The sequence below is a fragment of the Bradyrhizobium sp. AUGA SZCCT0182 genome, from assembly GCF_018130185.1.
Classification (GTDB): domain Bacteria; phylum Pseudomonadota; class Alphaproteobacteria; order Rhizobiales; family Xanthobacteraceae; genus Bradyrhizobium.
Genome location: NZ_JAFCLY010000023.1, coordinates 57,013 through 114,683 on the forward strand (window position 1 = coordinate 57,013; position 57,671 = coordinate 114,683).

Annotated in this window: 47 protein-coding genes and 2 pseudogenes (1 of these 49 running past the window's edge); 31 read left to right on the top strand and 18 right to left on the bottom strand. The window is 62.9% G+C overall.

Translation table 11 applies throughout. From position 1 onward, the window contains the following. Positions 1-60 precede the first annotated feature (60 nt). Positions 61-1,314 (top strand): tyrosine--tRNA ligase, encoded by a 1,254-nt coding sequence (gene tyrS, locus JQ611_RS23485; RefSeq protein WP_212389721.1) that lies wholly within the window; start codon positions 61-63, stop codon positions 1,312-1,314. A gap of 55 nt (positions 1,315-1,369) precedes the next feature. Then, positions 1,370-2,617 (top strand): MFS transporter, encoded by a 1,248-nt coding sequence (locus tag JQ611_RS23490; RefSeq protein WP_212389720.1) that lies wholly within the window; start codon positions 1,370-1,372, stop codon positions 2,615-2,617. Positions 2,618-2,647: 30 nt separating this feature from the next. Here JQ611_RS23490 and JQ611_RS23495 read toward each other — a convergent pair whose 3' ends face one another. From JQ611_RS23495 to JQ611_RS23505, 3 genes are all read right to left on the bottom strand, one after another. After that, complete coding sequence (locus JQ611_RS23495; RefSeq protein WP_211994952.1) at positions 2,648-2,938, bottom strand: GlsB/YeaQ/YmgE family stress response membrane protein; 291 nt, start codon at positions 2,936-2,938, stop codon at positions 2,648-2,650. A 128-nt stretch (positions 2,939-3,066) separates the two neighbouring features. Continuing rightward, positions 3,067-3,381 (bottom strand): hypothetical protein, encoded by a 315-nt coding sequence (locus tag JQ611_RS23500; RefSeq protein ID WP_212466728.1) that lies wholly within the window; start codon positions 3,379-3,381, stop codon positions 3,067-3,069. Positions 3,382-3,490: 109 nt separating this feature from the next. After that, complete coding sequence (locus JQ611_RS23505; RefSeq protein WP_212262459.1) at positions 3,491-4,699, bottom strand: sensor histidine kinase; 1,209 nt, start codon at positions 4,697-4,699, stop codon at positions 3,491-3,493. Positions 4,700-4,942: 243 nt separating this feature from the next. Here JQ611_RS23505 and JQ611_RS23510 point away from each other — a divergent pair, with 243 nt between their 5' ends. The 3 genes from JQ611_RS23510 (at position 4,943) to JQ611_RS23520 (ending at position 6,428) form a co-directional block, all read left to right on the top strand. Beyond that, positions 4,943-5,107, top strand: coding sequence for a hypothetical protein (locus JQ611_RS23510; protein WP_212466729.1), 165 nt, complete (start codon positions 4,943-4,945; stop codon positions 5,105-5,107). A gap of 28 nt (positions 5,108-5,135) precedes the next feature. Continuing rightward, on the top strand, positions 5,136-5,549 hold the full coding sequence (locus JQ611_RS23515) for a response regulator (protein WP_212466730.1): 414 nt from the start codon (positions 5,136-5,138) through the stop codon (positions 5,547-5,549). Positions 5,550-5,666: 117 nt separating this feature from the next. After that, entirely contained in the window at positions 5,667-6,428 is a 762-nt protein-coding gene (locus JQ611_RS23520; RefSeq protein ID WP_212466731.1) for a Crp/Fnr family transcriptional regulator, read from the top strand. An 8-nt stretch (positions 6,429-6,436) separates the two neighbouring features. Here the strand turns inward: JQ611_RS23520 and JQ611_RS23525 are convergent, their stop codons facing one another. Both JQ611_RS23525 and JQ611_RS23530 read right to left on the bottom strand, forming a co-directional pair. Further along, a complete protein-coding gene (locus JQ611_RS23525) occupies positions 6,437-7,540 on the bottom strand; it encodes a mandelate racemase/muconate lactonizing enzyme family protein (RefSeq protein ID WP_212466732.1) in 1,104 nt (367 codons plus the stop codon). A 94-nt stretch (positions 7,541-7,634) separates the two neighbouring features. Next, on the bottom strand, positions 7,635-11,360 hold the full coding sequence (locus JQ611_RS23530) for a DUF3971 domain-containing protein (RefSeq protein ID WP_212466733.1): 3,726 nt from the start codon (positions 11,358-11,360) through the stop codon (positions 7,635-7,637). A gap of 228 nt (positions 11,361-11,588) precedes the next feature. On the opposite strand from JQ611_RS23530, the gene JQ611_RS23535 reads away from it, so the two are divergent. Both JQ611_RS23535 and JQ611_RS23540 read left to right on the top strand, forming a co-directional pair. Next, entirely contained in the window at positions 11,589-12,398 is an 810-nt protein-coding gene (locus tag JQ611_RS23535) for a peroxiredoxin (RefSeq protein ID WP_212261903.1), read from the top strand. A gap of 101 nt (positions 12,399-12,499) precedes the next feature. Then, positions 12,500-13,849 (top strand): M23 family metallopeptidase, encoded by a 1,350-nt coding sequence (locus JQ611_RS23540; protein ID WP_212261906.1) that lies wholly within the window; start codon positions 12,500-12,502, stop codon positions 13,847-13,849. Positions 13,850-14,024: 175 nt separating this feature from the next. Here the strand turns inward: JQ611_RS23540 and JQ611_RS23545 are convergent, their stop codons facing one another. Beyond that, entirely contained in the window at positions 14,025-15,515 is a 1,491-nt protein-coding gene (locus JQ611_RS23545) for an NAD(P)/FAD-dependent oxidoreductase (protein ID WP_212466734.1), read from the bottom strand. 37 nt (positions 15,516-15,552) lie between these two features. Further along, positions 15,553-16,002, bottom strand: a complete 450-nt coding sequence (locus tag JQ611_RS23550) for a cupin domain-containing protein (RefSeq protein ID WP_212389704.1) — start codon at positions 16,000-16,002, stop codon at positions 15,553-15,555. Between the two features lie 281 nt (positions 16,003-16,283). Between JQ611_RS23550 and JQ611_RS23555 the strand changes: the two genes are divergently transcribed. Further along, positions 16,284-17,297, top strand: coding sequence for an AraC family transcriptional regulator (locus tag JQ611_RS23555; RefSeq protein ID WP_212466735.1), 1,014 nt, complete (start codon positions 16,284-16,286; stop codon positions 17,295-17,297). A gap of 118 nt (positions 17,298-17,415) precedes the next feature. Here the strand turns inward: JQ611_RS23555 and JQ611_RS23560 are convergent, their stop codons facing one another. After that, a complete protein-coding gene (locus JQ611_RS23560; protein ID WP_212466736.1) occupies positions 17,416-18,633 on the bottom strand; it encodes an ABC transporter substrate-binding protein in 1,218 nt (405 codons plus the stop codon). A 158-nt stretch (positions 18,634-18,791) separates the two neighbouring features. On the opposite strand from JQ611_RS23560, the gene JQ611_RS23565 reads away from it, so the two are divergent. Then, positions 18,792-20,939 (top strand): carbamoyltransferase C-terminal domain-containing protein, encoded by a 2,148-nt coding sequence (locus tag JQ611_RS23565; protein WP_212466737.1) that lies wholly within the window; start codon positions 18,792-18,794, stop codon positions 20,937-20,939. A gap of 159 nt (positions 20,940-21,098) precedes the next feature. Further along, positions 21,099-21,293, top strand: coding sequence for a hypothetical protein (locus JQ611_RS23570; protein WP_212261923.1), 195 nt, complete (start codon positions 21,099-21,101; stop codon positions 21,291-21,293). Between the two features lie 7 nt (positions 21,294-21,300). Here the strand turns inward: JQ611_RS23570 and JQ611_RS23575 are convergent, their stop codons facing one another. The 5 genes from JQ611_RS23575 to JQ611_RS23595 form a co-directional block, all read right to left on the bottom strand. Further along, the gene (locus JQ611_RS23575; protein WP_212466738.1) at positions 21,301-22,230 is read right to left on the bottom strand and encodes a DMT family transporter; all 930 of its coding nucleotides are present in this window, start codon (positions 22,228-22,230) and stop codon (positions 21,301-21,303) included. Between the two features lie 79 nt (positions 22,231-22,309). Continuing rightward, on the bottom strand, positions 22,310-23,182 hold the full coding sequence (locus tag JQ611_RS23580) for an NAD(P)-dependent oxidoreductase (RefSeq protein WP_212261926.1): 873 nt from the start codon (positions 23,180-23,182) through the stop codon (positions 22,310-22,312). A gap of 3 nt (positions 23,183-23,185) precedes the next feature. Continuing rightward, positions 23,186-24,317, bottom strand: a protein-coding gene (gene prfB / locus JQ611_RS23585) for a peptide chain release factor 2 (protein ID WP_212261929.1) whose coding sequence is annotated in 2 segments (ribosomal slippage) — positions 23,186-24,247 and positions 24,249-24,317 — 1,131 coding nt in all. Because the reading frame shifts where the segments join, the coding sequence is not laid out codon by codon here. 122 nt (positions 24,318-24,439) lie between these two features. Next, positions 24,440-26,941 (bottom strand): penicillin-binding protein 1A, encoded by a 2,502-nt coding sequence (locus tag JQ611_RS23590; RefSeq protein ID WP_212466739.1) that lies wholly within the window; start codon positions 26,939-26,941, stop codon positions 24,440-24,442. A gap of 256 nt (positions 26,942-27,197) precedes the next feature. Continuing rightward, positions 27,198-28,526, bottom strand: a complete 1,329-nt coding sequence (locus tag JQ611_RS23595) for an N-acetylmuramoyl-L-alanine amidase (protein WP_212466740.1) — start codon at positions 28,524-28,526, stop codon at positions 27,198-27,200. Positions 28,527-29,255: 729 nt separating this feature from the next. On the opposite strand from JQ611_RS23595, the gene JQ611_RS23600 reads away from it, so the two are divergent. Beyond that, the gene (locus JQ611_RS23600; protein ID WP_212466741.1) at positions 29,256-32,405 is read left to right on the top strand and encodes a ribonuclease E/G; all 3,150 of its coding nucleotides are present in this window, start codon (positions 29,256-29,258) and stop codon (positions 32,403-32,405) included. Between the two features lie 83 nt (positions 32,406-32,488). On the opposite strand, the pseudogene JQ611_RS23605 reads toward JQ611_RS23600, so the two are convergent. The 3 genes and pseudogenes from JQ611_RS23605 to JQ611_RS23615 form a co-directional block, all read right to left on the bottom strand. After that, a pseudogene (locus tag JQ611_RS23605) lies at positions 32,489-33,816 on the bottom strand (dicarboxylate/amino acid:cation symporter). Between the two features lie 116 nt (positions 33,817-33,932). Further along, positions 33,933-34,452: pseudogene (locus tag JQ611_RS23610) on the bottom strand (biotin transporter BioY). 144 nt (positions 34,453-34,596) lie between these two features. Next, complete coding sequence (locus JQ611_RS23615) at positions 34,597-35,784, bottom strand: pyridoxal phosphate-dependent aminotransferase (RefSeq protein WP_212466742.1); 1,188 nt, start codon at positions 35,782-35,784, stop codon at positions 34,597-34,599. 236 nt (positions 35,785-36,020) lie between these two features. On the opposite strand from JQ611_RS23615, the gene JQ611_RS23620 reads away from it, so the two are divergent. From JQ611_RS23620 to JQ611_RS23675, 12 genes are all read left to right on the top strand, one after another. After that, entirely contained in the window at positions 36,021-37,421 is a 1,401-nt protein-coding gene (locus JQ611_RS23620; protein ID WP_212466743.1) for a M48 family metalloprotease, read from the top strand. A gap of 114 nt (positions 37,422-37,535) precedes the next feature. After that, entirely contained in the window at positions 37,536-38,303 is a 768-nt protein-coding gene (locus JQ611_RS23625; protein ID WP_212261949.1) for a DsbA family protein, read from the top strand. 134 nt (positions 38,304-38,437) lie between these two features. Continuing rightward, positions 38,438-39,370 carry a hypothetical protein gene (locus JQ611_RS23630; RefSeq protein WP_212466744.1) on the top strand — a complete coding sequence of 311 codons (933 nt, stop codon included), beginning with the start codon at positions 38,438-38,440 and terminating at the stop codon, positions 39,368-39,370. A 202-nt stretch (positions 39,371-39,572) separates the two neighbouring features. Beyond that, the gene (locus JQ611_RS23635; RefSeq protein ID WP_212466745.1) at positions 39,573-40,280 is read left to right on the top strand and encodes a DUF1236 domain-containing protein; all 708 of its coding nucleotides are present in this window, start codon (positions 39,573-39,575) and stop codon (positions 40,278-40,280) included. 174 nt (positions 40,281-40,454) lie between these two features. Then, positions 40,455-40,652, top strand: a complete 198-nt coding sequence (locus tag JQ611_RS23640; RefSeq protein WP_212466746.1) for a hypothetical protein — start codon at positions 40,455-40,457, stop codon at positions 40,650-40,652. Between the two features lie 30 nt (positions 40,653-40,682). Continuing rightward, positions 40,683-41,465 carry a hypothetical protein gene (locus tag JQ611_RS23645; protein WP_212466747.1) on the top strand — a complete coding sequence of 261 codons (783 nt, stop codon included), beginning with the start codon at positions 40,683-40,685 and terminating at the stop codon, positions 41,463-41,465. Between the two features lie 198 nt (positions 41,466-41,663). Next, positions 41,664-42,146, top strand: a complete 483-nt coding sequence (aroQ, locus tag JQ611_RS23650; RefSeq protein ID WP_212261968.1) for a type II 3-dehydroquinate dehydratase — start codon at positions 41,664-41,666, stop codon at positions 42,144-42,146. 80 nt (positions 42,147-42,226) lie between these two features. Beyond that, positions 42,227-42,718, top strand: coding sequence for an acetyl-CoA carboxylase biotin carboxyl carrier protein (gene accB, locus JQ611_RS23655; RefSeq protein ID WP_212466748.1), 492 nt, complete (start codon positions 42,227-42,229; stop codon positions 42,716-42,718). Between the two features lie 24 nt (positions 42,719-42,742). After that, positions 42,743-44,101: an acetyl-CoA carboxylase biotin carboxylase subunit gene (gene accC / locus JQ611_RS23660; RefSeq protein WP_212466749.1), complete on the top strand. Its 1,359-nt coding sequence runs from the start codon at positions 42,743-42,745 to the stop codon at positions 44,099-44,101. 154 nt (positions 44,102-44,255) lie between these two features. Then, entirely contained in the window at positions 44,256-45,788 is a 1,533-nt protein-coding gene (locus tag JQ611_RS23665) for a CHASE3 domain-containing protein (RefSeq protein ID WP_212466750.1), read from the top strand. Continuing rightward, complete coding sequence (locus tag JQ611_RS23670; protein ID WP_212466751.1) at positions 45,785-46,225, top strand: response regulator; 441 nt, start codon at positions 45,785-45,787, stop codon at positions 46,223-46,225. The genes JQ611_RS23665 and JQ611_RS23670 overlap by 4 nt, the downstream gene beginning before the upstream one ends. Next, the gene (locus JQ611_RS23675; protein WP_212261981.1) at positions 46,222-47,313 is read left to right on the top strand and encodes a sensor histidine kinase; all 1,092 of its coding nucleotides are present in this window, start codon (positions 46,222-46,224) and stop codon (positions 47,311-47,313) included. The genes JQ611_RS23670 and JQ611_RS23675 overlap by 4 nt, the downstream gene beginning before the upstream one ends. A 56-nt stretch (positions 47,314-47,369) precedes the next feature. Here JQ611_RS23675 and JQ611_RS23680 read toward each other — a convergent pair whose 3' ends face one another. Continuing rightward, positions 47,370-48,341 carry a tripartite tricarboxylate transporter substrate binding protein gene (locus tag JQ611_RS23680; RefSeq protein WP_212261985.1) on the bottom strand — a complete coding sequence of 324 codons (972 nt, stop codon included), beginning with the start codon at positions 48,339-48,341 and terminating at the stop codon, positions 47,370-47,372. Positions 48,342-48,457: 116 nt separating this feature from the next. Here JQ611_RS23680 and aat point away from each other — a divergent pair, with 116 nt between their 5' ends. Both aat and JQ611_RS23690 read left to right on the top strand, forming a co-directional pair. Further along, positions 48,458-49,138: a leucyl/phenylalanyl-tRNA--protein transferase gene (gene aat / locus JQ611_RS23685; protein WP_212261988.1), complete on the top strand. Its 681-nt coding sequence runs from the start codon at positions 48,458-48,460 to the stop codon at positions 49,136-49,138. Positions 49,139-49,256: 118 nt separating this feature from the next. Then, complete coding sequence (locus JQ611_RS23690; protein ID WP_212466752.1) at positions 49,257-50,390, top strand: ATP-dependent Clp protease proteolytic subunit; 1,134 nt, start codon at positions 49,257-49,259, stop codon at positions 50,388-50,390. Between the two features lie 92 nt (positions 50,391-50,482). Here JQ611_RS23690 and JQ611_RS23695 read toward each other — a convergent pair whose 3' ends face one another. Then, positions 50,483-51,490: a DUF2155 domain-containing protein gene (locus JQ611_RS23695; RefSeq protein ID WP_212261994.1), complete on the bottom strand. Its 1,008-nt coding sequence runs from the start codon at positions 51,488-51,490 to the stop codon at positions 50,483-50,485. A gap of 378 nt (positions 51,491-51,868) precedes the next feature. On the opposite strand from JQ611_RS23695, the gene JQ611_RS23700 reads away from it, so the two are divergent. The 6 genes from JQ611_RS23700 to JQ611_RS23725 all read left to right on the top strand — a co-directional run. Beyond that, positions 51,869-53,245 (top strand): AAA family ATPase, encoded by a 1,377-nt coding sequence (locus JQ611_RS23700; protein WP_212466753.1) that lies wholly within the window; start codon positions 51,869-51,871, stop codon positions 53,243-53,245. After that, the gene (locus JQ611_RS23705; RefSeq protein WP_212466754.1) at positions 53,245-53,673 is read left to right on the top strand and encodes a hypothetical protein; all 429 of its coding nucleotides are present in this window, start codon (positions 53,245-53,247) and stop codon (positions 53,671-53,673) included. The genes JQ611_RS23700 and JQ611_RS23705 overlap by 1 nt, the downstream gene beginning before the upstream one ends. A gap of 358 nt (positions 53,674-54,031) precedes the next feature. Beyond that, positions 54,032-54,811 carry an SDR family NAD(P)-dependent oxidoreductase gene (locus tag JQ611_RS23710; RefSeq protein ID WP_212414049.1) on the top strand — a complete coding sequence of 260 codons (780 nt, stop codon included), beginning with the start codon at positions 54,032-54,034 and terminating at the stop codon, positions 54,809-54,811. A gap of 127 nt (positions 54,812-54,938) precedes the next feature. Next, positions 54,939-55,886, top strand: coding sequence for an alpha/beta hydrolase (locus JQ611_RS23715; RefSeq protein ID WP_212466755.1), 948 nt, complete (start codon positions 54,939-54,941; stop codon positions 55,884-55,886). 34 nt (positions 55,887-55,920) lie between these two features. Further along, positions 55,921-57,129 (top strand): citrate transporter, encoded by a 1,209-nt coding sequence (locus JQ611_RS23720; protein ID WP_312012125.1) that lies wholly within the window; start codon positions 55,921-55,923, stop codon positions 57,127-57,129. A 148-nt stretch (positions 57,130-57,277) separates the two neighbouring features. After that, positions 57,278-57,671, top strand: partial view of a hypothetical protein gene (locus JQ611_RS23725; RefSeq protein WP_212466757.1) — the 5' portion only. Its footprint extends 89 nt past the window's final position; the window shows 394 of its 483 coding nt (coding positions 1-394); the start codon lies at positions 57,278-57,280; its stop codon lies beyond the right edge, outside the window.

The window sequence follows — 57,671 nt, forward strand, 5'->3', positions numbered from 1 at the left end:
CTATGGTTCCGCAACTCGTTACAATTACCGTGAAAATAGAATGATCAGAGTCGCAGACCAATGACCGCATTTAAATCAGATTTCCTGAACATTTTACAGGAACGCGGCTTTATCCACCAATGTTCCGATTTCGAAGGCCTCGACGCGCTCGCCGCGAAGGGCCAGGCGACCGCCTATGTCGGCTACGATTGTACCGCGCCGTCGCTGCATATCGGCAATTACCTCACCATGATGATGCTGCACTGGCTGCAGCAAAGCGGCAACAAGCCGATCACCCTGATGGGCGGCGGCACCACCATGGTCGGCGATCCCTCCGGCAAGGACGAGTCGCGCGCGATCCGCTCCATCGCGGAAATCGAGGCCAACAAGGCCTCGATCCGCGGCGTGTTCGCCAAAGTGCTGCGCTACGGCAACGGCGCCAGCGACGCCATCATGCTCGACAACGCCGAATGGCTGACCAAGCTGAACTGGATCGAAATGCTGCGCGACATCGGCCGGCATTTCTCGGTCAACCGCATGCTGACGATGGACTCGGTGCGCCTGCGGCTCGAACGCGAGCAGGAGATGAGCTTCATCGAGTTCAATTACATGGTCTGCCAGGCCTATGACTTCGTCGAACTGGCGCGCCGCACCGGCTGCAGGCTGCAGATGGGCGGCTCCGACCAATGGGGCAACATCGTCAACGGCGTCGATCTCGGCCGCCGCATGGGCACGGAACAGTTGTTCGCGCTGACCACGCCGCTGCTCACCACCGCATCGGGCGCCAAGATGGGCAAGACCGCGCAAGGCGCGGTGTGGCTCAACGCCGACGCGTTCTCGCCTTACGATTTCTGGCAATACTGGCGCAACGTCGAGGATGCCGACGTCGTGAAATTCCTAAAGCTGTTCACGATCCTGCCGATGGGCGAGATCAACAAGCTTGCGGCGCTGCAAGGCGGCGAGATCAACGAGGCCAAGAAGGTGCTGGCGACGGAAGCAACCGCGCTGCTGCACGGCCGCGAAGCCGCCAACACCGCCTCCGAAACCGCGCGGCAGACCTTTGAGGAAGGCGCAATCGCGGAAAGCCTGCCGACGGTGGAAATTCCGCGCGGCGAACTTGATGCCGGCATCGGCGTCCTCGCGGCATTCGTCAAAGCCGGCCTCGTCGCATCGAATGGCGAGGCACGCCGCCAGATCAAGGGCGGCGGCCTTCGTGTCAATGATGCTGCCGTGACCGACGAGAAGATGGTCCTGAACGCCGCAAACCTCACGCAGGAAGGCGTTATCAAGCTGTCGATGGGCAAGAAGAAGCACGTCCTGCTCAAGCCTGCATAGGCGTATTCGCTTTACGCGCTTGCTCGGCGGCGCAGAAGCGCGCTCCCTGCCTTCCATGGATCAAAAGACGCCAGGGGGAGACGCGCTGACGACGCCGCCAAGACCGGCGCGCACGGCCCTCAATGTGCTGGCGCTATGCTTTGCGCTGTCGGTGGTCGGCCGCGGCCTCGGCGAGAGTTTTACGGTTTTCCTGAAACCGATCGCGGAGAGTTTCGCCTGGGACCGCGCCGAAGTGGTTTCGGTCTATTCGCTGACCTGGCTCGCGGGCGGACTGATGGCGCCGTTCGTTGGCCGGCTGTTTGACCGCTCCGGGCCGCGCCTCGTCTATTCGCTCGGATTGCTGCTGCTCGGCGGCTCGTTTCTGGTTGCCTCGCGCGCGCAGGCGCTCTGGCAGTTCCAGCTCTCCACGGGATTGTGCGTCGGCATCGGCATCGCGCTGATCGGCGTGGTGCCGAACTCGATCCTGCTCGGCCGCTGGTTCGGACCGCGATTGCCAACCGCGATGGCGATCCTCTATTCGGCGACCGGCGCGGGCATTTTGGTGTTGCTGCCGGCCTCGCAGCTGCTGATCGACCGCATCGGCTGGCGCGATGCCTATCAATGGTTCGGGATCGTGGCGCTGTGTCTGTTGCTGCCGCTGCTGCTGATGCCGTGGCGGCTGTTCGCGACCGGCTCACCGCATGTCGTCAAGAAGACCGACGACGGCTTCGTCGATGACGGCTGGACGCTGAAGAGCGCGATGCTCCACCACGTCTTCTGGGCGCTGTTCTCGACATTCTTTTTCACCGCGGTGGCGATGTACGCCATCACAGCGCAGATCGTGGCGTATCTGATCGACGCCGGCTTCCCTCCCCTGGAAGCGGCCACGGCCTGGGGTTTTTCCGGCGTGGTGCTGCTGTTCGGCATGCTCGGGATTTCGACGCTGGACGGCATCATCGGCCGCAGGCCGTCGGTGCTGTTCAGCTACGGCGTCTCGATCGTCGGCATCATCCTGCTCTGGCTGCTGCAATATTATCCGAACTACTGGCTGCTGACCGGCTTCATCATCTCTTTCGGCAGCATGATCGGTTCGCGTGGGCCGCTGATCACCGCGACTGCGCTGAACATTTTCCGCGGCAAACGGGTCGGCACCATCTTCGGCACGATTTCGATCGGCAGCGGCCTCGGATCAGGGCTGGGCTCGTGGGCCGGCGGCCTGATCCATGATTGGACCCACAGCTACAACGCGCTGTTCGTATTCGCGCTGGTCAACGTGGTGCTGGGATTGATCCCGTTCCTGGTGGTGCCGGCGCTGCGGCGGTGACAATACAATCCAGGGACGGCGCAATTGTCATCACGGGCGCCACCAGCTCCTTCGCCATCGGCCGCCGCCACGAACCAGCCGCACGACGACAAGCAGCAATATCGCGCCGATGGTCGCATTGATGATTGCGCTGATGATTCCGGTTCCGAGATGAATGCCGAGCTGCGGCAAAAGCCAACTTCCGATAAAGGCGCCCACAATCCCGATAAGGAGATCGCCGACGATCCCAAATCCGGTCCCCTGCACGATTTGGCCCGCGAGCCAGCCGGCCACGAGACCGACAAACAAGATGACCAGCAAACTCTCGCCCGACATATGCATATCGTCACCTCAGCGGTTGGCCGCAGGGCCAGCATTGCAGGCTGGTCCGCATCTGTCTGTATAAGATTGATCATGCCCGACCGAACAAAGCCGGCCGGGCAGATCTTTGGTCGTTCGTAGCGCGTGGCTCAGTATCGACCGCCGCCGACACCAATGCTCACGCCGGGCGCATGAATTCCAATACCCGGTTCGCGCTCTTCATAGCCGCGGCGCTCGATATAGCGCTCGCGCGGCGCATAGCCATACGAGTCGCGAGACTCGCGAAGGATGACGCGGCGCTCACCGCGCTCACGCCAGCAACGGCCGTCTTCGTCGCAAACCATGCGTACGTTCTGAATGTGGCTGTCCGATGCGACCGGGCCAATCGAAAGCGGAGCCGCCGAGGCGGCAGTGGCGAACAACGCCGCAGCGCCGGCTGCCAGCGCGAGGGTGAGCGTTTTCATTTTTTCTCCGGGGGTTGATGTGTCAGGGGACCAATAGGCCGGTGGCCCGTTGGTTCCTGCGACATCTTCACGTGTTCTGCCTGGATCGAACGGCGCGAGAGGCAAGAATCTATTCTTTGACTCGGGGCAGGATAGGCAGGTCGAGCAGGAAATGTGCCCCTTTGGGATTTCCGGAGGTGAGCGTCAGGTTGCCTTGAAGCTGCCGCACCATGCCGACGATCACCTTGAACCCCAGACTGGTTTGCGACTGATCAATGTCGAAGCCGTCCGGAAGGCCGACGCCATGGTCGGAAACCTCGACATGAAGATGTTCGTCGATTTCCCGCGCACTGACCTCGATAACGCCACCGCCTTCGGGGTAGGCGTATTTCACCGCGTTTGTAACGAGTTCGTTGATCAGGAGCCCCAATGGAATGGCATGGTCAGCCGAAAGCAGCATTGGGTCGGCATGGCAGTGCAGCGTATGGCCATCCGTCGTACCTTGCAGCTTTTTGCAAAGCTCATTCATGAAGTCTACGAGTTCGACAAAACCGACGTGCGAACTACGCCATAGATGATCATGTACCTGGGCGATGGTGTCGACGCGCAGGCTTGCATCCTCAAGCGCATTTCTGACATCCGGGGATAGAGCCGTACGGGCCTGCACGCGCAGCAACCCGACCACTGAAGTCAGACTGTTCTTGACGCGGTGGCTCATCTCCCGCGTCAGCAGCGCCTGGTGCTCAAGTGCCTCCTGCAGCTTGGCGTCCGCCTGCTGACGTTCGATGGCGACGCCGAGCAGGCCAGCAAAGCCGGCCAGAAAATCGGCGTCCGCCTCGTCAAACTGGCCGGGATCGGCGCTATCGACCTCCAATACGCCGAAGAACGTTTTGCCCTCCCCGCCCTTTTCGATCAGCACGTTGATCGCGCGCCTGACGCCGTGATCCTTCAGGAGCTGGGGTGTCCGGAAACGGGTCTCCACCTCCAGGTGATTCGAGATAACCGTGGCCCCGGTTTGGTAGGCGTATCCGGCCGGCGATCCGAGATCGGCGGTGAGCGAGACGCTATCGATGGTGTCGAGGTCCCAGCCGACGCCGGCGCGCACCCTCAGGTGGTCCTCTTCCGGCACATATTCCAAGACTTTGGCGAATCGTGTCTGAAGCCCGTCGGCGCAAAGCTCGGTGGCCCGCTGCAGGATTTGTCGGTAGTCGCGGGTTTGCATAGCGATGCGGCCGAACTCGCCGAGCAGGGATTGCTGCCGAAGTCGGTATGGAAGCTCGTCCCGATCAGGCGATTCTGCAGGAAACTTGAATAGTTCCTGAACTGCGTCAGACGGCATATGCAATCGCGGACCTCCCGAGCACGGCCTTCGCCAGGGATCAGTTCAGATTTCAGCCAGTGCTTTCAGAGCATTATGGCAGCCCGGCGTTGGTCAGTCTGAGCAAAACAGCTCACTTCAGCGCCCCGGTGCGTGAGCGCCCGCTCCTGCAGCATCACGAATACGTGGGTCATGGTCTGTGGTGTGGACCACCGACAGCACGAAAGGCGGCGTGCGATCACTCACACCTTCCAGGAGGTGCGCATGCTCGATTCTGAAAGCGACCGAAAGCGCGACCTTGAGTGCCTGCGCCTGGCATCGGACCTCATTGAACTCGCATCCATGTCGCTCACCCCGGAATTGAAGGCGCAGTGTCTGCGGATGGCAGCCGAATTGACCGAGCAGGCGAATCAGGGACACGGCAGCTAGTAGCCCGTTTAGGAAAGTTCCCGTCAACATGGCTGCAGAATTGCCCAGCAAATCACCGACCATCGTTCTGATCGTAGAGGACGACACACTGCTGCGGATGTGTGCCGCAGAGATTGTTGAGGAAGCAGGCTTTGCAGTTATTGAAGCTGCTGATGCAGACGCAGCGATGGCCCTGCTGGAATCCCGCTTAGACATTGCGTTGCTGCTCACAGATATCGACATGCCCGGCAGCATGAACGGATTGCAATTGGCCCACGCGGCGCGCAACCGCTGGCCGCCAATCAAAATTCTCGTCGTATCGGGACACGTGCGGCCCTTCGAACTTCCGCAGGACAGCTGCTTTCTCGCAAAGCCTTACCAGACTGCGGCACTGGTCGAGGCGCTGTGTACGCTGGCGCCTCCCTTGGGCCATCCCTATCGGGAACCCAGCAATGTCCACTGAGCTGTTTTGCTCAGACGTGAGCACCATATTCGTGCAAATCTAACCTGCCCAATCTCACAGACTCTACTCTTGTGATGATCGGCCCGAAGCACTCGCATCAACACGCTGCCAAAAGCGATGTCCCAAGCACAAATGGACCATGACCCGCGAAGCAATCAACTGCTCGGCGCCCTGGAGCCGGACAGCCGCAAGAGAATAGATTCCTACCTCGAGCCCATCGATTTCCAGCTCGAAGAAATGGTCTGCGATGCCGGCGGTCTGCTCAAGCACGCCTATTTTCCGCAAGGCTCGGTTCTGTCGCTATTGACCGTTCTGGAAAATGGCGCCGCCATCGAGACTGCCAACATCGGTCGCGAAGGTGCGTTCGGCCTCTTTGCAGCCATGTACAGCCGCGTCTCGTTCAACCGCTGTCTCGTGCAACTCCCAGGTCATACAGTCCGTTGCCCGATCGAGCTATTGCGATATGAATTCAAAAGCAGCGAACACGTGCGCGATCTGTTCGTGAGTTACTCGGAGACCCTGCTTTCACAGGTTCAGCAGACGGTTGCCTGCAATTCCATGCACACGACGGAAGAGCGCATGTGCAGGTGGCTATTGATGATGCACGACCGCGCCGGGGGTGAAGCGCTGCCTTACACACACGAGTTTCTTTCGCATATGCTCGGCGCGAACCGGAAATCCGTAACGCTTGCCGCACAGTCGATGCAGACCGCCGGTCTCATCCATTATCGCCGCGGCACCATCCAGGTACTTGACCGAGCGGGCTTAGAGAAGGCGTCATGCGAATGTTACGCCATCGTCAAGGAGCGCTTCGATGCGTTCCTGACACCGCCTTCGACAGCGGTACCTGGCCATAACAAGGGCCGTACGGCCGGGTGAAGCCCCCGCTAGACCCGATAACGCTCCATAACCTCGCGGTCCGGCTCGTAACCGAGCCCCGGCCCTTCCGGCACCGCGACCGCGCCATCGGCGCCGACATCGATCGCACCGCGCCAAAGGCACGCGGCACGGTTCATATAAAAGAACTCGACGAAGGTCTTGTCGTCACGCAGCGACAGCAACTGCAGCGTCGCCAGAAGGCCCGGACCGAAATAGGGCGAATGCGGCGCGAGCCTGACGCCCATTTGATCGGCCAGATCGACCACCTTCAGATATTCGGTGATGCCGCCGACCTTGGTCACCGAGGGCTGCGCGTAGCTGACCGCGCCCGCATCCATCATCAGGCGAAATTGATTGACGGTGCAGGCATTCTCACCGGCGGCGATATCGAGCCCGCCCTTCGTGCGGGTCTCCGCCAGCGCGGCAAAATCTTCCGGCGGCCATACCGGCTCCTCCAGAAACATCGGCGCGGCCGCCTTGCATTCATGCGCGAAGGCGATGGCTTCCGCCGACGTCATCGGGCAGTTCATATCGACCATCAGCGGGAAGCCGTCGCCGATCGCGCGCCGTGCGGCGAATACGGCTGATACCGTCGTCTCATGAAGCTTGATGGCGGTGTAACCCCGCCGCAGCGCCGTCTCGCATTCGCTGGCGACGAGATCGGGTGTTCCGATCCGCAGCAGGCTGGCATAGGCCGGAATCCGCGCCCGCTTGCGCGCACCCAACAGGCGGTGAAGCGGGACGCCTTGCACGCGGGCCGCGAGATCCCACAACGCGATATCGAGCGCGGAGATCGCGAACATCGTGATGCCGTAGCGGCCGAACAGATGCAGATTGCGCTGGATGCGATCCATGAAGGCGGGAATGTCCGCGGCGTCGGGGACCTCGAGGCCCCGGGCCTGCGGCGCAATCATTTCATCGATGGCGGTGGCGCTGGATCGCGGGCACACATAGCTGAAGGCGTCACCCCAGCCGGTCAGTCCCGCATCGGTCGAGACCTCGACAAGAACGATTTCGAGCGCCGATATCGCCGAGGCGCCCTGTCTGAAGCTCGCCACGCCGGCGTCATAGGGGATGCGGATATGATGCGCACGGACGTTGGTGATCTGCATGACGCCAGCCTCCCGTTTTTTTGAAAGCTAGCGCGGGACGATGCCGATTGGCCAGATCAATCGCTGATGACAGAATCCCTCAACCGTTCACGCCTTAATTATTGGTCGGCGGGAATTCGATCGGGTTGTTCTGCTTGCCGGTGTTGAATTCGAAAATCTTGCGCAGCACGCCGGGCGCCATCGCTGAAATCGGATTGACGCGCAACACCGGCGCTGCCGGCGTGCCGACGACCTCATAGGTGACGCCGATCAGGCCCTCATTGCTGCCGCCGCCGAGGAACAGCCCAAGCACTGGAATCTGGCCGAACATGTTGTTGAGCCCGTACATCGGAACGAAGGTCCCGCTCATGCGCACGGAGTTGCCGATATAATCGAGCGTGCCTTCGATGGTGGCGCCGATGGTCGGACCCTTCACGACGCCGTCCCGGATCGTGAGATGTCCGCTTTGCCGGGTGAATTCCGCGCGCAACGCCGAGAACGACACGCCGTTCTGTACGCCTGCCGGTCCGCCCGCCGCCGCGCGCTCCAGTTCAGGAACGCCTTTGACGGAGAAGTCGCGGATATTGATCAGGCCCTCTTTGGCTGATGGTTCGACCGTCGGCGGTTCCATCGCGAGTGAGAGCTGACCGCCGAAGACCTTCGAGTTGGTATCGGTGAAGCGGAGGAACGCCCCGGCGTCATTGGTCTGCAGAATGATCAGGTCACGCCCCTGCCCCTGCACGCGACCGCGCAAATCGGCGGACACCGGCGAATCGCGCCCGACCTTGCCCGTCATCGCAAACGTCTTGATGACGCCATTGCGCCGGGACATCTTGGCGTCGACGCTGCGCAGCGCCTCGCCATTGTGGCCGGCGACCGCGCCGAGCTTGACGTCGATGTCCAGATCGATGTTCTTGGTCTTCTTGGCGTCGGCTTCCTTGCCCGAGATCGCCGATTTGAGGAAGCCGCGGCCGTCGAACACGTCGCCGCGCATCGTCACCTTCACGACGCCATCGGCATTGCGTTCGGCTTTCAGCGAGGTCTTGTCGCCTTCCGACGGCGAGTAGGTCGGGAAGTTCGCGGTCATCAGCTCGCCATTCGCGTCGACTTCCAGCGAGCCCTTGATCGAGACGCCGCCGCCATCGACGACGATGTCCTGGAACAGCGTCGACTGCTCCTTTTTGACGACGCTGAAGGTCGCCTTGCCGGACCTGCCCGGCACCTTGACCCAACCCGGCAGGATGTTGTCGAGCCGGAGCGAGGTGAGATCGGCCTCGATACCGACGCGGGTGTCGTTTTCGCCGATCTTGCCGATCAACTTGATCGGGATCGCGCCGCTGACGGCCGGACCAAGATCGAGCCCAAGACGCGCGCGGCTGGCGTCATCCAGCGTCGCCGACAGCTTGATGTCGGCGTCGCCTTCGTTCGGCTTGCGATAATCCAGCGACGCCGCCTGGCCGTTGATCTTGACGTCGCCCCTGACCTGATAGCCGTTATTGTTGGCAACGACCTTCAGCGTGTTGGCCTCCAGCTTCTGGTTCATCACCAGCTTGTCGATGGAAACCCCGCCGAGATCGGCGGTCACGGAATAAGTGGTATCGGCCTTGGTCAGCACGCCCTTGACCGGCATGCCGAGCATGACGGTGGCCGTCACATTTCCCTTGCTCGCGTTCGGATCGACGAAGGTGGCGGATACGTCGCTGAGGCGATCGGATGCCAGAATCTCGGCCGCCGCCGGTATGGTGCCGTCGATGCGGAATTTGACCTTTGCCGGCGATGGCTTCGGCGCCATGTCCGGCACCTCGAAGGTGAAATCCGAAATGGTGACCTTACGACCGGCCGGCGTATCCGCGATGCCCTGGCCGATGTTGACGGTGGCGGTGCGGCCCGTCACCCGCGCCTTCAGGTCGGCGTCGCGCACGACCGGCATGTCATCGACCGGGCGCACCGTCACGCCCGTCGCCGTGATATTGACCGCCAGGCCGTCGTCGGGAATCGGCGGGCCCTTGCGCGACAAATTTCGCACCGGCGAATTGACGCCGACCTCGATGCGCTGGAGCGTGCCGCGTTCGATCCGCTCGATCACCCACTCGCGCACTTCCGGCACGATCAGAACCGGCCACATCCGCTTGAGCGCGGAGGCCGACATCGGCGTACCGGCAAAGCCAAGCTGGAGCCGCGCCTCGCCGGAATAATCGACGCTGCCGGTTCCGGCGACGCCGATCTCGCCATTGCTGATATCGGCCTGCGTCAGCAGAAAGCGCTTCCTTTCGGTGTCGAAGCGCATGCCTATCGCGATGCGATTGAAGATCAGCGGCTGTTCGCCCTCATTGCCGGCCAGCACGATGGTGCCGCCGCTCAACCCGGCCTGCCATTCGGTCGTGGTTCCATTCGGCGGCTCGAGATGGCCGAGCAGCGTGACCCGGTTGGCACCGGAAACGATCTTGAACGGGGCGACCAGCACGCGCCGCGCGGAATCCCATTCGACGTTCATTTCCGCCGCATCGATCGCCATCGGATAATCGGGCGTATCGCTGTCGATGATGTGGCCGGCACCGGCGGTAAGCTTGCCGCGGAAATAGGTCGGCAGGCCATCGCGGCCGAGTTCGCCTTTCAGCTCGCCCGACAGCGGCAGGTTTGCGCTGTAGGTGAGATCCTTGACCCGCATCGCCAGCAGAATATTGGCCGTCGGCACCTTGTCGGCACGCAGATCGACCGAGCGCACACCGTTGGTCGGCGGCCCGATCACCGCCCGCAGCGACCATGGTCGGGCGCCCTCCTCGCCCACGCTCAGCGCCACGCCACCGGCGCTCGGCCGGCGAAGGCTCATGCTGATATTGTCGAACGTCCATTTGTTGCCGCGCTGCTGGTCGTCGACGACCAGATTGCCGTTCTTCAAGCCGATTTCGTTGAGATTTTGTCCGTCGAGACCGGTCAGGCTCAGGCTGTCGAGCCAATCGAGGCCGGCCAGCAATCCGTTCTGTGCCGTCTCGGGCGCCGGCGTGCCAGGGGGCGGTGCCGGCCGCGGGAATGTGGGCGCCAAGCCAGCGTCGCGCTTCGAGGCTACGCCGGTCGCCAATGGTTTGGCCGTGTCACCGGCGGATACCGTCACCTGGCCATCCGGTGTGATTCGTACCGCGAGTTCGGCATCGACCAAGTTGAGGCTCTCGGCGCGAAGCCGCCCCATCAACAACGCGGTGCCGGATAATCTCACTTCGGCTTTTGGGGCGCTTGCGACAATCGCCTGGTCGCGATCCCTGACCACGATGTCGCGGATACGCACCGCGATTCGAATTTTGCCGGCGCGCTCGATTTGCGTGCCACCGACCTCGACCGTATTGCCGTGCCCGATATTTTCCTCGATCGCCGCCGCAAGCCAGGGCGTCGCCAGGTCGAGATTGATCGGCCCGGCGCCGAGCCGCCACCAAAGCCCGCCGAAACAGCTGGCAAAGATCACGGCCAGCACCGCAATTACGACCGTCAGGCGCTTGACCCAACGTTCGCCGGTGACCCATCGGTTCAGCGCCGAGACATTGTCGCTGAACCGGTGAAGACGGGAATTGGAACGGGACAATAATCGCCGTGCGCGGTGGCGTGCGGCCTCGTCCTGGTCGGTATCCCAGCCGGCCTCGTCATCCCATTGCGAGATGTGAGCCTCAGCACGCGGATTCGACCCTTGGGGTCCGGAACCCTGGGGTCCAGAACCTTTGAGCCCAGAACCTTGGAGCCCAGGACTTTGGGGCGAACTATTCCTAGCCATTGCCTCTCGGTGCTGGCGCTGAGGTTGATCGTCGCCGCAGGCGCGCCCATCGATCTGTATCGAGCGCTCCTGTGTCGGCATCGCTGCCAATCCTCGATTAATACTGTTACTCGTAGCCAGGCCCAAGGACTCAATCGCCGACTCAATCAAACGGACCTTCAACGAGCGGACGGGTGGTGCGTCGAATTCCTTGTAACCATACTCCGAGGTCATCAAACTTGCCCAGCGGCCGGAGCGAATCCGATAGGCCGGGACAAGACCCGCAATACCCTATTGGTTGATCCGCCGAAAGCGACGAAAGGAAGGCGTATGTCCAAGAAAACGCGCAAGAAATCCTCCAAGGGATCCGCAAAGACACCCGCAAAGGCACCAGCCAAGTCACCCGCGAAGACACCTGCCAAGAAATCCGCCCACAAAACGATCCCGGCGAAGGCAGCCCGCAGTGGCTCGAAAGCTCCAGTCAAAACGCCCGCGGCCAAGACCGGCAAGGTGGTCGCGAAGAAGTCCGGCACGGCAGCCAAGGGCGCCTTGACCAAAGAATCCCACAAGCCCGCGTCGAAATCGTTAAAATCCAAGCCATCGACGGCACCGAAGCCTGATTTGACGCCCATTCCCGAGGCCGCTGCGAAGCCGGACAGCAAACCAGGCTTGGTCTCGGGTCGGGTTGAAGGCGCCAAAGCGCCCAGCTTCCAGCTGCCCCGGGATGGTGGCGACAGCGTATCCCTGGCCGATTACGCCGGGCGGAAACTGGTACTGTTCTTCTACCCCCGCGCCGATACTCCCGGCTGCACGAGGGAGGCAATCGATTTCACTCGCCTCAAGGACGCGTTCGCCGAAAGCGGAACGGCCGTCCTGGGCATCTCCGCCGACACCGTGAAGGCCCAGGAGTCCTTTCGCGACAAGCACCAGCTCTCGATTCCTCTGATTTCGGATGAAAAACACGAGATGCTGGAGGCCTATGGCGCCTGGGGCGAAAAATCCATGTATGGCAGGACTTTCCTCGGGATTCTTCGCACGACCGTTCTGATCGGCAAGGACGGCAAGATCGCCAAAATCTGGCGCAACGTGCGGGTCGATGGCCACGCCGACGAGGTATTGGCCACAGCCCAAGGATTATAGTTTTCCAGGTTCCATTTCCCAAAAATTAACCATGAGTGGGTCAAATCGGCCTCGCAAATTGAGCCGTACGGAACCCCAGTCCGACCGGCGCGGGAGAGCCGATGTCGTACCGTTCCGGTCATCATTCCGAGTACCACCAGCACCATCATCCCCATGACAGCCGGGCGCGACGTCCCGTGGCGCAGGCCGCGGCACTCCCCCCGGCCAATGACGGCTATGCCATTGTCCATGCCGGCAAGCAGGTGCGGTTCGGGCCCGTGGTGTTCTGGATCGTCGTCGGCACGATCATCGTGCTCGGAATGTGGTCGGCGGCGACCGCCACCTATTTCGCCTTTCGCGACGACGTCCTGACCCGGCTGATCGCCCGCCAGGCCGAGATGCAATACGCCTATGAAGACCGCATCGCCGAGCTGCGCGCCAAGGTCGATCGCACCACCAGCCGCCAATTGCTCGACCAGGAACAGTTCGACCAGAAGCTCGACCAGATCATGAAGCGCCAGACCGCGCTGGAATCCCGCGCCACCGCGCTCGGCTCGATTCCGGACAGCACGGCCACCGGATCGATCCGGCCGCCGGCACGCGGCGCCGCCGCCGAGACCCCCGCTTCCGGGACACCGAAGCCCAGCCCGATCAGCGACACCGTGATCTTTGTGGCGCCGCCGGATCGTGAAGCCCGTTTGGAGTCGCGCGCACCGGTCGTGGTCAAGCAGCAAGCCAACCAGTACGCCAAGGTTCAGGGCGTCGACAACGTCCTGGTCCGCCTGCAGACCTCGCTCGACCAGGTTGAGCGGCGCCAGATGGCGGCGCTGAGCTCGGTCGAAGACAGCATGGAATCGCGCGTCCGCCGGATGCGCGGCGTGTTCACCGATCTCGGTCTCGACATGGCGCAACTCGAAGCCGCGACGCCACGTTCGGGCGTCGGCGGCCCCTTCGTTCCGGTGAAGCTTGGGGCCGATGCCGGCCCCTTCGAGCGCCAGCTCAACCGGATCAACGCCACCCGTGCCCAGGTCGAGCGGCTCAACCGCACGCTGGCACTGGTGCCCTATCGCAAACCCGTCGTCGGCGAAGTCGAGTTCACCTCCGGCTTCGGTGTTCGCAGCGATCCCTTCCTCGGTCGGCCGGCGATGCATACCGGCCTCGATTTCCGCGCTGCGACCGGCGATCCCGTGCGCGCGACCGCGAACGGCAAAGTGGCTTCATCGGGATGGATGGGCGGCTATGGCCGCATGGTCGAGATCGACCACGGCAATGGGTTATCGACCCGCTACGGCCATCTGTCGGAGATCCACGTCAGGGTCGGCGACGTCGTCAAGATCGGACAGGTGATCGGTGCGGTCGGCTCGACCGGCCGCTCGACCGGTCCGCATCTGCATTACGAAACACGGATCGACGGCGACGCGGTCGACCCGCAGAAGTTTTTGCGCGCCGGCGTGCGGCTCAGCGCCGGCTAGAAGTGAGCGCGAAGCGCCAACGATCGCCCGCCCCCGACGCCGCAGACAAAAAAGAGCGAAAACAACCCCATGCAAAGTAGAATGGGCAGGGGGTTACGGTATTAAATACCGGTAAGCAGCGCCATTATCGTCGACCACCGCCTCCGCCCATTCCACCGCCGCCAAAGCCCCCGCTTCATGCCAATACTTTGTAGTCCGGTGCAGAAGCGAGAAACCGCGCATACGCATCCGCATCTGGCGGCGTGAACTTCTCCGCCAGCGCGCTGCGCCGGCGTGTTGTTGTCCCGATGTCGGCGAGCAACTCGTCAAAATGCTTGAAATGGTAGGGCGCCACGCACAGCCCGCCATAGACGCCGGCCGCCGGCCGCTCCACGCGCTTGAAGTTGAGCATCAATTCAATGTTGTCGCGCATCTCGGCGGGGCTCGGCTGCTGTGCAAGCTGGCCGTCGGCGTAACGGACCAGCCAGTTTGCCGCCAGATCGGCGCACAGCACCGTGCAGAAGCTGGAGTTGAAGCCGACAAAACCCATGTTCGGCAGGTCCGGGTTGGCGATCAGCCGGTAGAGCCGGTACTGGCCATCGGCGTCCACCAGCCGTTCACGAAGCGCCTGCGGCAGGAACGGCACGCCGAGCTTGTAGCCGATGGCCAGGATGGCGAGGTCGGCTGCAACGCGCTCGCCGCCGGTCATCACGATGCTGTTGCCGTTATAGTGGTCGAAGCTGCCGCGGATGGCCTTGATCCGGCCATCGGCCACCATCGGAAAGAAGTCCGGCGTGGCGATCGGCACCGAGCAATTGACGCCGTCCTCGATGCGCTGCTTCGGAACCATGTCGCACTTCTTCAGCTTGAGCTGCAGCTTCAGCATGCTTTCCAGGCCGCGCCAGTTGGCCCAGATAAACGGTTTCGCCACCGCGTGCTTGAACCGCGACAGCGCCCCGATGCCCCAGCTCTTGAACATCTCCTCCTGCGCGCGGATGTAGAGGATGCGCTTGAAGTTGATCAGGCCGCCGATGAAGTAGGGAATCCGCCACACCGGTTCGCGGTACACCAGCGTGACCTCGCTGGCGCCGGAATTGACCGCGTTGACGGCGATGTCGGTGGCCGATTTCGAGCCCCCCAGCACAACCACCTTCTTGCCCTTGGCGAGGCCGGCATCGTTGTATTGCGAGGAGTGCAGGATGCGCCCGCCCTGCGCCTTGAACGCCTCCTCGCCGCGCAGGCTCAGGGTCTGCGGTTCGTTGAACTGCCCGATGCAAACCGCGACGAAGTCAAAATCCTGCTGGGTTGTGCCGGCGGGGCTGCGAAGGTCGAGCCGCCAGCCCGGCTTGGAGTCCGAGCGGCTATTCATCTGCACCACTTCGGTATTGAAGCGGATCAGGCGATCGAGGCCATGATCGCGGGCGTATTCGGCGAGATAGGCATGGACCTGCGGACCCTTCGGCCATTCCGGATAAGATGCCGGCATGGCCTTGTCGGTGTAGCGGTAGAGCTCCTTCGGGCTTTGGGTCTGCACATCGGGATAGGATCTTGCCGGCTCCCACACGCCGCCGAGATCGCCGCTGCGCTCGACAATGGTGACGCGGTGTCCGCGCGACGAAAACGCCTTGGCCGCAGCCAGTCCGGACACACCGGCGCCGATGATGCAGACCAGCTTTTGCTTGACCATGGATTTGTCTCCGTCGTGAAGGTGAAAGCTCGCGCCGCTATTCGTTGGCCTCCGGCGGCAGGAAGTTCACCTCGTGCTCGGCGGAAACCCGGACCACCTCCGCGGGGTCGGTCAAATTGTGCAGCCGGTTGAACAGCGCTTCGAGCTTCTGCATCGGCGAAACCCAGAACAGCGCACGCGCGGGCTTGTCTGACTTGTTGAAGTAGCCGTGCGGAATGCCGCGCGGCAGACGCACCAGATCGCCGGCCTTCGCCTTCACCCAGACGCCGTCGAGCTTGAGATCGAGTTCGCCTTCCTGCACCAGGATGAATTCGTCCTGGGTCGGATGGATATGGACCGGCACGAACTGGCCGGGGTCGCTGTTGGTCTCGAAGGCGAAGGTGGAATCGGTCACCGCCTTCGGGAAATAGACCTGACCGAGGATATTCCAGGTCACGCCGCCGTAGCCGGTGCCATCAGCGGTGATACCCTTTTCGAGCGCCGTCATGTGCCGCCTCCTGTTGGATAATTTGTCCGTCCGGATCAATCCGTCGTGTTTGCACAGGCTGCGGCGATCCCGCCGGGCCGTCTAGCCGCAAAACGAATCCGCCATCGGCGCCGAAGGATTTCTTTTGGCCGCACAGGCGATGCTGCGGCGCACGATCATCGTGACGCTGTTGTCGCCGGCTGCGCAACGATCGGGCACAATCCGCTGCCAAATCGCCTTTCCAAGCACCCGTCCCGGAGATATTATAGGGTTCAAACAAACCCGAAGGCCGTGTGACGACGATGGGCGCAGCCGTTGCGGAGAAGGTTCGAGACGCCAGACTGGCCGCGTTCAACCGCGTATCGACCGGCGATGTCGATGCCGCTGCCGAGGCGATCGGACGCATCTTCTGCCCCCATCAGTTGACGCCCAATCGCCCGTCGGCGCCGGGTTTCTACGCCCTGCACAATTGCGCCGCCTTCGACGGGTTCTCCATCAACTACGTCGCCTATGGCGGGACAGTAACGATCGATCCCGGCTGCCTCGACCGCTTCTTTCTGCTGCAGATTCCGCTGCACGGATCGGCGCGAATAGGCACCGCGGCCTGCGAGGTTGAGAGCAGCCCGGGCACGCGCGCTTCGCTGCTGTCGCCGACGATCCCGACGCGGATGACATGGGACGGCGATTGCGCCCAGCTGATCCTTCTGGTGGACCGGCGGCTGGTCGAACAGCGGGCCGCAGCGCTTTCGGGAAAGCCGGCCAGCGCGGTCGAGTTTGCGCCGGCGATCGATCTCAACCAGGCCTGCGGGCGCGAACTCCAATCACGGGCCGCCGATCTGGTCGATCTGGCCGAGCATCTCGGACCAGGCCGCCGCCTGGCGCCGCTGGCTGCGGCCGAACTGCGCGAAACCCTGCTCGGCGCCCTCCTCCATGGTCAGCGCCACAGCCGGAGCGAAGCGATGCTGGTGTTCGGCGGCCGCGCCGAAACGCTACCGCGGCCGTTGCGGCAGGTGCGGGATTGCCTGCATGCCCACGCCGCCGAGCCGCTCGATCTGGCCCAGCTCGCCGACATCACCGGCATCGGCATCCGCGCGCTGCAGATCGGCTTCCGCCGCCATTTCGGCACGTCCATTTCACAGATGCTGCTCGATATCAGGCTGGCGCACCTCAATGCCCGGCTGACCAGCGCCCGCCCCGGCGAGAGCATCACGGAGATGGCGTTCGAACTTGGATTTACCCATCTCAGCCGCATGTCGCACGCCTACGGCAAGAAATTCGGCGAGACGCCGTCCTCGACCCTGCGCAGGATGAGCTGAACCCATCCGGGCGCGGGCTTAGAGCTTCGGTTCTGATTGAATCAGAACCGAAGCTCTAGATTCTTGTTTTGACGCGTTTTCTTCACGCGAACCGGCATCCACTTCGCTCGAAAACGCTCTAGTGCCCAACCTCACCCGCGATGATGTCGCCGAACAGCTCCCAGCTTACGCCGTTGAACTTCATCAGCTGCATCTGCTCGATCGGAAAGAAGTCGTTCGGGCCGGTATTGATCTGGATGCCAGGCAAGAGGACATCACTGGTAAAGCCTTTCAGGCTGGCGGCCTGCTTCATCACGTTCTCGCGCGTGAGGTTGTCGCCGCATTGCTTCAGCACCTGGACCATGGTCTGCGCCGTCACATAGCCATAGACGTTGTTGTTGTTGGTCTTGTCGCCGTCCGGAAAATACTTGTCCATGAAGACGGCCCACGCCTTGATGCCGGGATCGTCCTTCCACACGGGATCGGTCGGATCCTTGATGTAGGCCGTCGAGATAATGCCCTTGGCGTTGTCCAATCCGGCCGGCTTGAGCACGGTGGCAACCGACGTCGAGACGTTGCCGAGCAGATAGACCGGCTTCCAGCCGAGTTCCGCGACCTTGCGGATCGCCTGCGCCGCGCCCTTGGGCGCTGCCCACGTCATGAAGATGTCGGCGCCGGAATCTTTCAGCGCCACGATCTGCGAATCGATGGTGGGGTCGGCAACCTCGTATGATTTGTCCGCGATGATCATGTTGGCCTTGGCACCGAGGCCGTCGCGCAATCCCTTCATCTGATCCCGGCCGGCGTCGTCGTTCTGCCAGATCGCGGCGATCTTGCCGTTCGGATAATTCTTCAGGATGTAGGCCGCGTAGATCCGGCCCTCGCTCTGGTAGTTTGGCTGCCAGCCCATGGTCCACGGAAAATTCTGCGGATCGCCAAATTTGGTGGCCCCTGTCGCCACGAAAAGCTGCGGGACTTTCTTTGCGTTCATGTATTTCTGGATCGCCGAGTTCGACGGCGTGCCGAGCGGCTGGAAGACCAGCAAAACCTCGTCACTCTCCACCAGCTTGCGTGCCTGCTCGACGGCCTTGGGTGGACTGTAGGCGTCGTCATAGCTGATGAAACTGACCTTGCGGCCGTTGATGCCGCCTTCGGCGTTGATCTTGTTGAAATAGGCGGCCTGGGCCTTGCCGATGGTGCCGTAGGCGGAGGCCGGGCCGCTATAGGGCATGATGTTGCCGATCTTGATTTCGGTATCGGACGCGCCCGGATCGTATTTCTTCTGCGCGTGGGCTGCGGTCGCGGTCATCGCGCCGATCGCCGTCATGGCAACCAGAGTTCGGATTCGGGCCGTCATCGCTCTCTCCCACGCGTTTATTATTTTGGCAAAGTGTCGCAAGCCGCGCGCGGGCTGGCAAGCGGCCCCTTATTCCGCTGGATGAAACAGCATTGTTGCGCGCCGCCTTTTATGGTTGATGCGTGGCGACACGTTTCCCCTGCAAGGCTTCCTTGGAATTGAACCCGACGACACGCATTGGCCCCCGACATCCGAAGCTCGCCGCAGGCGGATTCCGCGTCGCGCGATGGCTGGCTGCGAAGACGTTTCGCGCGGCCGGCTTTCACCAGCTCGGCTCAAAATTTGCCGATGCGAAGCTAGCGCAGGTGCGCGACAAGCTCGCGCGCGGGGAAACGGTCTATCTCGCCGGTCTCGGCGCACCCGGCACGCACAATTCAGGCGTGGCGCTGGTCGAGGTGACGCAGGCCCATGGCCCCCGCCTGATCCTCAACAACGAGGAAGAACGCTTTTCCGGCAACAAGCACACGACGGAATATCCGCGCGCCTCTGTTGACGCGATGGTTGCAGCCTTGCGCGGCATGGGGCGCGACATCGGCGATATCGACGCCTGGCTTACCAGCTGGGACTACCCGACATTGGCGGGAACGCTGGCACGCTCGGTGCTGGAGGAAGTGCCGCAAAGCCTCAAGCTGCTACGCACCACCGAAGCCGCCGGCTTCGACGGACGGCGTCTCGACCAGATGACGCGCACACCGAAGATCCTTGCCAAGCAATTGGGACTTGCCGAGCGTGTGCCGCTGATCTGCCTGCCGCATCACGACAACCATGCCTGGTTTTCCTTTGCCGCCTCGCCCTTCGCCGACGACGGCGAGCCGGTGGCGGTCGCGGTCCTCGATGGCACCGGCGATCAGGGGTCGATCTCGTTGTATGTGGTCGAGAACGGCAAGATGCGCCGGCTCTACTGCAACGACAGCATGTTCGATTCACTGGGCGCGTTCTACAGCGTGATTTCATCGACGCAGGGCGGCTGGACCTGGCTCTCCAGCGAAGGCCGCTATATGGGCGCGGCCGCTTGGGGCGACATGAACCGCGCGACAAATCCGTATTACGCGCGGCTGCGAAACGTCCTGCACTTCGGCGAGGCCGGCGACGTCAGGCTCAACCGCGCGATGGCCAACTGGTATTGCGACCCGTTTGATCACCCTTACAAGACGGCCCTCACCGACATCCTTGGGCCACCGCTCAAGCCCGAACAGCTCTGGAATCCCGACGCGGTGCTGCGCGTCGAGGATATCCATCACCGTCCCGACACAAAGGATCGCCTCGACAAGGCCGCCGCGACGCAACTGGTGTTCGAGGACGCCATGATCCACGTCGTGGATCACCTGTTGCGCATCACAGGCGCGAGCCGGCTGGTGCTGACCGGCGGCGTGGCGCTGAACGCGATCGGCAACATGCGGCTCCTCGAACATTTCGACGAAGCGTGGTTCGCCGGCGCCCAGCAGCGCAACGCGCGTCTGCATCTGTGGGTGCCGCCGGTGCCCGGAGATCCCGGCGTCACCATCGGCGCGGCGTGGTTGTTCGCGCATCTGGCGGGCGCCCCGCGCGGCGCGCCGATGACGCATGCATTCTATTGTGGCCTGCCGCCGTCAAATGAAGCCATTGCGAGCGCGCTTGAATCCGATGACATCGCCTCGCAACGGATCGGCAATATCTCGACCGCTGATGGACGCGATGCCATCGCCGACCTGATGGCGTTCATGGTCGCGCAGGGCGGCGTGATCGCGCTGTATCAGGGCGCCGCCGAGACCGGGCCGCGCGCGCTCGGCCACCGTTCAATTCTTGCCAACCCCTGCGATCCGCTGGCGCGCGAGCGGCTGAACGAGCGCGTCAAATACCGCGAGGCGATCCGCCCGCTGGCGCCGATGGCAACGCTGGAAGCTGCCCGGGAATTTTTTGAGTTGCTGCCGGGCGCCTCCGATGCCGGCTACAACGCCTACAATTACATGGTGCTGACGGCGCAATCGAAGCCGGGCGCGCGTGAAAAAATTCCGGCGGTGATCCATGCCGACGGCACCGGCCGGATCCAGATCGTCAATGCGGATGACGATCCCCTCACCCATGCTTATCTGAAGGCGCTCGGCCGTCACGTCGGCGTCGAGATATCCGTCAACACGTCCTTCAATGTCGCCGGTCCAATCGCGCAGACGCCGCAGCAGGCCATCGACACGCTGCGCCGCTCCAAGGGGCTCGATGCCGTCGTGCTGGTCGCAGATGACGGCGCGGTTTATGCCGCCTGGCACGGCGGCGAGCGCGACAGCGGGCGATTTTCCGGCTGGTTAGCGCAGTGGAAGAGCCGCCGGTAAGGTTGACAGGTTAGCTTAACCAGCGACTGCGATTGCGTCACGACCGCCGCGCGCTATCGTGCATGCAGTGGACGATTTGATCCGTCCCAACCCCTGTTAACTTCGCCGTCGGGCGATCATATTCCGCCCGGCAGCCTCGTTAAATCGTGAGCGCGCGCCATGCATGTTGAAAGCCAGGAGCGGTTACGAATATTGAGCCTCAGTCCGAAGCCCGCCTGGGCCGAAGTCTGGCACTTGCGGAAGATTTTCATTCCGCGGCGATCCATCACCGGACGGTTGCTGACCGGCCAGGTCTGGCGGCGACACGACGGGCGGCGCTGGATCTACAAGAAATACACCGAACACACCGGCTAAGCGCCATCTATCCGATAACAGCCGGCCGTCGAAACAACCCGAGCACCCTCCCGTCGATCAACAGCAGCGCGCTGCCGATCACCAGCGCGCCCACGATCTCGCGCAGCGAAATCTCCTCGCCCAGCACCAAATAGCCGAGCACGATAGCGGTGACCGGAATCAACAGCGTCACCAGCATGACGTTGGTAGCGCCGGAGCGCCGCAGGATCTGGAAGAACACGATATAGGCTAGCGCCGTCGACAGGACAGCCAGACCGATCACCGCGAACCACGTCGCAACGCCTGGCATCGGCAATTGCCAGGGACGTTCGACGAAGCCGGCGACAACCATCATCATGATGCTCGAGGCCAGCAACTGGAACGTCGCCGTTCCCAGCGGCGGCGAGTTAGACAGCAGCCGTCGCGCCAGCAGCGCCGCCAAACCATAACTGAACGCGCCCGCAAGGCAGAGCAGGATGCCGATGCCCTGCCCGCTCCAAAATCCGTCGCCGTCAAAATTCCAGCCGCGCAGGATCACGACGCCGATCAGCCCCACGACGACGCCGGCGATCCGCCGCGCCTGCAGCTTCTCCTCACCGGCCGCCGCCATCACCACAACGGTAAACAACGGCGTGGTGGCGTTGAGGATTGAGGCCAGCCCGCTCGGGATAGTCGTCTGCCCCGCCACGATCAGCGAGAACGGCAATACGTTGTTGAAGAGCCCGATCGCGAAGAACGGCTTCCAACCTGAACCCCCTTTGGGAAAATCGATCCGGTAGATCCACAGCAAAGGCAGCAGGATGATCGAGGCCAGCGCCACGCGCAGCAGCACCAGTGTCAGCGGCGGCAATTCCCGCAGCACCACGCCGTTGAAGAAGAACGAGCCGCCCCACAGGATCGAAAGCACGCCGAGCAGCGACCAGTCGCGGGCGTCGATCCTGACATCATTAGCGGTCATTGCGGCTCATATCTGCATTTGCTGCAGATCTATTCCGGCTCGGGAGTCATTCCCACCCGATTCCCGAACAGGTGCGCGCTTATTTCGGGCGCGACACGATCTCGATCATCTTGCCTTCGTCGTCGTCGGGCGCGTAGGCCTTGGCGCGGTCGTAGGACTGCACCGCCGCGCGTCCCATGATCGGCGGCGCGGACAGCAGGCTTTCGGCCAACGCGACCGCGTAGGCTGCATCCTTCTGGCGCAATGCCGCGGTGAAGGTCGCACCGGCAAAATTGCGCTCCGCCATCCGCTTGGAATGCCGGATCACCTGCGGGCTTGCGGCGACGCCGGTCTCAATCGCTTCCAGCACCAGCTTCATGTCGAGCCCGGCCTGCTCGGCGATCGCCAGCCCCTCGGCAATGCCGGCGATCTGGATCGCGCCCATCAGATTGTTGATCAGCTTGTAGACGGTGCCGGAACCGACGGCGCCGAAATGACGGATGGTGGTCGAGAGCGGCACCAGATAGGGCCGCGCTAATTCAAGATCGGCGGGATCAGCCCCCACCAACAGCGTCAGCTTGCCCGCGGCCGCCGCGTCCGGCAGGCCGGTCACCGGACTATCGATGTAGATCAGTCCACGCGCGCCCAACACACCCGCCATGTGAAGCGCGTGCTGGTGGGACACCGTGGAGCATTCAATCGCCAGCGCGCCGGCCTTCATATTGGCGGCGGCGCCATCCTTGGTGAGCCATACCTCGCGCGACGCGTTGTCGTCGGCGACCATGGTCACGACGGCATCGGCGTCAATCGCGGCATCCTCCGGCGACGTTGCCCATCGTGCGCCGCGTGCGATCAGATCTTCCGCCTTGGCCTTGCTGCGATTCCACACCGAGACGGTGAATCCCGCGTCGAGATAACGGCCGGCCATGCCGTGGCCCATCCGTCCCAATCCGATGAAAGCAACTCTGGCCATGGGTTAATCCACATCCTCGACCGAGCCCGGTCCGGTGCCGAACGCACGCTGTGCCAGCGTCGCGGCCATGAACTCGTCGAGATCGCCGTCGAGCACGCCCGACGTGTCCGAGGTCTGCACACCGGTGCGCAAATCCTTGACCATCTGATAGGGCTGCAACACGTAGGAGCGGATCTGGTGGCCCCAGCCGATATCGGTCTTGGCGGCCTGATCGGCGGCGGCCTGCTCCTCGCGCTTCTTCAGCTCGATTTCGTAGAGCCGCGCGCGCAACATGTCCCAGGCCTGCGCGCGGTTCTTGTGCTGCGAGCGGCCGGCCTGACAGACCACGGCGACGCCGGTCGGAATATGCGTCAGCCGCACCGCGGATTCTGTCTTGTTGACGTGCTGACCACCGGCACCGCCCGAGCGCATGGTGTCGGTGCGCACGTCGGACTCCGCGATGTCGATCTTGATGCTGTTGTCGACCACGGGAAAGATCGCGACCGACGAGAACGAGGTGTGACGGCGCGCGTTGGAATCATACGGCGATATCCGCACCAGCCGGTGCACGCCCGCCTCGGTCTTGAGCCAGCCATAGGCGTTGTGGCCCGAGATCTGGATGGTGGCGGATTTGATGCCGGCTTCTTCGCCTTGCGTCTCTTCCAGATATTCGATCTTGAAGCCGTGCTTCTCGGCCCAGCGCGTATACATGCGCAGCAGCATCTCGGCCCAGTCCTGGCTTTCGGTGCCGCCCGCGCCGGCATGGACTTCGAGATAGGAATCGAAACGGTCGGCCTCGCCCGACAGCAGCGCCTCGAGTTCGCGGCGCGCCACTTCCTTTTTCAGCGCCTTCAGCGCGTTCTCGGCTTCGGTGACGACACCGGCATCGTTCTCGGCTTCGCCGAGTTCGATCATCTCGACATTGTCGTTGAGCTCGCGCTCGACCTTGCCGATGCCCTGCAGCGCATCCTCCAGCGAGGTGCGCTCCTGCATCAGCTTCTGGGCCTTCTGCGGATCGTTCCAGAGATTGGGATCTTCGGCGAGCTTGTTCAGCTCGGCTAGACGTGCCGTGGACTGTTCGACGTCAAAGATGCCTCCTCAGCAGCCCGACTGACTGCTTGATCTCTTCAACGAGGCGTTCGACTTCGGCGCGCATGGTGTCTCTGATCTGCGGTGCAAACCGCTAACTATAGATGCTCGCAGGGATGTAGCGGCGTCTCTCACAAAGCGCAATCCGCCTGGGGTTTGGTCCCAAGCGGTTTCTTCACACCAACAAGCCTAGTACAGCCCGCCGGGCCGCATGATGTGGCCGGTGTCAGGCGACTGATATCCCCCCTGATATCCCTGTGGGGCGCGCCCATCGGCATCCGCCACGCCAATGACGGAGTAATTGTCCGGCGGCGCGGTACCCGGCTTGAAGGCCTCCAGGATGGTCCGGCCGCCTTCGCCGGGACCTGCGCGCATGCCGCTCTTGGCATCGACGCGAACCAGCTTGATTCCGGCAGGCACCTTGAAGGGGATCGCGGCCTTGTCGGCGAGCGCGAGCTTGAGGAAGTCGCGCGCGATCGGCGCGGCCAGCGCGCCGCCGGTCGCCTTGCCGCCGAGAGTGCGCGGCTTGTCGTAGCCGACATAGATGCCGACCACGAGGTCCGGCGAGAAGCCGATGAACCAGGCATCTTTGGCGTCGTTGGTGGTTCCGGTCTTGCCGGCGATCGGCTTGCCGACTTCCTTCACGACCGTCGCGGTGCCGGCCTGCACGACATATTCCATCATCGAGGTGATCTGGTACGCCGTCATCGGATCGAGCACCTGCTCGCGGCGGTCGACCAGTTGCGGTTCGGGCTGATTCTTCCAGCCGCCGGGCGCGTCGCAACCACGGCATTCGCGCGCGTCATGCTTGAAGATCGTATGGCCGTAACGGTCCTGGATGCGATCGATCAAGGTCGGCTTCACGCGGCGGCCGCCATTGGCGAACATCGAATAGGCCGTGACCATGCGCATGACCGTGGTTTCACCGGCGCCGAGCGAATAGGACAGATAGTTCGGCAGTTCGTCGTAAACGCCGAAGCGCCGTGAATATTCGCCGATCAGCGGCATGCCGATGTCCTGCGCCAGCCGCACCGTCACCGTATTGAGCGATTGCCGCAGCGCGTTGCGCAGCGTCACCGGACCGTTGTATTTGCCGGACGAATAGTTTTCCGGGCGCCACACGCCGGCGCCCTGCCCCTGATCGATTTCGATCGGCGCGTCGACCACGACGGTCGACGGCGTGTAGCCATTGTCCATGGCCGCCGAATAGACCAGCGGCTTGAACGAGGAGCCCGGCTGCCGGTAGGCTTGCGTCGCGCGGTTGAATTGGCTTTGGTCGAACGAGAACCCGCCGACCATGGCCAGCACGCGGCCGGTCCATGGGTCCATCGCCACCATCGCACCCGACACTTCAGGCAATTGGCGCAGCCGGTACTGCCCCTCAACCGGATTGCCGTCCTTGCCGAACAGGGGATCGACATAAATCACATCGCCCGGCGCCAGCACTTGCGCGACCGATGTCGGCGTCCTGCCCTTGGTCGGCCCCGACGCCGCCTTGGCCCATTTGACGCCATCGATCGTGATGATGCCGGTCTGCCGTTGCTTGGCGACGGCGCCGCCAAGCTCGCGGCCCGGCTGGAACCCGACCCGCGCCGACTGGTCGCTGGTCTCCAGCACCACAGCCATCCGCCAGGGCGCGATATCGCCCAGCGCCTTGACGTCGGCCAGCTTCACCCCCCAGTCGCCGGAAATGTCGAGCTTGCTTGGCGCACCCCGCCAGCCCTGCGCCTCATCGTAATTGACCATGCCGGCCGCCATGGTCTTGCGCGCCATCACCTGCATCTTCGGGTCGAGCGTCGCCCGGACCGAGAGGCCGCCTTCATAGAGCTTCTTTTCGCCGTAGCGTTCGAAGATGTCGCGCCGGACTTCCTCGGCGAAATATTCGCCGGCGAAGATATGCGCGCCAGTACCGCGGCTGGTGACGAGGAGCTGATCCTTGCGCGCCTTGTCGGCATCGGCCTGCTTGATCCAGCCGTTTTCGACGAGACGATCGACGACGTAGTTGCGGCGCTCGATCGCGCGGTCGCGGTTACGCACCGGATGCAGCGCCGCCGGCGCTTTCGGCAGCGCCGCCAGATACGAGGCTTCCGAGATCGTGAGTTCGTTCACCGACTTGTCGAAATAGACCAGCGACGCCGCGGCGATGCCGTAGGCGCCGAGGCCGAGATAGATTTCATTGAGATAGAGTTCGAGGATGCGGTCCTTCGAATAGGCGCGCTCGATGCGCATCGCCAGCAAGGCTTCCTTGATCTTGCGAGCGAAGGAGACCTCGTTGGTCAACAGGAAGTTCTTTGCGACCTGCTGGGTGATGGTCGACGCACCCTGCGGCCGGCGGTTGGAACCGTAGTTCTGCGCATACAGCACCGCCGCGCGCGCCATGCCGGTGAAGTCGATGCCGCCATGCTCGTAGAAGTTCTTGTCTTCGGCCGCGAGGAACGCGTTGATGACGAGCTTCGGCACCGCCTGGATCGGCAGATAGAGCCGACGCTCCTTGGAATACTCGCCGAGCAGCGCGCCGTCGGAGGCGTGCACGCGCGTCATCACGGGCGGTTCATAATCCTGAAGCTGCGAATAGTCCGGCAAGTCCTTGGAGAAATGCCAGATCGCGCCGGCAACGCCGGCGACGCCAACCAGGAACACCACGGTTCCGGCGGCGAACAAGAAACCCAAAAACCGCACCAGCAAGCGCATGATCGAAGTTCCGTTCCAACCCTTGCGCCGTGACTTTCGGCGTCTGCCTTGCCATCAAAATCCAAGCGCAAATCGAAGCGCTCAAGCCCTCGCCCAACGGACCGCCGTTGCGCGTACCAACAATAAACGGGCCGACGGACAATAATGGCCGATTCCGAAGACCCTGCGGTAGTTTTCTATACCGCTGCCGCTGTGGCCAAACTAGGGCTTCCTCCATAGCATCGCGTGCATTTAATCAGCATTTTCATACGGCTTTTCATTTGCCAGGCCCGGCGGTTGCCAGCCGTTTGGCGAAAAATGCATCAATCGCCTGCGCCATCGATCCGACGGTCTTGTTGCGCCAGTTCTCCGACATCAGGAGTTCGAGGTCGCCCTTGTTCGAGACATAGCCGAGTTCGACCAGCACCGAGGGCACGTCCGGCGCCTTCAAGACGCGGAAGCCGGCAGATTTCAACGGGTGCTTGTGCATCCGCACCGTGGTCTTCATCTCGCCCATCAAGATGCGGGCGAACCGGTTTGAAAACGTTCGGGTCTCGCGCTGCGCCAGGTCGATCAGGATGTCGGCGACTTCGGTCGGCTCGTCGGTGAGATTGACGCCACCAATGGCGTCCGACTTGTTCTCGGCCTCGGCCAGCCGCTCGGCTTCAGCATCGGAGGCCTTGTCAGACAAGGTGTAGATGGTGGCGCCGTGGGCATCGCCCTCGCGCCGCGGCAGGGCGTCGGCATGGATCGAGACGAACAGCGCGGCCGACTGGGTGCGTGCGACCTTCACGCGGTCGTTCAACGGAATGAACGTATCGTCCGTACGGGTCATGACGACGCGGTATTTGCCCGATTTCTCGATGCGATCGCGCAGCGCGAGGCCAAATCCGAGCACCAGATTCTTTTCCATCTCGCCGCCGGCCTGGGTGCCGTTGTCGATGCCGCCATGACCGGGATCGATCACGATCAGGGGACGGGTATCCTGCGCCTGTGCGGGCTTTGCCGCCGCCGCGGCATCGTCCGGCCCGACCGCGGCATTGGCCGCCGCAATCGCGGGCCTCAGTTCAGGGCGATTCTCGGGCGCCAGCAACTGCACGAAGGCGGTCCGGTCTACCTCTTCCAGCTCCAGCACCAGCCGCGGCGGCTGGTCGTTGGCCGCCTCCAGCACATAGGATTTCGCGACCTTGGCCGGTCCCGTCAGGTCGAACACGATTCGCGAACCGCCCGGCATGACAAGGCCATAGCGGAACGCCTTGACCAGCCCGCGCCCCGTGCTGCCGGTGCCCGCGGCCAGCTTGAAGCTGACCTGGGGAATATCAACGACCACGCGATAGGGATCGGCCAGCGCAAAGGCGCGAAACTGGATCGGCCTGTCGAGATCGAGGACGAAGCGGGTTTGTTTGCTATCGCCGGCCAGCCTTGCATCGGAGGCGACCGGAAAATTCGAGGCGGCGACCGGGGTTGGACTGGGGGCACTTGCCGCAGCGGGACCAGGCGCAGGCCCCTGCGCCGCGCTCGGGGTGATGAAATTGGCACACAGCAATGCTGCGGCGCACAACAGGCCGCGCCCCAGCAAAACCCGGTGATTTGCGCGGTTAGCCAACGATTCGACGCCTCCGAGCAGCTCTCTTACCGCATTAGGACCACAGGGTTAATCGAACCTTAAGGGCCCAAAAGCGAAAAGGGATGAGTGTTGCCGTGCTGCGACGCTTCCCTTGAGTTCCCTTGCACCGGGCGGGCAATCCACGTATGTACGAGGTGCTGACGGCTAATACTCCCGGTTGTGTCGCGTTCAGCCTCCCGGTGCAGCGCCGGAACCTTCGAAGCCGAAGTTTCCTGCGTCTTTCCCGATCCCCTCCACAGCCAGCGCTGCGCGCGGCTGACACGGAGTGGCGGTTTCGAGCCCGAGCGGCGTCCGCTCCCAGGTACTAACTTGCAAGGTACTATCTTGCTCCAGGGACGGTTTAAAACACGGCAGAACCGATTATCCGGACCCCCAAACGGTCCGATATGCGATGGCCGGCGAGCGCTTTGGCGCCGCGCCGGGCCTTCAGCGATAGACACGGCGGTCAATTTTGCCGCCAACATGTTCAGACGGGCCGACGCTTGATGCGCCAGACTGTGTTGCCGACCAGGATCCACGGATCGATCGCGCCGATGCGAAGCGAAAGCTTCGCGCGTCGCCTTGTTCCGGTGGGTCCCCGTTCGGCGCGGCGCCAAGGTTTGCGTTTTGGCCTTCCCCTCACCCCCGAATCAGGTGGACCGTCGCGTCACCGGGCCGCGCAATATGCGCGCGCCTTGCACCGCGCCCGCCGCCGTCAAGAGCTCCAAAATGCCCAACAAGATGTTGATCGATGCCACCCACCCGGAAGAGACCCGGGTCGTCGTGGTCCGCGGCAATCGCGTCGAAGAATTTGATTTCGAGACCGCCCAGCGCAAACAACTGCGCGGCAATATCTACCTCGCCAAGGTCACGCGCGTAGAGCCGTCGCTGCAGGCGGCCTTCATCGAATATGGCGGCAACCGCCACGGCTTCCTGGCCTTCAGCGAAATCCATCCCGACTATTACCAGATCCCGGTCGCCGACCGGCAGGCACTGATCGAGGCCGACGAACGCGCCCATCGCGAGGCCGAGGAAGAGAGCGAGAACCGCTCCTCCAACCGTCACCGCGGCCGTTCGCGCCACCGCAACGCCCGCCGCCGCGGCCATGGCGAGCGAGTCCAGAGCGACGTCGTCGACAACGCCGCGATCGATCCGGCGCAGGCCGCCCAGCCCTATGAAGGCGAGGCGCAGCGCTTGCATGAAGGCGCGCATCCCGACGAAGCCCACGCCCATGATGCCGATCACCATCCCGCCGATACAGCCGGCCACGATCATGAGCACGTTGCGCATGATCACGACGATCATTCGCATGAACATGGTCGTCCCCAGGAAGACCACGTCCAAGATCACGCCCCTGATCATGCCGCGGCCGAAGCCCCGGTAGCCTCATTGCAATCCGATGCGGCACCGGTTGAGGCCGTCGCCGCGCCGGCAGAGACAACGGCCAGCGCCGAAAGCCACGAGGATCATGCGCATCACGACGAGCCGGCGCATGACGCACGGCACGACGACGAACACGCGCTCGAAAACGCCGCCCATGCCGATGATGCGCCGCGCGCCGAGCATGCCGGCGAGGAATACGCCGCCGCCTCCCACGAGGATCGTGCCCCCGCGCCGGAAGGCGACGAGCAAGACGACGAAGCGCAGGACGATGAAGACGACGGCGACGATGCCGAAGAGGAAGTCGTCGAATCCGTCGGTGGCGACGATGTGCTCGAGGAAGTGCCGGAGCGCGCCTTCCGCCCGCGCCGCCAGTACAAGATCCAGGAAGTCATCAAGCGCCGCCAGGTCATGCTGGTGCAGGTCGTCAAGGAAGAGCGCGGCAACAAGGGCGCGGCGCTGACCACCTATCTGTCATTGGCCGGCCGTTACGCCGTGCTGATGCCCAACACCGCGCGCGGCGGCGGCATCAGCCGCAAGATCACCTCGGCCCAGGACCGTTCGCGGCTCAAGGAAGTGGTGCAGGATCTCGACGTGCCCGAGGGCATGGGCATCATCCTGCGCACCGCCGGCGCCTCGCGCACCAAGCCCGAAATCAAGCGCGACTTCGAATATCTGATCCGCATGTGGGAAACCGTGCGCGACATGACGCTGAAGTCGCAGGCCCCGACGCTGGTCTACGAGGAAGGCTCGCTGATCAAGCGCTCGCTGCGCGACCTCTACAACAAGGAAATCGACGAAATCCAGGTCGCCGGCCAGGCCGGCTATGACGAAGCCCGCGACTTCATGAAGATGCTGATGCCCTCGAACGTGCGGGCGGTCCGGCAATATCGCGACGGCCAGCCGCTGTTCTCAAGGATGGGCGTCGAAAGCCAGCTCGATGCGATGTTCTCGCCGACGGTGCAATTGCGCTCGGGCGGCTACATCGTCATCAACCAGACCGAAGCTTTGGTCTCGATCGACGTCAACTCCGGCCGTTCGACCCGCGAGCACCACATCGAGGACACCGCGCTCAAGACCAACCTCGAAGCCTCCGAGGAAGTCGCGCGGCAGCTGCGTCTGCGCGATCTCGCAGGCCTGATCGTCATCGACTTCATCGACATGGACGAGAAGCGCAACAACCGCGCGGTCGAGCGCAAGTTGAGCGACTGCCTGCGGCAGGACCGCGCCCGCATCCAGGTCGGCCGCATCTCGCATTTCGGCCTGTTGGAAATGTCACGCCAGCGCATCCGCGCCAGCGTGCTGGAGAGTTCGACCGAGCCCTGCGCACATTGCGGCGGCAGCGGCCATGTCCGCTCGGTGTCGTCGGTGGCGCTGCAATTGCTGCGCGGCATCGAAGAAATTCTGATGAAGGGCGCGACCCACAATCTGGTGGTGCGCACCCGCACCGACGTCGCGCTCTACGTCCTCAACCACAAGCGCGGACATCTGCGCGATCTCGAAAACGCCTTCAAGGTCACGCTTGCGGTGGTCGCCGATCCCACCGTGGCCGGCCAGCAATCGTTCATCATCGATCGCGGCGAACAGGTGCACACGCTGGAAGCAGCCAAGGCCTTGCTCGCAGCGCAGGCCGCGGCCTCCCCGTCCCAGGTCGAGGAAGCCTATGACGACGAAGAGCCGTTCGACATCGAAGGTGAAGTCGAGACCGAAGAGACCGAAGCTCTGACCGAGGAAGCCGCAGGCGGCGAAGAAGTCGCCGGTGAAAGCGAAGCCGACGGCCACCGCCGCAAGCGGCGCCGGCGCCGCCGCGGCCGTGGTGAGCCGCGTGAAGGCGGCGCCCCGCGCGAGGACAATGACGCCCTGCGCGTTGCACCCGAAAGCGCTGATGGCGCGGTCGCGGTTGCCGACGACGGCGAAGCCGAAGCCGACGACGACGAGGGCGACGAACAGGGAGCTGTTGCGCGCGGCGAACAGGGACCAAACGGCGAGCGGCGCCCGCGCCGTCGCGGACGTCGCGGCGGACGCCGCCGGCGTGGCGGCGGACCGGAAGACGGTCTCGCCGGATCGATCTCCGACGAACTCGGACCGACCCCGGTTTCGGAAGTCACCAGCGCGGTTGCCGATTTCGACGGCCCCTCGGCTGAGCCGGCTCCGACATTAGTTGAACCCGAGCCCGTTTCGCAGCCGCCGCAACCGCAGTGGCAGCCCGCGGAGCACGCCTCGCCCGAAACCGTCAGCAGCGCGCCGACGCCGACGCCCGAGGAAACCGCACAGGAGGCCGACCGGGCCGCCGCGCGGCGGCGTTCGACGGTGCGCGAAAAAGTCTCGTTCCTGACCAGCGCCCCGTCCGAGCCAGCACCGGCCGTCAGCCATAGCGAGGCGGAGCCGGCGGCAACGGCCCCTGCTCCCGCGCCCGCTGAACCCGCGCCTGCCGCAACCAGCGAAGCCGCGCCGCGCAAGGCCGGCTGGTGGTCACGGCGTTTCGGCAGCGGCGAGTAAGCGAACTGAACCCAAAAGAAAAACCGCCCGGCAAAACCGGGCGGTTTTTTATTGCATCAGGACGGTCCCGAAGACGCCGACCGTCAATCGGTCGTCAGCGCCGTCGCCATGTCCGCCGGATCGATCTGCCTGTCGAGATTGGCGTGCAGCTTCTCTTGGTCGAGTTCGCCCTCCCACCACGACACCACTATGCAGGCGACGCCATTGCCGCAGAGGTTGGTCAGCGCGCGGCACTCGCTCATGAACTTGTCGATGCCAAGCACGATGGCCATGCCGGGCACCAGCCGCGGATCGACCACCGCGAGCGTCGCCGCCAGCGTGATGAAGCCCGCACCTGTTATGCCCGAGGCGCCCTTCGAGGTCAGCATCGCCACCAACAGGATGGTGATCTGCTGGCCCATCGTGAGATCGAAACCGAGCGCCTGCGCAATGAACAGCGTCGCCAGCGTCATGTAGATGTTGGTGCCGTCGAGGTTGAACGAATAACCGGTCGGCACTACCAGGCCGACGACCGATTTCGAACAGCCGAGCCGCTCCAGCTTTTCCATCAGCGAAGGCAGCGCGCTCTCGGACGACGAGGTGCCGAGCACGATCAGCAGCTCATCCTTGATGTAGGACAGGAACTTGAAGATCGAGAAACCGACCGTGCGGGCGATGGTGCCGAGCACGATAAAGACGAACAGCGCCGCGGTGACATAGAAGGTCGCGATCAGCCCGACCAGGTTCACGATTTGCCGGTGCCGAACTTGCCGATGGTATAGGCCATGGCGCCGAACGCGCCAATCGGCGCGGCCCTCATCACGATCGCGATCACGCCGAACACCGCATGCGCTGCGTCGTCGATGAAGGAACGCAGGCTATGGCCACGCTTGCCGAGCGCCATGACCGAAAAGCCGAACAGGATCGAAAACAGCAGCACCTGCAGAATTTCGCCCTGCGCGAAGGCGCCGACGACGGTGTCGGGAATGATGTGCAGGAAGAAATCGACCGACTTCTGGGCCTCGGCCTGCTTGGCAAAGCCGGCGACCTTGGCCGCGTCAGCCATCGCGCCGCCAAAGCCATGGCCCGGCTTGACCACATTGCCGATGAGCAGCCCGATCATCAGCGCAAAGGTCGAGACGATTTCGAAATAGACCAGCGCCTTGATGCCGATGCGGCCGACCTTCTTGGCGTCCTGGATATGGGCGATGCCCGACACCACGGTGCAGAAGATGATCGGCGCGATCACCATCTTGATCAGCTTGATGAAGCCGTCACCGAGCGCCTTGATCCAGTCGTTGGTCGCGAGCGCCGGCCACAGCCAGCCGGTCAGCGCGCCGAGCACGATGGCGATCAGCACCTGGACGTAGAGAATCTTGTACCAGGGCCTGCCTGCGCTCACCGGCGCTTCAGCCGCAATCGTTGCCGCCATGACGTCTACTCCCGTTCGACCTGCGGCGTTCTGCCACACCCCCGCCCGCTAGCACAGCCAAATTATTTCGGCCAGCGGAAATCGGTGGCGTTGCGCCGGTGTCCGAACGGGATCGGTCAGCGGCGGTCGAATGGGCGGCGGAACAAAGGTACGAGCGTAGCGCCGAGCGCGTTCTTGATCAGCGACGCCGCGATGAACGGCGCTATGCCGACCAGCCATGCCTTTTCTACGCCGAGCTTGATGCCAAATGCCAGCCAGGCGAACCCGGCCGCGAGAATGATGACGTGGCCAAGTCCCATGGCGATGAAGAGCAGAGGTACTGACCGATCCCAGCCACGCTCGCTCAGCCATCCCGTGACGAAGGCCGCCGCCACGAAGCCGTAGAGATTATCCGGCCGTGGGCCCGAGCAACGGCGCAAGACCGCCGACGGGGCCTGCGAATACCGGAAATCCGATCGCGCCTTCGGCGAGATAGGCCACGACCGTTGCGCTGCCGAGGCGCCAGCCATAGGCCGCCCCGATCATCAATACGACCAGCGTCTGCAGCGTCATCGGCACATAGGGCAAAGGCAGATTGACCTTCGCCGACAGGGTCAGCAGCGCGGTTCCCAATGCAATCAGGATCACGCCGCGCATCAGACCGGATCGATGTACAGGATGCGGCCACAGAATGGCGGCAAGCGGAAAATGCGGTGCAGCGACAGGCTGAGATGTGTCGGACAAGATGGTTCCCCGATTCAAACGACAGATATGGATGATGGTGATGGTGGCTGACGCGCCCTACCCGAGCCAGCGCGCGATGCGGCTCACGGCTTCGCGCATCTCGTCGGAAGAGCGCGCATAGGAGAAGCGCACAAAGGCGCGTCCATGGATCGGGTCGAAATCGACGCCCGGCGTGGCCGCGACATGGGCTTTCTCCAGCATCCGGCTGGCGAACTCAAAGCTGTCGGACGTGAACTGCGAGACGTCGGCGTAGAGATAGAACGCGCCGTCGGCCGGCAGGAAATTGGTCAGGCCGGCTTTCGGCAATCCATCGATCAGGATGCGGCGGTTCTCCTGATAGCCGCGCTTGATCGCTTCCATTTCCGCGGCCCCCTCGAACGCGGCCTCCGCTGCGATCTGCGACAGCGTCGGCACCGAGATCGACAGGTTCTGCTGCAACCTCTCGATCGGCCGCACCAGCGGCTCCGGCACCACCATCCAGCCGACGCGCCAGCCGGTCATGCAGAAATATTTCGAGAACGAATTGATCACCAAGGCCTGCGGCGACAACTCGGCGGCGGACACCGCCGGAAACGCGTAATCGAGGCCGTGATAGATCTCGTCCGATATGAAGCGAATGCCGGCGCTCTCGGCCGCCGCCATCAGGCTGGTGAGCGCCTCCCGCGACATCATGGTTCCCGTCGGATTGGCGGGACTGCCGACCAGCACGCCCTTGAGCGGCGTCTTGCGATGCGCCGCCAGCAATGCTTCGCCGGTCAGCGCATGCCGTGTCTCGCTCGTGGTCTCGATCAGCACCGGCTCGCAGCCGAGCGCGGTGAGGATGTGCCGGTACGGCGGATAACCGGGCACGGTCACCGCCACGCGGTCGCCCGGCTCGAACATCGCAAGGAACGCCAGGATGAAGCCGCCCGACGAGCCCGTGGTGACCACGATCCGCTCGGGCTCAACGGTACAGCCGTAAGTATCGCGATAGTGCCGGGCGATGCGCGTCCGCAGCGAGGGAATGCCGAGCGCGGAGGTATAATCGATCCGGCCGTCGTCCAGCGCGAGACGCGCCGCCGCCAGCGCGGTCTTTGGAGCTGACGCAGCCGGCTGGCCGACCTCCATGTGAATGACGTGGCCGCCGGCCGCCTCGATGCGGGCCGCCGCCGCCATCACGTCCATCACCATGAAAGGCGGAACATCGCTCCGGCTGGAAGCCGTTAGCAGGGTTTTCGCAGCGTCCCTAAGAGTCGATTCGAGCATCACTATCTGCAATTTGATCGGCTCGCGCCGATTTCGAGTTCCGGCACCCGTTACCGCCCCAGACTGGCCGTATTCGGTGGCTCCTTATAGCGCTTTCAAGCCAAGTGGATACCGGTCCGCGGGAAGAAAAAAGCGTCAAAACAAGAGACTGGCGTTCGGTTCTGATTTAATCAGGGCTGCCCGGCCCGACCGCCGATTGCCGCCAGTTCCGCCGCCAACGCCCAATAGATCGCTTCATGTTGTTCCGCCTCGCGCACCGCAAAACGACGCTGAAACTGACCGCCCTCGCCACGGCGGCCGCGCTTGTCATGACGCCGACGCTCGCAGCGGCCCAGAACAAGGGCCCCCCGGTGCTGCGCGATACCGAGTCGGAGCAATTGCTGCGCGACTACACAAGGCCGATCCTGCGCGCCGCCGGCATGGAGAAGCAGAACATCCAGATGGTGATCATCAACGAAGGCGTCTTCAACGCTTTCGTCGCCGACGGCCGCCGCATCTTCGTCAACTATGGCGCGATGATGCAATCGGAGACGCCGAACCAGATCATCGGCGTGCTCGCGCACGAGACCGGCCATCTGGCCGGCGGTCACCTCGCAAAACTTCGCGAGCGGCTGGCGGAAGCGCAGACCCAGATGATCATCGCCATGCTGCTCGGCGCCGGCGCCATGGTGGCGGGCACGCGCGGTGGCGGCAATAACGGCCTGGCCAATGCCGGCGCCGCCGCGATGTCGGCACCCGCCGAGGTGATCAAGCGCACCCTGCTTTCCTATGTGCGGCAGCAGGAGGAAAATGCCGACAAGGCCGGGGTGAAATTCCTCAATGCCACCGGCCAGTCGGCCCGCGGCATGTACGAGACCTTCAAGCGCTTCTCCGACGAGAGCCTGTTCGCGGCGCGCGGCGCCGACCCCTACGTGCAGTCGCACCCGATGCCGGCCGAGCGCGTCCGCGCCCTGGAGGAGCTCGCCCGTTCCAGCCCCTATTGGGACAAGAAGGACGACCCGGCCCTGCAAATGCGCCACGACATGGTGCGCGCCAAGATCTCCGGCTTCATGGAGCGGCAGGACACCGTGTTCCGGCGCTATCCGCTGTCCAACACCGGCGTGCCTGCGCGTTATGCGCGCGCCATCACCACCTATCTGCATGGCGACCTGCGCAGCGCGCTGGCCCAGATCGACGGCCTGATCCAGTTGCAACCGGCCAATGCCTATTTCTACGAACTCCGCGGCCAGGCTTTGCTGGAAGGCGGCAAGCCGGCCGAGGCCATCGCCCCGCTGCGCAAGGCCGCACAGCTTTCCAACAACGCCCCGCTCATCGAGATGTTACTTGGGCAGGCGCTGGTGGCGTCCGACAACAAGGCCTACACCGAAGAGGCGATCGCGATCCTGCGCTCGGCACTGGCGCGCGAGACCGAAGCCCCGATCGGCTACATGCAGCTCGCGATGGCCTATGGCCGCAAGGGCGACTACGCGCAGGCCGATCTGGCATCGGCCCAGGCCGCCTACCTGCGCGGCGACAACAAGACCGCGCGCGACCTCGCCTCGCGGGCCAAGACGCGGTTCGCGATCGGGACCCCGGGATGGGTCAAAGCTGACGATATTGTGAGCGCCAAACCGCTTCCCGGCCAAAGAAGCAACTAGCGCCGCTACCGGAAATAAACTGAGTTGCACTACAACCGAACCTGAACACCCAGCGTATTCCAAGAGCCGGCCTTCAAGCGAACGGCCCGGAACTCGCCACCCAAGGATTTACCGATGCCTTTGCTCCGTTACCTTGCTTCCGCCCTGCTTGCGATCGCCCTGTGCGGCGCGTCGCTGCCGGCTTCCGCGCAGAGCTTCTCCGATGTCCAGCGCAAAGACATCGAGACCATCGTCCGGGAGTACCTGATCGCCCATCCCGAGGTGCTGGAAGAGGCGATGGCCGAACTGACCAGGCGCCAGTCCGCCGCCGAAGCCGAGAAACATCAGGCCGGCATCGCCAAGAATGCCAATGCAATCTTCAACTCGCCGCGCAACGTGACGCTCGGCAACAAGGACGGCGACGTCACCTTCGTCGAGTTCTTCGATTACAATTGCGGCTACTGCAAGCGCGCGATGCTCGACATGATGGAATTGATGAAGGGCGATCCCAAGCTGAAGGTCGTGCTCAAGGAATTCCCGGTGCTGAGCACAGGTTCAGTCGAAGCCGCCCAGGTCGGCGTCGCGGTGCGGATGCAGGATCCGACCGGAAAGAAATATCTCGACTTCCACCAGAAGCTGCTCACCGGCCGCGGGGCCGCCGACAAGGCTCGTGCCATGGCGGTCGCCAAGGAAGCCGGCCTCGACATGGCCAGACTCGAAAAGGATCTGGCGAGCCCCGAAATCCGCGCAACGCTCGAGGAGAACATGAAGCTCGCCGAAGCCATGGGCATGAACGGCACCCCGAGCTATGTGATCGGCAAGCAGGTCGTGATCGGCGCGGTCGGCGTCGAGACCCTCAAGGAAAAGATCGGCATCGCCCGCTGCGGCAAGGCGACTTGCTGAAGCCAGACGCGGATCATTCGACGGACAAAATCCGGCTGCATCGCAGCCGGATTTTTTTGCCCGCACGCTTGCTGCGACTGAACCGCGGCGACGCCGCCAGCCACTAAGAGGGCTCCAACCAACAGGACCCCCGCATGAGCCTGGCGCCGCCAACCACCGCTTACGACCTCGAACTGCTCAAGACCGCGCCCGCCCGCGGCACCGCTACCGATCACGGCTGGTGCTACGGGCTGCCGCCCGGAATCACCGAGAGCCAATGGCCGCTCAGCCCATGGGACGGCTTTCCGATGCAGCCGGGCTTCACGCTGAAACTGCCCGAACAATATCGCACCAAGGGCGCGGACTATGTCGCGCTCACGATGTTTGCCGATCAACAGCATGACGAGCCGCGCGAAGTCGAAGCCGTGGCCGAATATCTCGCCTCAGAGGCATCGGACCGTCCGGCCGATCCCGATCTGTTGCCGTACTGGCTCTACAAGCAGAACCGGCACCGGATGGAATTCCGGATGAAGGACGAGATCGACCACAATTTCGCAGCGATCTGGCTGACGGAAGCCGAGTTCGCAGGACCGCTGTGTCAGCCCCCTCGCCTCGCCGGCAACGCGCTGCTGCACGCGAATCCGCCGCCGCCCTGGTTTGGGAGCGGTTCGGCGCGCGCGGTGTTCGATCTTCAGATCGGCCGCTATGACAACGTCGACGAAATCGTCAACAAGTACTGGTACCGGCTGTTCGGGCGCGTGCCCGAGATCAGCCACCACGCCTACGGCATTGCGCTCGCCGTGCGCGACGGCGATCCCAATGTCGGCCGTCCGCCGCGCGACAAGCTTTTGCACAACGATGAACTCGGCGACTACATCGCGCCCTACAGCAAGGACGCCGAGCCGTTCGATCTTGCGCGGCTGTCGGGGCGCAATCATCTCGGCGGCACGATGTTTCCCTCCCAATGGACGCCGAAGTACAGCGCGACCTATCTCGAAATCGAAGAGCATTTTGGCGGCTTCAATTTCGGCGGCGGCAACGCTCAGCTCGATCTCGAAACGATGGAGTTCGACTGGGCCTGCGGTTAACGGCGTTTTCGAGCGAAAGTCTGCCCCGCAGTTGATGCGGGGTGGGCAACCGGTTCGGGACAGAGAACGCGTCTTGCCAAGTTGAGTTTCAAATTCACCGCGCGTTCATCAAACAAACCTGATGGAACCGCGAATAGACAGGAACATCGCACATCTCCCTTCGTTGTCGGTGCGGGCAATGCATCCACGTGAGGAGAAACGTATGACCAATCGCTTTATGATTTCCGTAGCAGCAGCGGCGCTGATCGCCGGCACCGGGTTTGCGAATGCGCAAGGCACCGGCAACCAGGGTGGCGCCGCGACCCAGCAGACCGCGCCGTCTCCCGGCGGGGCTGGATCGATGCAGCGTGATCCCGGCGGCGCTTCCGACATGAAGGGCGCAAAGGGCGCGGAATCCAACGAGAAGATGCCGTCCAGCAAGAGCGCGCAGGACACCAAGTCGCCGGCGGGTGAGAAGTCGAAGAGCATGAGCTCCGAGAGCGAAACCAAGGGCGGTAAGGACATGAAGGCCGAGGGCCGCGACAGCAAGACCGGCATGGACAAGAGCGCAACCGACAGCAAGGGCGCTGCCGACAGCAAGACCGGCACCGCCCAGACCAAGGGCGCGGCCGACACCAAGGCGCAGACCACGGGCAACGCCGCCACCTCGGCGACCGCGGCTCCGCCAGCCGAGAAGCGTACGCAGATCGTCTCCGCCATCAAGACGGAGAAGATCCAGGAGACCACCAACGTCAACTTCAACATCTCGGTTGGCGCCACTGTGCCTTCGACCGTCCGCTTCCACCCGCTTCCGCCCCGGATCGTCGAGATCTATCCGGAGTGGCGCGGCTATCAGGTGATCCTGGTTGGCGGCCGCTACGTCATCGTGCGCCCGACAACGCATGAGATCGTCTACATCATCGAAGGCTAACGGCTGACGATAGCCAACGATCCCCCGACTTCGGGGCGGGCAGCAATGCCCGCCCCGTTTTTTTCCCGTGTAGAGCATGCGCGCTATCGGCGGCCGCACGGTCACGACACAAAATCGCGAAAACAACCCCATGCAAAGTAAGGATGGCCCCGGCGCGCAGCTCGCGGGCGGCGTGTGGAAGAAGAAAAATTTTCCTGGTCCGCCGCACCGACGCCGCCCGCACCACCCTCGCCTCAACCATCGGCGCAAAAGCAGCAAGCTCCCAATGGCTCCAACGCCAATGCCGCCAAGCCGCCAGCGGCGGCAAAGCCCGCACCCGCGGTCAGGCTCACGCCGCCGGAGAACAAGCCGGCCGAAGGCCAGCCCAAGTAGACCGACCCACGAGCCAGCGAGCGACCGACCATGCTACCCGACGAAGCCCTGAAATCGATGAAGGTGATGTTCGCAACGCCCTGCTACATCTCGGCGGTCAGCATGCATTACGTCACCAGCATCTTCGAGCTGACCCATCACTGCAACCGGTTCGGACTGCAATGCATCCTGCACATGCATTCGGAGAGCCTGATCACCCGCTCGCGCAACAACATGGTGCGCAAGTTCCTGTCCGACGAGACGCTGACCCATCTGTTCTGGATCGACTCCGACATCACCTTCACGCCGCAATCGGTTTGCCGCCTGCACTTGATCGACCGCGACGTCACCGCCGGTGTCTACCCGATGAAGAATTTCAACTGGCCCGCCGCGGGCCTGCCGCATGGCACCACGCGGGCGCAATTCGAGGACCGCTATACCGAGTACCCGTTCAATCCGGTCGGCCATGGCACCGAGCGTGTCTCAAGCTATGCCGACGCCGACGGCTTCGTCGAGGTGGCGGAGGCGCCGACCGGCTTCATGTGCATCAAGCGCGGAGTCTTCACGCGTATGATGGAAAAGTATCCCGAACTGAAATACACGCCGGACGGGCCGCCGGGCCATCCGGAGGCGCATCTGCACTGGCTGTTCTTCGACTGCATGGTCGATCCGGATTCCGGCCGCTATTTGTCGGAGGACTACGCGTTCTGCCGGCGCTGGATCGACATCGGCGGCAAGGTCTGGGTCGACCTGCAGTGCAAGCTGATGCATCTCGGCCAGCACAATTTCCGCGGCGACCTCGCCGAAAGCCTGCGGTTGCAGAATCGCTGGTAATGGGACCGACGGCTGGGCGGAGACCGGGCCGACCGCTCTTTAACCTTGGTTAACGAGCAATTTCCGTAGGTTCCATAGGCCTTTTTACGAACCGGATGAGGCATTTGAGGGGTGTTCAAAACCCCCATCAGGCTTCCCCTTGGCCGCGTTGTTACCTATAACCCCGCGACCTACCTGCCCCCTTTTGCTGGAATCCGGATGGCCCAGGCCTTAGCTGAAAAAGCCTCAACCCCGACAATCCTTGTGCTCAACGGCCCGAACCTCAATTTGTTGGGGACGCGCGAGCCCGAGACCTATGGCCATGCCACCCTCGCCGATGTCGAGAAATTGTGCGCAGAGACGGCCACTCAATTCGGCCTCATGGCCGATTGCCGGCAGTCCAACCGCGAAGGCGAGCTGATTGATTTCATCCATGAGGCCCGCGCCAAGCAAATGGTCGGCATCATCATCAATGCCGGCGGCTATTCCCACACCTCGATCGCGCTGCATGACGCGCTGGTCGGGGTGAAGATCCCGACCGTTGAAGTGCACATCAGCAATATCCACGCCCGCGAGAGTTTCCGGCACCATTCGTTCACGGCCAAAGCCGCCTTCGCATCGCTGTGCGGATTCGGTATCGACGGCTACCGGCTCGCAATCAACGGCCTTGCCGCCAAAATCGGCGTCAAGGCAAAAGCCTGACATCAAGAGCCTGCATCAAGAGCCCGCATCAAAGCCTGGCGCTTCAGCCGTCATCACCCAGAGAATTCCGGACCCCGCATATGGCGAGCAAGCCTGACACCAAATCAGCCGCAAATTTCAAGAGCGACGACAGTGCGCTGATCCGCGAACTGGCGTTGCTGCTGGATGAAACCAGCCTCACCGAAATCGAGATCGAGCGCGCCGGCCTGCGGGTGCGCGTGGCGCGCAACATCACCGTCACAGCTTCGATGCCGGGCAATTACCAGCAGGCCCCGTCGGCGCTCGCGGCATCGGCCGCGAACGTGACCCCGGCGGCGATCGCCGATCTGGCCAAGCATCCCGGCGCCGTCCCCTCGCCGATGGTCGGCACCGCCTATTCGGCGCCCGAACCCGGCGCCAAGCCGTTCATCGAGGTCGGCACCAAGGTGTCGGTGGGACAGACCCTGCTGATCATCGAAGCCATGAAGACGATGAACCAGATTCCATCGCCGCGCGCGGGCACCGTGACGCAGATTCTCGTCGAGGACGGCCAGCCGGTCGAATTCGGCGAGCCGCTGGTGATCATTGAATAGAATCCGTCAACGTCAGGCGCTGCGATGTTCGACAAGATCCTGATAGCCAATCGCGGTGAGATCGCGCTGCGCGTGCTGCGCGCGTGCAAGGAGCTCGGCATCTCCACGGTCGCCGTGCATTCCACCGCCGACGCCGACGCGATGCATGTGCGGCTTGCCGACGAAAGCGTCTGCATCGGGCCGCCGCCGTCAAAGGACAGCTATCTCAACATCCCCTCGCTGCTCGCGGCCTGCGAGATCACCGGCGCCGATGCCGTGCATCCCGGCTACGGCTTCCTGTCCGAGAACGCCCGCTTCGCCGAGATTCTCGCCGAGCACAATCTGCATTTCATCGGTCCGAAGGCCGAGCACATCCGCCTGATGGGCGACAAGATCGAAGCCAAGAAGACCGCCAAGAAACTCGGCATTCCCGTGGTGCCCGGCTCCGACGGCGCGGTCGGCCCCGAAGACGACGCGATGGCGATCGGCGAGGCGATCGGCTTTCCGGTGCTGGTCAAGGCCGCTGCCGGTGGCGGCGGACGCGGCATGAAAGTCGCGCACACGGCTGATGAGCTGTTGATGGCGCTCTCGACCGCCTCCAACGAGGCCAAATCCGCGTTCGGCGACGCTTCGGTCTATCTCGAGAAATACCTGACCAAGCCGCGCCACATCGAAATCCAGGTGCTGGGCGACGGCCGCGGCGGCGCCATCCATCTCGGCGAACGCGACTGTTCGCTGCAGCGCCGCCACCAGAAGGTCTGGGAAGAAGGCCCCTCACCGGTTCTCTCTGCCGCCGCGCGCGCCAAGATCGGCGCCACCTGCGCCAAGGCGATGCAGGACATGAAATATCTCGGTGTTGGCACCATCGAGTTTCTGTACGAGGACGGCGAGTTCTATTTCATCGAAATGAACACCCGCATCCAGGTCGAGCATCCCGTTACCGAGAGCATTACCGATATCGACCTCGTGCTGGAACAGATCCGCATCGCCGCCGGCGGCGACCTGCCGGTGACGCAGGACGAAGTCGCCATCATCGGCCACGCCATCGAATGCCGCATCAATGCGGAAAACCCGGAGACCTTTCGTCCCTCGCCGGGAAAGATCACGCAATTCCATGCACCCGGCGGCCTCGGCGTCCGGATCGATTCCGCCGTCTATCAGGGTTACGTCATCCCGCCCTATTACGACTCACTGGTCGGCAAGCTGATCGTTCACGGCAAGACCCGCGGCGAATGCCTGATGCGGCTGCGCCGCGCGCTGGACGAGATGGTGGTCGAAGGTATCGAGACCACCCTGCCGCTGTTCCGCGCCCTGGTCCGCGAGCCCGGCATCATCGACGGCGACTACCATATCCATTGGCTCGAGCAGTACCTCGCCGGCCAGGCGGCGAAGACCAAGGCCTGAAGACCAAGACCTGAACACCGAGACCTCCTGAAAATCGCCGCCTGAAATGCCGGGCGGCGCATGGAACCGATCGGTTCCCTGGGGCGTTGAGCGGTGTTGGGGTCTTATTTGCCAGGGCAGCCTGTATTCCGTTTGTTCATGACGCGAGATCATTGTGACGGCTGATGCCACGCGCCGACGTGCGATTGGCCAAATCCTGCTGCTCGCGGCGGGATTTTCGGTGCTGGTGGCGATCAGCGCCTTATCGGTCATTCTCGTTCATGAGGCCCGCAAGGACAGCGCCAAGGTCGTGCATACGGTCGAGGTCGAGAACCAGCTATCGACCTTGCTGTTGCAGATCCGCCGCGCCGAAAGCTCGGCGCGCGGCTATCTTCTGACCTCGGAGCCGCGCTTCCTGACCGAGCATGAGTCCGCCACCGCGACCATCCTCCCCGATATCGACAAGCTGACCCGGCTAACTTCGGACAATCCGGTCCAGACCGAGAACGCCCGGCAGCTGCGCCCGCCGGTCGAAGCCCGGCTTGCCGAATTTGCCAGGGCCATCGCATTCGTCAAACGCAACGATCTCGCCGGCGGCATCGCGATGCTGCGTGAGGCCGGCGCCGGCGACTCCGTCCAGAAGATCGGCGAGCTCAGCAACGCGATGCGCGCCGAGGAAGACCGGCTGTTCGCTCTGCGCACCGCGACCGCGGACCGCACGCAGCAACTGGCATCGGCAGTGACGGTGGCGGGCTCCGGCCTCGTGATCGCGCTCCTCGGCATCGCGATCTTGCAGGTGCGCCGCTCCTCGCGCGCCCGCGACGATGCCGAAACCCAATTGCGCGACAACAATATCAACCTCGAAACCACGATCGACGAGCGCACCGCCGATCTGCGCGAGGCCAATGACGAGATCCAGCGCTTCGCCTATATCGTCAGCCACGATCTGCGCTCGCCGCTGGTGAACATCATGGGCTTTACCAGCGAACTTGAGGAACTGCGCGGCGACATCTTCAAGCGGATCGCGACCCTGGCGCGCACGCAATCGGCCGCGCCGGCGACAGCTGATAACGCCACCGATAGCGCCGAGCCCGTCCTCGAAGGACCCGACAAGCAATTGTCGGAAGACTTCACCGAGGCGCTGGGCTTCATCAAATCCTCGATCGCCAAGATGGATCGGCTGATCTCGGCCATCCTCAACCTCACCCGCGAAGGCCGGCGCGAATTCGAACCGGTGCGGATCGAAACCCGCGAACTGATCGAGGGCATTGTCGCGACGGTGGCGCACCAGGCCGCTGAAGCCGAGGCGCAGATCCGGATCGAACCGCTGCCCAACATCGTCAGCGACCGTCTGGCGCTGGAGCAGATCTTCTCCAATCTGATCGAAAATGCACTGAAATACCTCAAGACCGGCGTTCCCGGCGACATCCAGGTGCGCGGCCGCACCAAGCTCGGCTTTGCCATTTTCGAGATCACCGACAATGGGCGCGGTATTGACCCCAAGGACCATCAGCGCATTTTCGAGCTGTTCCGCCGCGCCGGAACCCAGGACAAACCCGGGCAAGGCATTGGTCTTGCGCACGTCCGCGCGCTGGTGCGGCGGCTCGGCGGAACCCTGTCGGTCGCCTCGGAACTTCACAACGGCAGCACATTCACAATTACACTGCCGATCAATTGGACCATTCGTAACCGGAACACACAGTCATGAGTAATCCAGTCACCATCATCATGATCGAGGACGATGAGGGCCATGCCCGCCTGATCGAGCGGAACATCCGCCGTTCCGGCGTCAACAACGAGATCATCCCGTTCAGCAGTGGTACAGCTGCGCTGAAGTACCTGTTCGGCAAGGATGGAACGGGCCTCGTTCACAAGGGCAACGCCCTATTGATCCTGCTCGATCTCAACCTGCCCGACGCGTCGGGCATCGATATCCTGAAGCAGGTCAAGGACAACAAATATCTCAAGGCGACCCCGGTCGTGGTGCTGACCACGACCGACGATTCCCATGAAATAAAGCGTTGCTACGATCTCGGTTGCAACGTGTACATCACCAAGCCGGTGAATTACGAAAGCTTCGCCAACGCCATTCGCCAGCTCGGCCTGTTCTTCTCCGTCATCCAGGTACCGCCAGCCGCCACATGACAACAGCCACGCCGACACTGCTGTATATCGATGATGACGCCGCATTGGCGCGGCTGGTCGATCGCGGCCTGACGCGGCTCGGCTTCAAGGTGGTGCATGCCGCCGATGGCCAGCAGGGCCTCGACCGCCTGGCGCAGGGCGGCATCGACGCCATCGCGCTCGACCAGTACATGCCCGGTCTCGACGGCCTCGAAACGCTGGAGCGGATTCTGGCAATCCCCGGTGCGCCGCCGGTGGTGTTCGTCACGGCCTCGCAGGATTCGGCGATTGCCGTCACCGCGCTGAAGGCGGGCGCGGCGGACTATCTCGTCAAGGACGTGCAGGGCGAGTTCATTCCCCTGCTCCAGGTCGCCGTTAACGGCGCGCTGCGGCAGGCGGAGATTCAAAGAGCCCGCGATGAGGCCGAGGCCGAAGTCCACGCCTCGCGCGACCGCTACGCGGCGCTGGCCGCCGAGCGCGAGGTGCTGCTGCGCGAAGTCAATCACCGCGTCGGCAACTCTCTGCAGATCATCGCCTCGCTGTTGCACCTGCAGGCCAATTCCGCTGTTCAGGACGACGTCAAGGCGGCGCTCACCAATGCGATGGGGCGCGTTGCCGCGGTCGCCCAGGTCCATCGCCGGCTCTACACCTCGCACGATCTGAAGAGCGTGCTCTTGAACCAGTATCTCGAGGCGCTGCTGGAAGACCTGCGGCGCTCGGCCGAGGGCAATCGGATGTCACGGCTGACGCTGAAGGCCGAGCCAATCGAGATCGACCCCGATCGTGCGGTGGCGATCGGCATCATCGTCAATGAGCTGATCATGAACGCCGTCAAATACGCCTACCCCGACGGCGCCGGCCCGATCCACGTCGAACTCAAGCCTCTCGGCGACGAACTCCTGCTGTCGATCACCGACGACGGCGTCGGCCTCAACGTCAAGGCCGACCCGCGTTCTACCGGCATGGGACAGCGCATCGTCTCGGCCATGGCATCAAAGCTCGAAGCCGACGTCGCGCGCGATCCCGACCATGCCGGCACAAAGATCGTGCTGCGCTTTGCCCGCGTCAACAAGCCTGCGCCGCGGCCGAGTGAAGCCGCGGCTGGGTAATATGCCGTTTGCGGAATTTGAACCGCGACCTGCTAAAACTAGCATCCCGGATGCGCCTAGTTCGGCGCAAGTCCGGCCTCGCGTATAATCGCTGCGTTCTCTTCGAATTCCTTTTTCTGGAAGCTCGCAAAGCCCTCCGGACTGGCGGAGCCCCGGAGCTCTAAACCCTCCTTGCCGAGTGCCTGTTGCAGCGACTTGTCCCCTATCACCGATTGGATCGCCGCGTGCAGCTTTGTCACGACGGCTACAGGGGTTTTCGCGGGTGCGAAGAGGCCAAACCATCCAACCGAATCCAATCCCTTGAGGCCAAGTTCGTTGGCTGCCGGAATATCCGGCATGACGGAGGAGCGCTCCGCGCTCGTTGCGCACAGCGCTACAAGTGCACCTGAGTTGACATGCGGCAGGATCGTAGGCGGCGTTCCGATGATCATCGGAATGTTGCCACCCAGAACGGCGGTAACGGTCTCAGCGCCGCCCTTGAAGGGAATATTGACAAGCTTGATCCCGGCGATTTTGGAGATCTGGACGGCCGGTATCTGGAAGCCGACGTTGGAAGTACCGTAGAACACGCCATCACGCTCGCCTTTTGCTTTCGCCAGGAATTCTGCCCAGTTCTTCACGCCATACCCGGCTGATACGGCCACCAGACTCGAATTCGTTGTAACCTGGGAAATCGGCGCAAGCGCCGTCAGTGGATCATACGATAATTTCAGCATCGTCGGCGCGATCACCTGGGAGACGTTCGCGCCGAGAAAAAGCGTATGTCCGTCCGGTTCGGCGCGCAGGGCCTGGACGGCCGCCAGTGTCGAAGATGCGCCAGGAACGTTCTCGATCAGGTGCTTGGCACCCAATACCGCATCGAGGCGATGCGCAAATTGGCGCATCGTCAAATCGGCTGAGCCGCCCGGAGGGAATCCGACAAGAAAACGGATGATTTTCGTTGGGTACTGCTGCGCGCGCGAGGCGGTGGGCAATGCGGCGGCGGCAGCGGTTGAAATCGAGTATTGCAGGAAGCGGCGTCGGTTCATTTTCTTTCCTCCAGTCGTCCCGGCGGCCGTACTTCGTTTTTTCCGGGTATCCAGGCCGCGCCGCCGCTTTTTTCAAGGCATAGCATAGGCCACCGGCTCCCTGCTATTCTCCCGCCATGACATCGCGCGAGTCCGCCGTTTCCGAAATCACGCCCGAGGTGCTGCTGCGCGCCTATGCCTGCGGGATATTCCCGATGGCCGAAAGCGCCGATGACCCCACCCTGTTCTGGGTCGAGCCGGAAATGCGCGGGGTGATCCCGCTCGAAGGCTTTCGCATCGCCTCGCGGCTTGCGCGCACCGTGCGTTCTGACGCCTTCACCGTCACCGTCGACACCGCCTTCAAGGCGGTCATTGCCGGCTGCGCGGCGCCGCAAGCCGGGCGCGACGACACCTGGATCAACAAGCGGATCCGCGATCTCTATGTCGGACTGCACCAGATCGGGCACTGCCACAGCGTCGAGGTCTGGCAGAACGACGATCTGGTCGGCGGCCTATATGGCGTCAGCCTCGGCCGCGCCTTCTTCGGCGAGAGCATGTTCCACACCGTCAGAGACGCCTCAAAGGTGGCGCTGGTCCATCTGGTGGCGCGGTTGATCGCGGGAGGGTTTGAGCTGCTCGACACCCAATACGTCACGGAGCATTTGAAGAGCTTTGGCGCGGTCGAAATTTCCAGGCGCCGCTACCGCGCGATGCTCGACAGGGCGATCGCGGGCGAGCCCGCGGACTTTTTGAAGTTGCCCTCCGATGGGCCGGTCGGCGGCGCCGACGCGCTGGCGATCATCGCGGCGCGCGGCTGAAGACCTGTCCTCATTGGGATTGTGACATCAGTCACAGCCCCTCCCCGCGACCTCTCTTATCCCTGTTTGCACGGCTGGTGGGAATGCTCCGCCTCCGACAACGACAGGGATCGCTCAGATGAGCAACGCGCTGCAAGCGGCACTGGCGGCCGAGCCCGTCGAAAACTCCGCCGCGGACGGCGGCGCCGAACTGGCCGTTACCAGCGCGCCGCCCCCGCTCAGCTTCATCATGCCGGCCCGGTTGCCGCCGCCGCTGCCCAAGCGCCCGGCGCAGAACGTCATCGCGCGGCACTGGCGCGGCGAACTCTCGCTGCCGCGCTCATACTGGATCAATTATGTGGTGCTGGGCACCAGCTTCGGGCTTGCGTCCAGCGTTCTGGGCGCTGCGATCAACCCACGCGTTGGCGAACAGCCGGTGCGCTGGCTGATCTCGCACGGCCTGACCTGGACCGCGATCATCCTGTTCACCATCTGGGGCGCGATCGGCGTCTGGCGCGCGGCGACCGCCTACCGACGCGCAGGAAAGCGCTTCTGGGGCACCGCCGCCAAGGCGACCATGGCGCTCGGCGCTCTCCACCTCGTTTACAGTGTCTACTACGTCGCGATTCCGCAGGGCCTCGGCATCTACGAGATCGCGGCTGGCGATGCGCGCCTCGCGTCACACCAGTTCAAGGTGCTGAACAATGGCGCCATGCTGGATTTCTCCGGAGGTATCTCGTTCGGCACGGCGAAGGAGTTCGAGACCATTCTGAAGGCGATGGACAATGTGCGCACCGTGCGGCTGAACTCGAACGGCGGGCGCGTCGCGGAGGCGCAGAAGATCTCCGACCTGATCAAGGCGCGAGGCCTGTCGACCTACGTTACCCATCAATGCGCTTCCGCCTGCACCATCATGTTCCTCGGCGGCAAGCAGCGTTATCTGCACGCGAACGCACGGCTCGGCTTCCACCAGCCTTACTTCCGCGGCATGACCGCGAACGAACAGCGCATCTCGATTGCCCGCGAGCAGTCACGCCTCGAGAAGTTCGGCCTCAGCGCCGCCTTCGCCGAACGTGCCAACAGCGCAGGTCCCTCGGGCATGTGGTTTCCCGAACAGAGCGAATTGCTGCGCGAGCGCGTGGTGACGTCGATCTTCAACCCGCAGCCGCCGAAGCCGGTGGCCGCCGCGGCGCCGGCGCCATCCGCTCCCGCTTCACGTAGCGTGCCCGTGCTGCCGAAGACGCAGGCGGCCTATCAGGGGACGCCGCTATAAGGGATTGCGGCGCCTGCCCGATCCCGGCTGAGAAGATTCGCCTTGGCGTATGTCGCTGGCATCGACGAGAACCGATGCGCCGAGGACGCCGCCTAATTCCCGAACAATCCACCAAACAGCCCACCGGGCCGTTGTTGCTGCGGCGGTGGCGGCGGCGGTTGCTGCTGGAACTGCGGCTGCGGCGGCAGCCCCGACGGCGGCGGACGCGGCGCGGCCTGCTTCGGCGCCGGCGGGCGCTTGGCGGCAGGCGGCGGCGGAGCCGGCTTCGGCAGTTCAGGCTGCGCGCTGACGATGGTCTGGTCGGGGACTTTGCAGTCGGTCAGCCAGATATCGTAGACCGGGTGCTCGACGCCGTGCAGCCCGGGGCTCGCGGCGTACATCCAGCCCGAGAAGATCCGCTTCACCTCGCCCTGCAGCGTGATCTCGTCGACCTCGACAAAGGCGTCGGTATTGGCGGCTTCCGTGGACGGGCGCGTGTAGCAGGCCGACGTCTTCACGCGCAGCGCGCCGAACTGCACCGTCTCGCCGATGTCCTCGTCGAAATTGATGATCCGGCCGGTGATCTTGTCGAGGCCGGAGAAGCTGGCCTTCTTGTTGGTAACCTTCGATGCCGGCGGCTCGGACACCACCTCATCCCCCGGCTGCAGGCTGGCGGAGGCCGGCGGGACGGGTCCTTTGGGCTGGCGCTGCCCCGGTGGCAGGCCCGGCTGCGCATTGGCCGCGGGCGGCACGGCGCCCGGCGCACCTGGCTGCGGCGGCGTTACCGCGATCCCCGGCTGGGTATTCTGTGGAACGACGGTGGTGCCGGGCGGCGGCGCCAGGGGCTGGGTCTGCACGCTTCCGGGCGGAGGTACGCCCTGCCCCGGAGCGGGGCGGTTTGGCGTCGGCAGCAGCCGGCCGCGCGGCAATTCGGGCACTTCCTCGTCGTCGTCGAGTTGCTGCTGTTGCTGCTGCTGGTTGCCACGCGGGATCGCGCCTGGCGGCCGCAGCGGCGGATCGGAAAAAATATTGCCGATCTGCGCGCGCGCGGGTGGCGCAAGCGAGATTGTCGAGGCGGCCACCAGGGCCGCAATACCAGTCAGGGCAATGGTTCGAAACATCTCGCGGCTTTAAAGGGCGAATCGGGCTCGCGACATAGTACAATCTTATCCGCCGCTCGCGTGCCTACCGGTTAACACGCTGAATACGGCGGGTTGATGGTATCGAGCAAAAATGTAGCGTTTTCAAGCGACTTGGTACCGTCTCTGACCACTATTTACCATCCTTTTGCATGGGTTTCTGACACCAATCTGACACCGGATTACAGTCTGGAGCCTTGGATCGCCCCGGATTGAGCGTCAATGAGGGAGAGAGGCGCGCTAATCCGACACCGGGTCTCGACCAAGTTATCGGTCGGGAAATGATGAATTTCTGAAACGTCCCTGTAGAGTAGGGAAGTCGGGAGAGAGACAACTGAGTCGAGCGCTAAGATCGCCCGATTGACATTTGATGGAAACGCGAGCGACTGGCGGATAATGCGCATTTCAGTGACCGATTTTCGGTGCTTCCATATAGCGAACGACATAAACGTTCGCCCTATCAACATTCTGGTAGGGGAAAACAGTGCCGGGAAATCTTCGTTTCTATCGGCGGTCCGATTTCTTCTCGATCTATTCCGCGAAGATGCAAAAGCCACCTTCAATAGAGATCCGTTCTATCTTGGATCGTATGAGCAAATTGCACACTATCGCGGCGGGCGCTTTGGAAGAGCCAAGGAATTTGGTTTCTCGTTCACAGACCGAGTAGACCTACCACATCTAGAAAGACGCCAGCGACTTTTTGATCGCATAGACCTTGTCGAGCAGCTTCCAGAAGAGCAGTCAACCGACATTTCATTCTTCAACAACAGGTCACAACCGGCTATCTCAGATATTACGTTCAAGTGCGGTCCTTTTGGTTTCAGTGCATCCCTAAAAGATCAAATCTCATTAAAGATTTTTGGTCCTGGGATAGTCCTTGATATCCCAACTAAACGTGTCCGCGGCTACGATCCGCTAATTTACGACTTATCTTTCGTGGAATTCCTGATTAGAGACGGTCGTTTCTTATTGCGGGGGCCAGACGCCGATAGATCACCGCACGATACTTTGCTCGGTTTTGTTTACGACCTCTATCAGTCGGCGAAACGGACTTTACCAAGAGAGGTCGTTGCTTCCGCACCCGTGCGATCGAAGCCTTCCCGGACCTATAATCCCGGTGAGTCGATCCCCGCGGCAGACGGTGAACACATTCCATTCGTGCTTTCTCAAATCAAAGAGTTCGACAAAGAGCTGTGGACTGAGGTTGCACGAACTCTCACCCAGTTTGGAAAGGCGTCGGGATTGTTTGAAGCGGTCAACGTCAAGCGGCTCTCGAACACCGAAAGCGGTCCGTTTCAATTAGTCGTTTCTTCGGGAGGCTCAAAGTCGAACATCATCGACGTGGGGTACGGAGTTAGTCAGTGTCTTCCTATTTTAACTGATCTAATTCGGGCACCTGCACGATCACTGTTTTTGCTGCAACAGCCAGAGGTCCATCTACATCCTAAGGCGCAAGCCGAACTTGCAACGTTTTTTACCCAGATCGTAAAGCGGAAACACCACACATTATTTGTCGAAACGCACAGCGATCATTTGATCGATAGAATGAGAACAGAGGCTAGGGATGGAGCGTTCAGGCCAGAAGATATTTCCATCCTATACTTTCACCGGAAAGGGCACGACGTAAAAATTCATTCGTTAACGCTCGATGGAAAAGGAAACATACAAGGCGCCCCTCCGAGCTATCGGCAGTTTTTTCTCACAGAGGAACTAAGGTCGTTGGGGGTCAAATCGTAATGTGCATAATTATTGACGCGAATGCGGCCAACGAAATCACCTCAAATTCGCCGGACGCAGTTCCTGTTCTCAAGCGAGTTATGGGCGGTAAACTACGGATCGTAGCCGGTCAGCAGCTAAAAATCGAATTACTAAAAACACCCTTTAGAACTTTGTATAAACAATTATTGCTCGCAGGAAGATTTTCAGAGTTTTCCGATGCCGAGGTCTCCGCGGCACAAGCACACCCTTGCGTACAGCACTGCATTTCAAACGATCAACACGTGATAGCGCTGGCTCGCGCGTCTGGCGCGCGAATATTGTTTTCCAAAGACGAACCCCTTCATGCTGATTTCAAAAACAAAGCAATGATCGATCAGCCGAGAGGCAAAATATACACCTGCAAAGACCACGAACGTGTTTTGGATGAGACAGTTTGCGCATGCTGACAGCCAAGTTCTTGCGAATGTACCCATAAAGGATCATCCCCCGACACGGCGCGTAACACATCCGACCACGTCGGGAGGTTGCAATTCTTAAACAAATAAACCTCGTTGAATAACTGACACCGCTTGACACCAAGCTGACTATAAGTTTTTGATTTTGTTAGATAAATTCTACCCGACTCTTTCCGGCGGGGAAAGGGCGGTTACCCCCGTCGCGGGGACGGGCTTCGCCCGCTCCGGGGCCACTGGTCAGCCCCTGCCACAAATGAAATAGTCGGTTTCGATCAGCTTTCGCGCGGGTTGCCGTCGCGAAAACCATGAAAATCCGGGACAACCGGACGAGCCAGAGGAAATCCCAGACATGACCGATCGAATTCGCCTGGACGGCCGGGTCGCCGTCGTCACCGGTGCGGCCGGGGTCATCGGAACCGCCACCATCAAGCTATTGGCCGAGCGCGGGGCGCGCATTGTCGCCGTCGACCGCAAGGAGGCCGACCTCAAGGCGGCCATCAAGGACCTGCCGGCCTCCGCCGAGGCGCTCGCGATCGCCGCCGACGTCACCCAGGAGGACGAGGTCGCCGACTATGTCCGCGCCAGCGTCGACAAATTCGGCACCATCGACGCCTTCTACAACAACGCCGGCATCGAGGGCGACATCAAGCCGATCCCGCAATATTCGCTGGAGAGCTTTCGCCGCGTGCTCGACGTCAACGTGGTCGGCGTCTTCCTCGGTATGAAGCATGTGCTGCCGGTGATGCTCAAACAGAACAAGGGCAGCATCATCAACACCGCCTCGATCGCCGGCCTGATGGGATCGCCCTACATCGCCGTCTACAGCGCCAGCAAGCATGCGGTGATCGGGCTCACCAAGACCGCGGCCTGGGAATGCACGGGCACCGGCGTCCGCGTCAATTGCGTCTGCCCGGGCCTGATCGACAGCCGGATGCTGTCGACGATCTATCAGGGGCGCAACGGCGGCAATGCCCCGATGCCGATCGAAAAGATGGTCGACCGGATTCCGGCGCGGCGGCTCGGACATGCTTCCGAGGTCGCCTCCGTCGTGGCGTTCCTGGCGTCCGATGAAGCCAGCTACGTCACCGGCTCTTCCTACACCGTCGACGGCGGCCGCACCGCCGCCTAGCATTCGTCATTCGCGAAGCGAGTGAACTATGATGTGCAATTGCACATCTGAGAATCTCGAGATTCCGGGTTCGATGCTTCGCATCGCCCCGGAATGACAACTCAAAACACCAGAGGTTTTCGCTCTCATGCCCGTCGTTCTCGATCCCGATGCCGCCGCCGTCTACAAGGCCTTCCAGGAAGCCGGCCGCCCCCCTTACGAGTCGGGAACACCGACCCAGGCCCGTGCGATGTATCTGGCCGCCCGCCCCGTCGCCAATCCCGAACCGCCGGAACTGGAATCCGCAGAACCGCTCTCAATCCCCGCCCCGCATGGCGCGATCGCGGCCCGCATCTACACGCCGAAGACGCTGCGAAAGACCGGCGGCCTTGCGCCCTGCCTGGTGTTCTATCACGGCGGCGGCTGGGTGATCGGCGATCTCGATTCCCACGACGTGGTCTGCCGCAAGCTCGCGCATGAAGGCGAGTTGATCGTGATATCGATCGACTACCGCCTCGCCCCCGAGCACAAATTTCCCGCCGCTGTCGACGACGCCGTCACGGCGGTGAAATGGATCGCGGCCAATGCGAAAGACCTCGGCATCGACGCGTCACGCGTCATGGTCGGCGGCGACTCGGCCGGCGGCAATCTCGCGGCCGTCGTTGCGCTCGCGGCGCGTGACGGCGATGGACCCAAGCTCGCCGGCCAGGTACTGATCTATCCCGCGACGGATTTTGCGATGAAGCACCCCTCGCACAGCGAACCCGAGACCAGCATTCTGCTGACGCACTCCGTCATCAAATGGTTCTGCAACCACTATCTCAGCGGCGCTGCCGACGTCGATAATTGGCAGGCTTCACCGGCGCGTGCGCAGACGCTGGCCGGATTGCCGCCGGCCTATGTGCTGACCGCCGGCGGCGATCCGCTGCGCGACGAAGGCGACGAATACGCCGCACGGTTGAAGCAGGCCGGCGTGCTCGTGACCTACAAGCACTTCGCCGGCCAGTTCCACGGCTTCTTCACCATGGGCAAGCTGTTGCCGCAGGCCAACGTCGCGGCCACCGATATCGCGAACTGGATGAAGGCGCTGAATTGACAAACTCGCTCGTGCGACGGAATTGACGGCAACCATGCTCATCTTCGGCATACCCGTCGACTTCATCCTGTTCGCGCTCACGCTGCTCGGCGTCGCGCTGTTTCATCGCCACACCCTGCCCGTCGCGTTGACGGGGCTTGCGGCCATCATCCTCTACAAGCTGACCTTCACCGGCTTCAAATACGGCGCCGGCCTTGGTGGCCTCGGCCACCACATGGCGCATGAATGGGTGACGCTGGCCAATCTGTTCCTGCTGCTGATGGGATTTGCGCTGCTGTCGCGGCATTTCGAGGAGAGCCGGATTCCCCAGGAGATGCCGGCGCTGCTGCCGGACGACTGGAAGGGCGGCGTCATCCTCCTGGGGCTGGTGTTCGTGCTGTCCAGCTTCCTCGACAATATCGCTGCCGCATTGATCGGCGGCACCGTGGCGCGCAGTGTTTTCCAGGGCAAGGTCCATATCGGCTATCTCGCGGCCATCGTCGCGGCCTCGAATGCGGGAGGCGCCGGCAGCGTCGTCGGCGACACCACCACGACGATGATGTGGATTGCCGGGGTCAGCCCCCTCGCCGTCGTCGAGGCCTATATTGCCGCCATCGCCGCGATGCTGATCTTCGCCGTGCCCGCGTCGCTGCAGCAGCAGCGCTATTCGCCGATCGTCAAGAATCCGCCGAGCGGCCTGAAGGTCGACACGATCAGGGTGCTGATCGTCGCCGCCATTCTCATTGCGGCGCTGGCCGCCAACATCACCGCCAATCTGAAATTCCCGGCTCTGCTCGACATCCTTCCCGTGCTCGGCATCGCGGTCTGGGTGGTGATCCTTTCAACCGCGGCGTTGCGCAAGCCGGACTGGTCGGTGATGCCCGAAACCTTCAAGGGCACCATCTTCCTGCTGGCGCTGGTGACGGCGGCATCGATGATGCCGGTCGAGAAACTCCCCGCCGCCTCGTGGCCGACGACGCTCGGACTCGGCTTCGTCTCCGCGGTGTTCGACAATATTCCGCTGACCGCGCTCGCGCTGAAACAGGGCGGTTATGATTGGGGCTATCTCGCCTACGCCGTCGGCTTCGGAGGATCGATGATGTGGTTCGGCTCGTCCGCAGGCGTCGCCCTGGCGAACATGTACCCGGAGGCAAAATCTGTCGGGCGATGGATCACCCAGGGCTGGCCGATCGCGGTCGCCTATGTCGTTGGATTTTTCGTCATGCTTGCCGTGCTCGGCTGGCATCCCGACGCGCCGCATTAGCGGAGAGCGCAAGAACCAGCTGCCACGCCGCATCGCGCGCTATCCCTCGGGAATCGGGTGTCGGCGGAGTCTTCAATCTGCGAGACAACACTGCAACCGCGCACCCGCGCCTGTCGGTGAAGGCCTCGCTGTTGCAATGGAGTATCCAATGAATTCGGAAAACCAGGCGAAGCGAAATCCATTCGGCGTCATGGACGTCCCCGATCCCAACGACGCTGACGTGGCGCAGTTCGCCGGCAGCGCGACACTGGAAGGATCCGCGGAAGATGTGAACGCGGCGAGCTGGGGCACGGCTGACGGCACCAGCCGGTCCGGCACAATCGAAGGCCATTGGTCGAGCCGCTGGAACGGCGGCGCCGATCCCACCATCGCCTGCGATTCCGCCGACAAATGGAAACAGGGGCAAGGCGAAGCGAGAATGGTAGCAGATCGCGTCTATCTCTATTTCGACTGGGATTCCGGCGCACGCAAAGGATTGATCGATGCCAAGCGCCAAGGCCCGCAGCGGCTGGTCGGAAAGTACATCAACCTCACCAGCCCGG

Bases quoted from the DNA above. Each gene is read 5' to 3' on its own strand.
- tyrS (WP_212389721.1), top strand. From the start codon at position 61: ATGACCGCATTTAAATCAGATTTCCTGAACATTTTACAGGAACGCGGC.
- JQ611_RS23490 (WP_212389720.1), top strand. From the start codon at position 1,370: ATGGATCAAAAGACGCCAGGGGGAGACGCGCTGACGACGCCGCCAAGA.
- JQ611_RS23495 (WP_211994952.1), bottom strand. From the start codon at position 2,938: ATGCATATGTCGGGCGAGAGTTTGCTGGTCATCTTGTTTGTCGGTCTC.
- JQ611_RS23500 (WP_212466728.1), bottom strand. From the start codon at position 3,381: ATGAAAACGCTCACCCTCGCGCTGGCAGCCGGCGCTGCGGCGTTGTTC.
- JQ611_RS23505 (WP_212262459.1), bottom strand. From the start codon at position 4,699: ATGCCGTCTGACGCAGTTCAGGAACTATTCAAGTTTCCTGCAGAATCG.
- JQ611_RS23510 (WP_212466729.1), top strand. From the start codon at position 4,943: ATGCTCGATTCTGAAAGCGACCGAAAGCGCGACCTTGAGTGCCTGCGC.
- JQ611_RS23515 (WP_212466730.1), top strand. From the start codon at position 5,136: ATGGCTGCAGAATTGCCCAGCAAATCACCGACCATCGTTCTGATCGTA.
- JQ611_RS23520 (WP_212466731.1), top strand. From the start codon at position 5,667: ATGTCCCAAGCACAAATGGACCATGACCCGCGAAGCAATCAACTGCTC.
- JQ611_RS23525 (WP_212466732.1), bottom strand. From the start codon at position 7,540: ATGCAGATCACCAACGTCCGTGCGCATCATATCCGCATCCCCTATGAC.
- JQ611_RS23530 (WP_212466733.1), bottom strand. From the start codon at position 11,360: ATGCCGACACAGGAGCGCTCGATACAGATCGATGGGCGCGCCTGCGGC.
- JQ611_RS23535 (WP_212261903.1), top strand. From the start codon at position 11,589: ATGTCCAAGAAAACGCGCAAGAAATCCTCCAAGGGATCCGCAAAGACA.
- JQ611_RS23540 (WP_212261906.1), top strand. From the start codon at position 12,500: ATGTCGTACCGTTCCGGTCATCATTCCGAGTACCACCAGCACCATCAT.
- JQ611_RS23545 (WP_212466734.1), bottom strand. From the start codon at position 15,515: ATGGTCAAGCAAAAGCTGGTCTGCATCATCGGCGCCGGTGTGTCCGGA.
- JQ611_RS23550 (WP_212389704.1), bottom strand. From the start codon at position 16,002: ATGACGGCGCTCGAAAAGGGTATCACCGCTGATGGCACCGGCTACGGC.
- JQ611_RS23555 (WP_212466735.1), top strand. From the start codon at position 16,284: ATGGGCGCAGCCGTTGCGGAGAAGGTTCGAGACGCCAGACTGGCCGCG.
- JQ611_RS23560 (WP_212466736.1), bottom strand. From the start codon at position 18,633: ATGACGGCCCGAATCCGAACTCTGGTTGCCATGACGGCGATCGGCGCG.
- JQ611_RS23570 (WP_212261923.1), top strand. From the start codon at position 21,099: ATGCATGTTGAAAGCCAGGAGCGGTTACGAATATTGAGCCTCAGTCCG.
- JQ611_RS23575 (WP_212466738.1), bottom strand. From the start codon at position 22,230: ATGACCGCTAATGATGTCAGGATCGACGCCCGCGACTGGTCGCTGCTC.
- JQ611_RS23580 (WP_212261926.1), bottom strand. From the start codon at position 23,182: ATGGCCAGAGTTGCTTTCATCGGATTGGGACGGATGGGCCACGGCATG.
- JQ611_RS23590 (WP_212466739.1), bottom strand. From the start codon at position 26,941: ATGCGCTTGCTGGTGCGGTTTTTGGGTTTCTTGTTCGCCGCCGGAACC.
- JQ611_RS23600 (WP_212466741.1), top strand. From the start codon at position 29,256: ATGCCCAACAAGATGTTGATCGATGCCACCCACCCGGAAGAGACCCGG.
- JQ611_RS23615 (WP_212466742.1), bottom strand. From the start codon at position 35,784: ATGCTCGAATCGACTCTTAGGGACGCTGCGAAAACCCTGCTAACGGCT.
- JQ611_RS23620 (WP_212466743.1), top strand. From the start codon at position 36,021: ATGTTGTTCCGCCTCGCGCACCGCAAAACGACGCTGAAACTGACCGCC.
- JQ611_RS23625 (WP_212261949.1), top strand. From the start codon at position 37,536: ATGCCTTTGCTCCGTTACCTTGCTTCCGCCCTGCTTGCGATCGCCCTG.
- JQ611_RS23630 (WP_212466744.1), top strand. From the start codon at position 38,438: ATGAGCCTGGCGCCGCCAACCACCGCTTACGACCTCGAACTGCTCAAG.
- JQ611_RS23635 (WP_212466745.1), top strand. From the start codon at position 39,573: ATGACCAATCGCTTTATGATTTCCGTAGCAGCAGCGGCGCTGATCGCC.
- JQ611_RS23645 (WP_212466747.1), top strand. From the start codon at position 40,683: ATGCTACCCGACGAAGCCCTGAAATCGATGAAGGTGATGTTCGCAACG.
- aroQ (WP_212261968.1), top strand. From the start codon at position 41,664: ATGGCCCAGGCCTTAGCTGAAAAAGCCTCAACCCCGACAATCCTTGTG.
- accB (WP_212466748.1), top strand. From the start codon at position 42,227: ATGGCGAGCAAGCCTGACACCAAATCAGCCGCAAATTTCAAGAGCGAC.
- accC (WP_212466749.1), top strand. From the start codon at position 42,743: ATGTTCGACAAGATCCTGATAGCCAATCGCGGTGAGATCGCGCTGCGC.
- JQ611_RS23670 (WP_212466751.1), top strand. From the start codon at position 45,785: ATGAGTAATCCAGTCACCATCATCATGATCGAGGACGATGAGGGCCAT.
- JQ611_RS23675 (WP_212261981.1), top strand. From the start codon at position 46,222: ATGACAACAGCCACGCCGACACTGCTGTATATCGATGATGACGCCGCA.
- JQ611_RS23680 (WP_212261985.1), bottom strand. From the start codon at position 48,341: ATGAACCGACGCCGCTTCCTGCAATACTCGATTTCAACCGCTGCCGCC.
- aat (WP_212261988.1), top strand. From the start codon at position 48,458: ATGACATCGCGCGAGTCCGCCGTTTCCGAAATCACGCCCGAGGTGCTG.
- JQ611_RS23690 (WP_212466752.1), top strand. From the start codon at position 49,257: ATGAGCAACGCGCTGCAAGCGGCACTGGCGGCCGAGCCCGTCGAAAAC.
- JQ611_RS23695 (WP_212261994.1), bottom strand. From the start codon at position 51,490: ATGTTTCGAACCATTGCCCTGACTGGTATTGCGGCCCTGGTGGCCGCC.
- JQ611_RS23705 (WP_212466754.1), top strand. From the start codon at position 53,245: ATGTGCATAATTATTGACGCGAATGCGGCCAACGAAATCACCTCAAAT.
- JQ611_RS23710 (WP_212414049.1), top strand. From the start codon at position 54,032: ATGACCGATCGAATTCGCCTGGACGGCCGGGTCGCCGTCGTCACCGGT.
- JQ611_RS23715 (WP_212466755.1), top strand. From the start codon at position 54,939: ATGCCCGTCGTTCTCGATCCCGATGCCGCCGCCGTCTACAAGGCCTTC.
- JQ611_RS23720 (WP_312012125.1), top strand. From the start codon at position 55,921: ATGCTCATCTTCGGCATACCCGTCGACTTCATCCTGTTCGCGCTCACG.